General features: G+C 53.7%; 42 protein-coding genes. 17 read left to right on the forward strand and 25 right to left on the reverse strand.

Annotated features, from left to right (window positions below):
- Positions 1 to 216: 216 nt before the first annotated feature.
- Complete coding sequence (locus MKJ04_RS20880) at positions 217 to 519, reverse strand: hypothetical protein (RefSeq protein WP_241643856.1); 303 nt, start codon at positions 517 to 519, stop codon at positions 217 to 219.
- A 118-nt stretch (positions 520 to 637) separates the two neighbouring features.
- Positions 638 to 1,468 carry a DUF1080 domain-containing protein gene (locus tag MKJ04_RS20885; protein WP_241643857.1) on the reverse strand — a complete coding sequence of 277 codons (831 nt, stop codon included), beginning with the start codon at positions 1,466 to 1,468 and terminating at the stop codon, positions 638 to 640.
- 649 nt (positions 1,469 to 2,117) lie between these two features.
- On the opposite strand from MKJ04_RS20885, the gene MKJ04_RS20890 reads away from it, so the two are divergent.
- Together MKJ04_RS20890 and MKJ04_RS20895 are read left to right on the forward strand one after the other, a co-directional pair.
- The gene (locus MKJ04_RS20890; RefSeq protein WP_241643858.1) at positions 2,118 to 2,495 is read left to right on the forward strand and encodes a hypothetical protein; all 378 of its coding nucleotides are present in this window, start codon (positions 2,118 to 2,120) and stop codon (positions 2,493 to 2,495) included.
- 33 nt (positions 2,496 to 2,528) lie between these two features.
- The gene (locus tag MKJ04_RS20895; protein ID WP_241643859.1) at positions 2,529 to 4,190 is read left to right on the forward strand and encodes an FAD-linked oxidase; all 1,662 of its coding nucleotides are present in this window, start codon (positions 2,529 to 2,531) and stop codon (positions 4,188 to 4,190) included.
- A gap of 132 nt (positions 4,191 to 4,322) precedes the next feature.
- Here the strand turns inward: MKJ04_RS20895 and MKJ04_RS20900 are convergent, their stop codons facing one another.
- On the reverse strand, positions 4,323 to 4,631 hold the full coding sequence (locus MKJ04_RS20900; protein WP_241643860.1) for a hypothetical protein: 309 nt from the start codon (positions 4,629 to 4,631) through the stop codon (positions 4,323 to 4,325).
- Here MKJ04_RS20900 and MKJ04_RS22825 point away from each other — a divergent pair.
- The gene (locus MKJ04_RS22825) at positions 4,625 to 4,753 is read left to right on the forward strand and encodes a hypothetical protein (protein WP_262918112.1); all 129 of its coding nucleotides are present in this window, start codon (positions 4,625 to 4,627) and stop codon (positions 4,751 to 4,753) included. The two genes, MKJ04_RS20900 and MKJ04_RS22825, sit on opposite strands and share 7 nt — an antisense overlap.
- 144 nt (positions 4,754 to 4,897) lie before the next feature.
- Here MKJ04_RS22825 and MKJ04_RS20905 read toward each other — a convergent pair whose 3' ends face one another.
- The 3 genes from MKJ04_RS20905 to MKJ04_RS20915 all read right to left on the reverse strand — a co-directional run bounded on the left by MKJ04_RS20905 (position 4,898) and on the right by MKJ04_RS20915 (position 7,906).
- Positions 4,898 to 5,290 carry a hypothetical protein gene (locus MKJ04_RS20905; protein ID WP_241643861.1) on the reverse strand — a complete coding sequence of 131 codons (393 nt, stop codon included), beginning with the start codon at positions 5,288 to 5,290 and terminating at the stop codon, positions 4,898 to 4,900.
- Positions 5,291 to 5,727: 437 nt separating this feature from the next.
- Positions 5,728 to 6,918, reverse strand: coding sequence for an MFS transporter (locus MKJ04_RS20910; protein WP_241643862.1), 1,191 nt, complete (start codon positions 6,916 to 6,918; stop codon positions 5,728 to 5,730).
- Positions 6,919 to 7,630: 712 nt separating this feature from the next.
- Positions 7,631 to 7,906, reverse strand: coding sequence for a hypothetical protein (locus MKJ04_RS20915; protein WP_241643863.1), 276 nt, complete (start codon positions 7,904 to 7,906; stop codon positions 7,631 to 7,633).
- 2,324 nt (positions 7,907 to 10,230) lie between these two features.
- Between MKJ04_RS20915 and MKJ04_RS22910 the strand changes: the two genes are divergently transcribed.
- The gene (locus tag MKJ04_RS22910; RefSeq protein ID WP_241643864.1) at positions 10,231 to 12,720 is read left to right on the forward strand and encodes an IPT/TIG domain-containing protein; all 2,490 of its coding nucleotides are present in this window, start codon (positions 10,231 to 10,233) and stop codon (positions 12,718 to 12,720) included.
- Between the two features lie 170 nt (positions 12,721 to 12,890).
- Here the strand turns inward: MKJ04_RS22910 and MKJ04_RS20925 are convergent, their stop codons facing one another.
- A complete protein-coding gene (locus MKJ04_RS20925; RefSeq protein WP_241643866.1) occupies positions 12,891 to 13,349 on the reverse strand; it encodes a hypothetical protein in 459 nt (152 codons plus the stop codon).
- 234 nt (positions 13,350 to 13,583) lie between these two features.
- Positions 13,584 to 14,663 (reverse strand): site-2 protease family protein, encoded by a 1,080-nt coding sequence (locus MKJ04_RS20930; RefSeq protein WP_241643867.1) that lies wholly within the window; start codon positions 14,661 to 14,663, stop codon positions 13,584 to 13,586.
- A 566-nt stretch (positions 14,664 to 15,229) separates the two neighbouring features.
- Here MKJ04_RS20930 and MKJ04_RS20935 point away from each other — a divergent pair.
- Positions 15,230 to 17,428: a M3 family metallopeptidase gene (locus MKJ04_RS20935; protein ID WP_241643869.1), complete on the forward strand. Its 2,199-nt coding sequence runs from the start codon at positions 15,230 to 15,232 to the stop codon at positions 17,426 to 17,428.
- Positions 17,429 to 17,556: 128 nt separating this feature from the next.
- On the opposite strand, the gene MKJ04_RS20940 is transcribed toward MKJ04_RS20935, so the two are convergent.
- Positions 17,557 to 17,709, reverse strand: a complete 153-nt coding sequence (locus MKJ04_RS20940; RefSeq protein WP_241643871.1) for a hypothetical protein — start codon at positions 17,707 to 17,709, stop codon at positions 17,557 to 17,559.
- A gap of 450 nt (positions 17,710 to 18,159) precedes the next feature.
- Between MKJ04_RS20940 and MKJ04_RS20945 the strand changes: the two genes are divergently transcribed.
- Complete coding sequence (locus MKJ04_RS20945; protein WP_241643873.1) at positions 18,160 to 18,576, forward strand: ester cyclase; 417 nt, start codon at positions 18,160 to 18,162, stop codon at positions 18,574 to 18,576.
- Positions 18,577 to 18,691: 115 nt separating this feature from the next.
- Here MKJ04_RS20945 and MKJ04_RS20950 read toward each other — a convergent pair whose 3' ends face one another.
- Positions 18,692 to 19,180 (reverse strand): GAF domain-containing protein, encoded by a 489-nt coding sequence (locus MKJ04_RS20950; RefSeq protein WP_241643875.1) that lies wholly within the window; start codon positions 19,178 to 19,180, stop codon positions 18,692 to 18,694.
- A 252-nt stretch (positions 19,181 to 19,432) separates the two neighbouring features.
- On the opposite strand from MKJ04_RS20950, the gene MKJ04_RS20955 reads away from it, so the two are divergent.
- Both MKJ04_RS20955 and MKJ04_RS20960 read left to right on the forward strand, forming a co-directional pair.
- A complete protein-coding gene (locus MKJ04_RS20955) occupies positions 19,433 to 20,671 on the forward strand; it encodes an MFS transporter (protein WP_241643877.1) in 1,239 nt (412 codons plus the stop codon).
- Between the two features lie 299 nt (positions 20,672 to 20,970).
- A complete protein-coding gene (locus tag MKJ04_RS20960) occupies positions 20,971 to 21,468 on the forward strand; it encodes a DUF4168 domain-containing protein (RefSeq protein WP_241643879.1) in 498 nt (165 codons plus the stop codon).
- A gap of 89 nt (positions 21,469 to 21,557) precedes the next feature.
- Here the strand turns inward: MKJ04_RS20960 and MKJ04_RS20965 are convergent, their stop codons facing one another.
- Positions 21,558 to 22,997, reverse strand: a complete 1,440-nt coding sequence (locus MKJ04_RS20965; protein WP_241643881.1) for a glycoside hydrolase family 30 protein — start codon at positions 22,995 to 22,997, stop codon at positions 21,558 to 21,560.
- A gap of 85 nt (positions 22,998 to 23,082) precedes the next feature.
- Complete coding sequence (locus MKJ04_RS20970) at positions 23,083 to 23,682, reverse strand: pseudouridine synthase (RefSeq protein ID WP_241643882.1); 600 nt, start codon at positions 23,680 to 23,682, stop codon at positions 23,083 to 23,085.
- 199 nt (positions 23,683 to 23,881) lie between these two features.
- On the opposite strand from MKJ04_RS20970, the gene MKJ04_RS20975 reads away from it, so the two are divergent.
- The 3 genes from MKJ04_RS20975 (at position 23,882) to MKJ04_RS20985 (ending at position 26,374) form a co-directional block, all read left to right on the forward strand.
- A complete protein-coding gene (locus tag MKJ04_RS20975) occupies positions 23,882 to 24,604 on the forward strand; it encodes a hypothetical protein (RefSeq protein ID WP_241643884.1) in 723 nt (240 codons plus the stop codon).
- Position 24,605: 1 nt separating this feature from the next.
- Positions 24,606 to 25,274, forward strand: a complete 669-nt coding sequence (locus tag MKJ04_RS20980) for a hypothetical protein (protein WP_241643885.1) — start codon at positions 24,606 to 24,608, stop codon at positions 25,272 to 25,274.
- 128 nt (positions 25,275 to 25,402) lie between these two features.
- Positions 25,403 to 26,374, forward strand: coding sequence for an aldo/keto reductase (locus MKJ04_RS20985; protein WP_241643887.1), 972 nt, complete (start codon positions 25,403 to 25,405; stop codon positions 26,372 to 26,374).
- A gap of 430 nt (positions 26,375 to 26,804) precedes the next feature.
- Here the strand turns inward: MKJ04_RS20985 and MKJ04_RS20990 are convergent, their stop codons facing one another.
- The 3 genes from MKJ04_RS20990 to MKJ04_RS21000 all read right to left on the reverse strand — a co-directional run bounded on the left by MKJ04_RS20990 (position 26,805) and on the right by MKJ04_RS21000 (position 28,774).
- Positions 26,805 to 27,386 (reverse strand): hypothetical protein, encoded by a 582-nt coding sequence (locus MKJ04_RS20990; RefSeq protein ID WP_241643889.1) that lies wholly within the window; start codon positions 27,384 to 27,386, stop codon positions 26,805 to 26,807.
- A 115-nt stretch (positions 27,387 to 27,501) separates the two neighbouring features.
- A complete protein-coding gene (locus tag MKJ04_RS20995; RefSeq protein ID WP_241643891.1) occupies positions 27,502 to 28,260 on the reverse strand; it encodes an LVIVD repeat-containing protein in 759 nt (252 codons plus the stop codon).
- Between the two features lies 1 nt (position 28,261).
- On the reverse strand, positions 28,262 to 28,774 hold the full coding sequence (locus tag MKJ04_RS21000) for a hypothetical protein (protein ID WP_241643892.1): 513 nt from the start codon (positions 28,772 to 28,774) through the stop codon (positions 28,262 to 28,264).
- Between the two features lie 636 nt (positions 28,775 to 29,410).
- On the opposite strand from MKJ04_RS21000, the gene MKJ04_RS21005 reads away from it, so the two are divergent.
- Positions 29,411 to 30,940: a biopolymer transporter TolR gene (locus MKJ04_RS21005; protein ID WP_241643894.1), complete on the forward strand. Its 1,530-nt coding sequence runs from the start codon at positions 29,411 to 29,413 to the stop codon at positions 30,938 to 30,940.
- 96 nt (positions 30,941 to 31,036) lie between these two features.
- Entirely contained in the window at positions 31,037 to 31,885 is an 849-nt protein-coding gene (locus MKJ04_RS21010; RefSeq protein ID WP_241643896.1) for a sugar phosphate isomerase/epimerase family protein, read from the forward strand.
- Positions 31,886 to 32,120: 235 nt separating this feature from the next.
- Here MKJ04_RS21010 and MKJ04_RS21015 read toward each other — a convergent pair whose 3' ends face one another.
- Positions 32,121 to 32,921: an NIPSNAP family protein gene (locus MKJ04_RS21015; RefSeq protein ID WP_241643898.1), complete on the reverse strand. Its 801-nt coding sequence runs from the start codon at positions 32,919 to 32,921 to the stop codon at positions 32,121 to 32,123.
- Positions 32,922 to 33,224: 303 nt separating this feature from the next.
- Here MKJ04_RS21015 and MKJ04_RS21020 point away from each other — a divergent pair, with 303 nt between their 5' ends.
- Positions 33,225 to 33,701, forward strand: coding sequence for a GNAT family N-acetyltransferase (locus tag MKJ04_RS21020; RefSeq protein ID WP_241643900.1), 477 nt, complete (start codon positions 33,225 to 33,227; stop codon positions 33,699 to 33,701).
- Positions 33,702 to 33,712: 11 nt separating this feature from the next.
- Positions 33,713 to 33,952 (forward strand): DUF3820 family protein, encoded by a 240-nt coding sequence (locus tag MKJ04_RS21025; protein ID WP_241643902.1) that lies wholly within the window; start codon positions 33,713 to 33,715, stop codon positions 33,950 to 33,952.
- 486 nt (positions 33,953 to 34,438) lie between these two features.
- Here MKJ04_RS21025 and MKJ04_RS21030 read toward each other — a convergent pair whose 3' ends face one another.
- From MKJ04_RS21030 to MKJ04_RS21050, 5 genes are all read right to left on the reverse strand, one after another.
- On the reverse strand, positions 34,439 to 36,151 hold the full coding sequence (locus tag MKJ04_RS21030; protein WP_241643903.1) for a GMC oxidoreductase: 1,713 nt from the start codon (positions 36,149 to 36,151) through the stop codon (positions 34,439 to 34,441).
- A gap of 6 nt (positions 36,152 to 36,157) precedes the next feature.
- On the reverse strand, positions 36,158 to 36,691 hold the full coding sequence (locus MKJ04_RS21035; protein ID WP_241643904.1) for a gluconate 2-dehydrogenase subunit 3 family protein: 534 nt from the start codon (positions 36,689 to 36,691) through the stop codon (positions 36,158 to 36,160).
- A gap of 562 nt (positions 36,692 to 37,253) precedes the next feature.
- Positions 37,254 to 38,570, reverse strand: a complete 1,317-nt coding sequence (locus MKJ04_RS21040) for a gluconate:H+ symporter (RefSeq protein WP_241643905.1) — start codon at positions 38,568 to 38,570, stop codon at positions 37,254 to 37,256.
- Positions 38,571 to 38,654: 84 nt separating this feature from the next.
- A complete protein-coding gene (locus tag MKJ04_RS21045) occupies positions 38,655 to 40,190 on the reverse strand; it encodes a gluconokinase (RefSeq protein WP_241643906.1) in 1,536 nt (511 codons plus the stop codon).
- 254 nt (positions 40,191 to 40,444) lie between these two features.
- On the reverse strand, positions 40,445 to 41,677 hold the full coding sequence (locus tag MKJ04_RS21050) for a multidrug effflux MFS transporter (RefSeq protein ID WP_241643907.1): 1,233 nt from the start codon (positions 41,675 to 41,677) through the stop codon (positions 40,445 to 40,447).
- A 261-nt stretch (positions 41,678 to 41,938) separates the two neighbouring features.
- On the opposite strand from MKJ04_RS21050, the gene MKJ04_RS21055 reads away from it, so the two are divergent.
- The gene (locus tag MKJ04_RS21055) at positions 41,939 to 42,211 is read left to right on the forward strand and encodes a GNAT family N-acetyltransferase (RefSeq protein ID WP_241643908.1); all 273 of its coding nucleotides are present in this window, start codon (positions 41,939 to 41,941) and stop codon (positions 42,209 to 42,211) included.
- Between the two features lie 235 nt (positions 42,212 to 42,446).
- On the opposite strand, the gene MKJ04_RS21060 is transcribed toward MKJ04_RS21055, so the two are convergent.
- Together MKJ04_RS21060 and MKJ04_RS21065 are read right to left on the reverse strand one after the other, a co-directional pair.
- A complete protein-coding gene (locus MKJ04_RS21060; RefSeq protein WP_241643909.1) occupies positions 42,447 to 42,725 on the reverse strand; it encodes a hypothetical protein in 279 nt (92 codons plus the stop codon).
- Between the two features lie 520 nt (positions 42,726 to 43,245).
- Positions 43,246 to 43,527, reverse strand: a complete 282-nt coding sequence (locus MKJ04_RS21065) for a hypothetical protein (protein WP_241643911.1) — start codon at positions 43,525 to 43,527, stop codon at positions 43,246 to 43,248.
- A gap of 544 nt (positions 43,528 to 44,071) precedes the next feature.
- Between MKJ04_RS21065 and MKJ04_RS21070 the strand changes: the two genes are divergently transcribed.
- Positions 44,072 to 44,497, forward strand: a complete 426-nt coding sequence (locus MKJ04_RS21070; protein WP_241643913.1) for a helix-turn-helix domain-containing protein — start codon at positions 44,072 to 44,074, stop codon at positions 44,495 to 44,497.
- 153 nt (positions 44,498 to 44,650) lie between these two features.
- Here the strand turns inward: MKJ04_RS21070 and MKJ04_RS21075 are convergent, their stop codons facing one another.
- Together MKJ04_RS21075 and MKJ04_RS21080 are read right to left on the reverse strand one after the other, a co-directional pair.
- Positions 44,651 to 45,142 (reverse strand): META domain-containing protein, encoded by a 492-nt coding sequence (locus MKJ04_RS21075; RefSeq protein ID WP_241643915.1) that lies wholly within the window; start codon positions 45,140 to 45,142, stop codon positions 44,651 to 44,653.
- 130 nt (positions 45,143 to 45,272) lie between these two features.
- Entirely contained in the window at positions 45,273 to 46,055 is a 783-nt protein-coding gene (locus MKJ04_RS21080; protein ID WP_241643917.1) for a hypothetical protein, read from the reverse strand.
- Positions 46,056 to 46,374 lie beyond the last annotated feature (319 nt).

Here is a 46,374-nt window from a genome sequence, read left to right on the forward strand (position 1 = left end):
CATGGAATAACTTACAGAAGCACCTCGAGCAGGTGCTCCAAAATATCGGTAGTGAATATATAATTAATTTTGTCTAACTACTTAAATCTCGATTTCAAGTCTAAAGGTAGTAAGACGTCTACAAGGAGTTAAACGCAGAAAAGCGTGACCACAGCATAGGAGCACCTGCGTTCTGCCTGAACTGAGTAGCCCGAGACGAAAAAGATATCCCTGAACTCAGCCTCGTTCTATGGCGATATACCTGGCGGAGTAACCGTTGCTTTTGAAAAGCTCCTGCAGGGCAGTGATGAGGGAATCTGTGCCGCTTCGCTTTGCCCTTTGCTGCGTGAGTCTGCCCAGGTAATTCATATAGCCTCCTTCCTGATAGCGCCCAACAAACCTGCGGGCCTCAGACTCCTCCACCTCATCCAGCCGTTTCGCCAGCACGACGCGCCGCATGTAGGGCAACGCTGCTTTCATGCTCTGGTAATCCGAAAAAGCATACAGCCGGTGGTATGCGCTGAGTTTAATAGAATTCATGGAGGCAAAGGCAATTCGCGCAAATATAGGCGAACTTTCTAAAAGCCGGGGTATGGAACGGCGGAAGCCAGAGGTATAAATGGAGAGTAACGGTCGATGGCTCTACAAGAAGTGTGCGTTACTTGTCCAGGTTCTTAATCCGGATCTCCCGAAACACAATTCCCTGGCCCTCGCTCTGGAGCGCGATATACCCATCGGTGAGGGGCGTGCCGTCCTGCTTTAACTTGGGGTCATAGTTGTTGGCTACCTCGCCGCCTATCTGCGGACGGGTATACTGCAAAACCGTGTCGCCGTTGATCAGGTGCGTCACCAGGGAGTCGCGGTACACGATGAGATCACCCTTCACCCACTCGTTCCAGGGGTAGGTGGCGGAGGAGGAGGAGATGCAGTGGCGGGGGTCCTTCTCGCCTTCGTAAAACACGTCCGTGCCCGGCGAACACATGTTGCCGGTGGGGCGGGGTTTGCCGTCGTCGCTGCCAGCCAGCAGCTGAAACTCCACCGAGATGGGCCAGTCCTGCTCTTTCAGAATCGTGCGCGGGTCCTGGGAATGGAACATGACGCCGCTGTTGCGATAGGTATACTCCGGCGCATCGGTCAGCCACTGTTCTGTGAAGCGGTACTCGAATTGGAGATGATACGAGGAGAAAGGCGCTTTGTAAAACAGGTGGCCATACCGGTTCTCGAACTCCTGATAGCCGTCGTAGTTTACCTCCAGCAGGCCATCCTGCACCCGGAAGGTGTTGGCGTAATTGTCGCCTACCTCGTGGTGGTGTATTTTCACGATCCAGTCATTGAGGTCTTTGCCGTTGAACAGTGTCTGCCACTCCTGTTGCGGCGCACTCGCTTTTTCCGTTGGGCCGGTAGAGCAGGAAGTGCCGGAAAGCAGCAACGCACAAAGAAAGGTAACCGGCAGCAAGGCTGCTTTTTTGGGTATAGGCAAAGCGAACATAATCTCTTTAATTAAAGGTGAAGATTCAGGGCCTGCGCTCCCAACACCACGCTAAATAGCTACCAACCAGCAGGTATGCACTCAAGATAGGGAATTCCGGGTATACCCGGAAACAGTTTCTATAAATAAGTGTCTGTTAGACAGCGGCAATGTTCAAGGCTTCCTTTTTCGTTTGATTTGAAAGGCTATGCTCAGGAACTTGGAAAACCCGGGCAGATCGATTTCAAAATTGGATGTCCGAAACAGGGCTTTCACTCAAACCAATAGTATTAATCAGCACGCTTAAGTAAGTGAAATTCCCCTACTGGAGAGGCAGGTTATATTTTGCTTGTTCCGGATGAGCGAGCCCAAATGCGGAAAATAGTTTTACAATGGGATGAGACTATACCTCCCCTTTAATAACCAAATCGTGGCTTTCTGCTTCCTGGTTTACGGAGGTAGGAGCCCGCTATTTGGAATGGATACTTCACCTCAATAAATTACTTTAAATCGTCCGCAACAGGGAAAAATTAAAAGACATATCAATCCGAATCAAGCTTACGTAGTATTTACATATTCCCATAATATTTATACCTATCCTCAGCAATTAGCTACAGCGAATTTCCCTAACCGCTCTTTGGATGTTATTGGTTATCACCTAAATCTGCGCATGATGCTACTTCCCACTTCCGCCTATACCAGAAAAGCCACGCGGTATACCTGCATCCTCCTGGCGTGCCTTTGGCTGCCGGCCTGCGCCGTGACCGACAGCGTGGTGAGCAGGTATACCGCCGACGAGCCCGCCCGCGCCCTGCACCTAACCCACGTGGGCGACGTGCATTGGTCGTTCTTCTGGGGCTTGCTGAAGCAGGAAGACTGGGCAGCCGGCTGCCAAAGCGGGAGCGACATGTCGCAGGTGCGCGTCCGGACTAACCCGCTCTTCATCACGGTGTCCTTTCTGAGCCTGGGCCTGGCTGTGCCGCAGCGCCTGGAGTGGGACTGCGCCCCTCCACCCCGGGAACCCGGCACCATCGGCACCGACAACTAACACGCAGTTCCTCCAACCATAACGCAGCCTGCCATGTCAGCTTTACCTCCAGGAATAACGCCTTTCTACCCGGAAGACCCGTGGGAAAATGCCCACCAGAACTTCACACACCGGTTTAAGCCCGGAGCCTCCTATACGCTCCGCGTAGAAGGGAACCAGTCGCGGCTGGAAGACTACAACGCCACCACCGCCAACATGCAGTGGCTGATCGGCAACGCGATCAGAACGCGCACGCCGCTGCGCGCGATGGGCAACAACTGGTCGTTCTCGCCTGTGGCCATGTGCAACGGCGGCATCCTCAACACCCGGGCCCTGAACCTGCGCTTCGTGCTAGGCAACTCCTCCCTCGCTCCGGCCTACCTGCAAAGCGGCAAAACGAAAGAAGAGCTGATTTTTGTGCAGGGCGGCATGAGCATGCTGGAATTAAACGAGGTGCTAGAACTGCGTTACAGGCGCAGCATGCGGGCCTCTGGGGGCAGCAACGGGCAGTCGGTGGCGGGCGCGGGGGCCACGGGCACGCATGGCGGGGCGCTTTATACCGGTGCCGTGCACGACACCATCGTGGGCCTGCACCTGGTCACGGGCCCTGACCGCCATGTATGGATCGAGAAGGCCTCCTCCCCTGTCGTTTCGGATGAATTTATACATGCGCTGGGGGCCGAGGGCATCCGAGACGATGCGATGTTTAACGCGGCGGTGATGAGTTTTGGCAGCTTTGGTATTGTGCATGGGGTGATGCTTCGGACAGATCCGCTTTTTCTGCTGGAGGAATACCGCTTCGACCATGTGCCCTATACCGACGAGCTGCAGCGCGCCATCCGGAGGCAGGACATGGCCGCGCTCCGCTCCTTCCTGAACCGGCTGGCAGACGAGAGCGGCCTGCCCGACCACCTCAAAGTGAAGATGCCACCCGAAAGCGCCACCCGGAAGCTATACCACCTGGAGGTGGCCCTGAACCCGCATTACTTCGAAAAGGAGAACAAAGAGAAGGGTATCTACATCCGGATGTTTTACAAAGTGCCGTGCCCTCCTGCCTACCAACCGCTGCACAACCGCGTGGCAAGCGGCCTTACCTACAGCCAGGACTTGAACGGCATCATCTCGCGGGTGCTGGACGCGGCAGGACCGACCCTGAACATGCTGATCATCAAGCCGCTGGTAAACGCCCTTTTCCGCACCACACTGCGCGCCGCCCAGCCCAAACCGATGACGATGGGCGAGACCTTCCGCCATACCCGCTTCAAGGGCCAGATCGCGAGCGCGGCCATTGCCGTGGACACGGCAGATATTTTCCGGGTGATCGATGTGATCCTGGACCTGAACAGGTCGCAGCCATTTGCGGGTGGTATCGCGCTGCGCTTCGTGAAGGGCACTTCGGCCACGCTGGGCTTCACCAAATTCGCTAAAACCTGCGTGCTGGAAATGGATGGCGTGGATGCTGCCATTACCCGGCGGTTTTTCGAAACGGTATGGCTGCGGCTGGAGGGTATGGGCGTGCCGTATACGTTGCACTGGGGCAAGATCAACTTTATCCTGAACGAACAGCGGGTGCGCCGCATGTATGGCGATGCCCGCGTAAACGAATGGCTCGCCTGCCGGGCGGCGCTGCTCGACGAGGCCTCCCGCCGCGTGTTCACCAACGATTTCATGATTCAGTGTGGCCTGCACAAAGCACCGCCCGGGCCTTTCGCTTGACGATGAACGAGCCGTTGGGAGAGTATCCTACCACGATCAATTAATCAGCACGTATACCCTTTCCTTTCAAGCAGTAAAATTCCCTTTTGAGTCAGGGGTAAGTTCAAATCGTTCGGCGGGGTATCGCTGGCTTTAGCGTTGATCAAACTCCCGCACATCCCAGCGGCGTGCCCGTTTGTCCCAAAAGATTTTGTAACTGCTGCCTTTGCTTAGCTTGTAGTGCACGCGCCCCGACGGGGAGTATACCACGATGATGGGATCTTCAGTATAGTTGGGGCTATACCAGAAGATGCCCCCGTTAATCAGGTAGCGCGTCATTTCCTGGCCATTCTCGCCCAGGTAAAACGCAATCGAGCTGGACGACTGGTTGAGGATGCTGACTGATTGCTGGGCGAGCTCGGTGCCGATCTGCATCTCTATATTAGGCTCTACTTGTGGCAATGATGGAGGAGGCGGCGGCGGTGGTGGTGGTGGTGGTGGTGGTGGTGGTGGTGGATGCTGGGTCGTATCCTGGGTTGGCTGGGCCTGCGGTTGCGTTTGTCTCTCCTGAGGCGGCTGGTTGATGTGGGGTTGCGCTATCTCGGCTACGGGAGCAGATGCAGCAGCAGCAGCCGGGCCGGGCCTCGTGGGGCTGCTTTTTTCGGTGCCCAGGCAACCCGACAGGCTTGCTGCAAGAATCAACGCCGGAAGCAGTTTCGTGTGTGTGCTCATACCTTGTTGGGTGTATCGATTTTGCCTAACAAATACCCTGTGATGGTGCCCAGCAGGCCGATGGCCGGGGCAATCTGGCTGTCGCTATACCCGGATGTGATCAGGAACAGGGTGCTGACGATAACCATGGTGATGACAATGAACTTGATGGTGTCTTGCGCGGGGATGTTGTTTTGCCGGATGATGATGAACTCCAGGCCGAGCACGAGCAGGCCGAAAAACAGGACGGCATACGAGAGCTGCATTTCGTTGATCGACCGGATACCCAGCGAAACCTCGCCGGAGTGCTCCGGTGCAGGAGGCAGGTTGATCGTTCCGGTCGGTTCCTGAGCCAGCAGCGGATAAGTCAGAAGCAGGCACCCGAGTAGAATATAGCTTATTTTATGCATAGTCTTTCCCTATATCATAACGCAAGTATATTTGTACGGGAACAGTATAATTTTAGGTGTAAAATATGCAAAATCAGAGGTTTACATAAGTACCTGTTACCCTCAGCGCATTCCTTGGTATACACCTTTTATAGGGCAACCGGGAAAAGTCCATACCCCGGCGGCCCGCGTCGGTATACCAGCAGGTCAGTCTCCGCCGCCAGCTACAATTTTTCTACTATTTCTGCCGTTGTTGGTGTTTTTCACCAACAACTCACCCGGCGAAAAAGCCACCTCATTGCCCTTGCTACTCCTGACAGGTATATGGTTGTTGGTCAAAAAGACACAACAACGGCAGCGCTATCAAGAACCCGGCAGCAGGAGGCCAGATCACCCTCGAAATCAGAAAACGTAACAACGGCGGCATTATAACCTGGCTTCCTTAATCACGCTACCCCCTATGCCACTTCCTCCTGAAGCCTGGCGTGGACGGGTGCTTGCTGTGTGGCTTTTTGCCGCTTGATCAGCAGCACGGCGATAAATGCGCCCGTTGTTGCCATCAGGGTGCCCACCAACTCTGGCGAGGTATACCCATACCCCATGGCAATAGGCAGCCCCCCGAAAAAAGCGCCCAGGGCGTTGCCGATGTTGAAGGCAGCCTGCGTGGCAGCCGCACCGAGCATCTCGGCCCCCTTGGCGGTTTTGATCATCAGGATCTGGATGGGAGCGGCGATGGCCAGGGAAAGCCCGCCCGCCACAAAGGTCATGAGCAGAGCCATTGCCTTGCTCTCGGAGGTATAATAAATGATGAGGAGCGAAGTCGCCATGCACAGCAACAGGATAAGACAAGCTTTCACGGGCTTGATCTTATCGGCCAGCCTGCCGCCCACAAAGTTGCCGACTACCATCCCGAAGCCAGCCAGAATCAGCACGTAAGGCAACTGGTCGGCAGCGAAACCGGATACTTCGGTCATTAAGGGGCCAATGTAACTGATCCAGGTGAAGAGCCCGCCGGTACCGATTGCGGTGATGAGCAAAATGAGCCAGGCCTCGCGGCTTTTGAAAAAGCCCAGCTCCGAGCGAATGTTCCCGCCTTTTTTTACGGGCAGGGTTGGCAGCCAAAGCTGGATCAGTAGCAGGGTGACGAGGCCAATAACCGTGATAAGCCCGAAGGTATACCGCCAGGAATAATGGTGGCCAATGTAAGTGCCGAGCGGAACCGTGAGCAGGTTGGCAATGGTTAGTCCGGCGAACATCAGGGAGATGGCCTGCGCCTCCTTTCCCTTCTCCGCCAGACGACTCGCCACCACAGAGCCGACACCAAAGAATGCGCCATGCGGCAAACCAGCCAGCAATCGCGCCCACAGCAAAGTCATGCTGGTTGGGGCAAACGCCGAGCAGGCATTAAAGACCGTGAAAACAACCATCAGGGTCCAGAGAATTTTCTTGGGTTCGAAATTGCGGCTGGCTACCACCAGCAACGGCGCCCCGATCACCACCCCCAACGCGTAGGCCGAGATCATATGTCCGGCTTCCGGTATGCTGATATTAAAATCGCGGGCAATATCGGGCAGCAGCCCCATCATCACAAATTCCGTTGTTCCTATTCCTAAACCGCCCAGGGCAAGCGGCAATAATCTCTTTTTCAATCCTACGCTGTATTAATGTGTATGCTGCGGGTTTATACCCTTTAGCGGGAATATTTGCCCGCTATTCATGTAAAAAATGCAAAATGCTTGCTGCTGCTGATTCGTGGGTTGTCGGTGAAAACACCACCAACGGCAGGAATGATTCGCTTGAGGGATAGCAGGGGCGCATCAACAGCGGCAGACTGGCCGGAAACGATCAAACAAGGAATCCCTCCGCCGTAGTTGCGTCTTTTTGGCTAACATCCATACCTGCTCTTTCGGACTTCCTAGTCATAAAACCACCTGCCGGAGATTTCCTAGGCCCGGCGTCCTACCTTCCTTAAACATCAGGGTATGGACGCCTCGATCAGCGATGCACAAAACGTAAGACAGAGCCTTCGCCGCTGCTACTGACCGGCGAACACCTAGGTTCAGGGCGTTGGCTTATACCATGTCGCCTGGCTGCCCCACGAAACCGCAGGTATACCAGGCTTGAACAACAACGTTACAACAGCAAAAGTAACAGCTTCCTTCCGGATATGGCTACTTACTTTTTGCGGCGGCACCCGGCAAAGGGTACATAACCGTGCTTTCGGACAAAAGTTTTAGCGGACAGGAGCGCATAAATTTTGTATGGCTTGATAGGTTGGGCTAGTATAGGGCTGCAACTAAACGGTGGTGGCTTGTGTCGCGCTTGCCTCGTAGGCCTCCTCCGACAGGCCAAACGTGGGGTCTACCAGCAGCACTTCGGCGTAGGTAAGGCGGTAGATGCGGTATGGATCACGAGGTCGGTTTTGCCTTTGGTGTTGATGCCGTACTTATCATAAAATGCCAACTTAAGAAAATCGCGCAGGTGGTTTTTGGCGTGCTCCTCGCTCTCGGCCAGGTTTATACTGTCGAGCAGGGTCGTCAGCGTCTGTTTAAAGCGCTCGATCTCTTCTCTGGATGTTTTGAGGCGCAGGTAGGCTTTGTTCAGGGCGTGGCGTGGGCGTAGGAGGTTGTGCTGCATGGGGCTATGGTTTGTTTTCTACAGCAAGAGAAGAATATATGAAGATTTAGAAATTTTGAATGTTAAAGCCCCGAAAATGTTGGCTTGCAAGCTGAATACTCCTGTGGTGGTCTGTTTCTGGGGCCTTCCACTTACATGCACCTAGAGAGTTGCGGTATGGCTGGTCAGACAGAAAGCTGTAAATAGTTGCCTTCAAAGGGCAGAGCACTTGTATTTTATAATATTAATATTTTAATTTATAAGTTATTAACGATCTGCCGTCCAACACGATTCATACCAACGCTATGCCCCTGCTTATGAAAACAGCTTTACTCCTCATCAGCACCTTACTATTGTTTACTCTTTCAGTTGTTGCACAAACACCATCTTCCCAACTAACATCTACTATAAATCTCAACAGAGGGGTATTTCCGCCCTTCCGTGATATGGTAGTTGATAAGGATGGGAATACATATCTCATGCAGAAAGACAGGATTATTAAATTTAATGGAGGAAAAATTCTTCATGAGTTTCCTATAAATCAGCAGGAGTATACAAATTCCTATGTAGATGGGCCAGTAGGACTGGCCGTGAACAGCAAGAAAGAAATCTATCTGATCAACTTAGCAAAGAACAGGTTAGAAAAGCATAGTGAGGCTGGCACTTTACTGAAGTTTATTGATTTACCACAGTCGAATCCTGATATATATCCTTCAAGTATAGTGATTGATAGCAAAGACTATATTTACATACTGGACCATTGGCATAAAGTAAATATATTTGATAATCGCGATACGTATATTAAATCTTTCGATTTCCCAAAATATAAAAACGCATTAACGTCAACGGGCTCAATTACACTTGATTCACAAGATAATATATACTTCCTGAATGAAGTAAAAGCTGATAGTGTTGTCAATTGGTTTACTACTTTAAAAGTATATGATAGCAATGGAATATTACTTCGTAATTTAAGTAATAACTATATGAGCAGCCAAAGTATAAGAGCTGTAGACATGAAAGTAGACTCCCAGGGTAAGATTTACATCAGTATGGGAACGCCCCGAATTAATGTATATGATGTTAATGGGGAGTTTATTAAAGGTATACATGGACTTGACCAATCAGGCTTCTGGAGTTTCCCCTCCAGCATAACTTATATTATTGGATTCGATAAAAATGACAATTTGCATGTGGCAACCACATCTGGTACATTGAGCGGCTTACAAGTATTAGACCCAACTTATAAAATTATTCAAAATCATTCCCGAGTAAGCGAGACTTATGATGTCACGATGGACATGGATAACAATATTTTGATGTTGGATAAGTATGCTAAGAAAGTAATTAAAATGGATATCCAAGGTAATAGTATATCTTCATTTTCTTACGCTTCAGCCACCTCAAACTCATCTTCCGCAAAACTTCAAAAACTAACTACAGACAACCAAGGCAATATTTATTTGTTGGAAAATAACAATTCCACTTCTAAAATAATAAAATACAGCAAAGAAGGTGATTTCTTGCAAACCATATCAAATACCAAGAGCAACAATTTACTACCTAATAGACTTTATGCATCAGCCGGTCTTATAGTAGATAGAGAGGGTAATATATATGTAACTAGTTATAATGGTAATGCCCTATCTAAATATTCTCCTCAAGGCAATTTATTGTTCTCCCTTGATAAAATGGGTAAAACAAAAGGAATGTTTTGGAAACCATTGGATGTAACCATTGATGCTAATGGCTTCCTATATGTGCTTGATGATAATGGCAGTAGAATACAAAAATTAACAACTACTGGTGTTTTTGTTGCAGAATTCAGGAACAATACTGCTGTTGAAGCTGAAAAGGTAAGCGCAAGCATAGCGTCGGATACCTACGGCAACTTTGCAGTGGCGATTAATGACAGCACCCATAACATAACATGGTACGATATTTCGGGGAAACCCAAATTCCAATTAAACAATAGTGCAGCAAGTCTGGCTTTAAGTAAAGATGGCAAACACCTTATTGCAACAGATACCCAATCTGAAAAAGTATATGTGTACAAAAGTAATCTCCAGCATACTTATAATTTTGTTCAGGGCAAACTTTACAATGACTCCAATGAAAACTGCCTGGAAGATACAGAAGAGAAAGGATTAGGAAATTTTATCATTAAAGCTGAGCCTGGTCCTTACTATGCGATAACCGGAGAAGATGGAAATTATACCATACAACTTGGTGAAGGCTCCTATACATTAAGGCCAATAGTATCAGCAGCAAAGATATTGACTGGAAGAGATGAAAAAGAAACCTGCCCAACACCTAAACAAGTAACTTTAGAAGGAACAGGCCATGTGGCTTTTAATGCAGATGTGGCAGCCAAAGTCACCCTCACCCCCTACCTCAACGTCAGCGTATCCTCCACGCGCCGCCGCCGCTGCTTCGAAAGCACTACCAAACTGAAATATACCAACTCAGGTTTCGCACCTGCCCTGGATGCCAAAGTATACTTTCAGCTGCCAAAAGAGGTAGAGCTGCTGTCGGCGGACAAGCCATACACACGCCTGCCGAACGGCACGTATGTTTTTGAGGCGGGCAACGTAGCGCCGGGCCAAACCAGCGTGATAACCATACAGGACAAGGTAACCTGTGGCGACGAGACCGTGCGGGGCCTGACCGTCTGCACCAAAGCCTGGATAACGCCAGCTAACAAACTCCCTACTGCGCCTCCCGTGGCGGTGGCCAGCATCACGGGCCAGTGCAACCCCGAAAACGGCAAAGTGCGCTTCGTGATCAGAAACACCGGGCAGGCAGACATGGACACCGGAAAGCAGTTCAGGCTGTATGCCGACGGAAAGCTGACAACCGTAGAGAACTACCAACTGGCAGCCGGCGACAGTCTGGTGCTTTGGGTACCAGCCACCGGCAGGACGCTCCGCCTGGAAGCTGACCAACCGGCAGGAAACGGGGACAACACGCTGGCCAGCGCCACCCTGGAAGCCTGCCGCGTGGCGACCAATACCGTCGCCTTCAGCACAGGTTTCGTCAACGCGTTGCCACCCGATGATGAAGAGGCCGAAGTGGCAGAAGAATGCCTCCAGATCATTGACTCCTTCGACCCCAACGACAAGCAGGTAACTCCCGTCGGCCTGACGGAAGCCCGCTATACCCCCACCGGCGCAGCACTTAAGTATAAAATACGCTTCCAGAACACCGGCACAGACGTGGCCTACCGCGTGGTGGTGGTCGACACGCTCTCCGAGCACCTCGACCTGAGCACCCTGCAGGTGGGCGCGGCCTCCCATACCTACCGCCTCGACGTGAGCGGCAAGGGCAAACCGGTGCTTACCTGGACCTTCGACAACATCATGCTGCCCGACAGCACCGCCAACGAGCCCGGCAGCCACGGCTACATCCAGTTCAGCATCAAACCCAAAACCGGGTTACCGGAGAAAACCGCCGTGGAAAATTTGGCTGACATCTTCTTCGACTTTAACTCGCCGGTGCGCACCAACAACACCCTCAACCGCATTTACGACATGCCGCCGGTACCAAGCGAGGAGGTCCGCTTGGATGCTACTCAGATCGTGGCCACGCCCCACATCACAGCCGTGGCCCCACTTGCGGGTATGTTTGGGCAGGAAGTACTTGTGAACGGAAGTAAGTTTGCCTCCAATGCCGCCAACAACAAAGTGTATTTTAACGGGGTAGCCGCCACCGTGGTCAGTGCCTCCGAAAACGAGCTGAAAGTGCTGGTACCGGTGAAGGCAGCCACAGGTGTATTGAAAGTGGAAACAGCAGACGGTGTGGCGAAGGCTCCGGATCATTTCGAGGTATACCAGCCGCCGGTTCTCAGCAGTTTCAGTCCAATCGAGGGTATTGTGGGCACCACTGTTACACTTCAGGGAGAGCACCTGCAAGCCAACCTGATTAACCGCGTAAGCCTTGGCGACTTCCTTTGCGAGATCATCAGCAGCACCGCAAATAGTGTGGTGGTGCGGGTGCCGCAGCAGGCCGTAACCGCAATGTTCCGTATCAGTACCAAAGGCGGAGAGCAGACAAGTTCCGTAGCCTACACGGTATGGCACCAACCCAGCATCAGCGGCCTCAGCAAACATACGGACATTGTCGGGGCGACCGTGCGCATCGACGGCGAGCACTTTGCCACCGACGCCACACGAAACAAAGTACTGTTCGGGCAGGTGCCGGCAACGGTGTTGCAAGCCAGCACCAGCCAACTGACGGTAAAGGTGCCGCAGGGCGCTACTTCAGGCCCCGTATCTGTAGAGACACCGGGTGGCCAGGCGTTAAGCGATGTTCCCTTCGAAGTCATACCCGCCCCGGTCTTCGCGTCCATGGCTCCGGCTTCTGGCAGTGTCGGGACGTCGGTAGCAATTACAGGGACACATTTCGGGGTGCTCGGGGTGCAGGATGAGGTCTTCTTTAACGGCACGAAAGCCCTTGTGCTGGAGGCGGCTCCCGGCAGGTATACAGTACGCGTGCCGCGCGGGGCCACCTCGGGCACGGTGCAGGTAAAAGGAGTAGGCGGCTCCGGCACCAGCAGCGGCCCGTTTATGGTAGAGGAGCTTTCCCCGGCGCAGGCCATTGCGGTATACCCTAATCCCACATCCGGGAGTATCACGATTAGTTTTGCGCACGCCAACTTCGACATCCAGCAGGTACAAGTCTTTTCGTCCTTGGGCAGACTGGCACATACAGCCTCTGTTCCTACCCCTCGCCCCGAACAACTGGACCTGAACCTGGAAGCGCTGAAACCCGGCATGTACCTCCTTCAGATCAAAACCGACCGGGGCATGGTCGTAAAGAAGTTAACCGTGCTTTAAAAAGTGGATGGTATTACCCACGTTGCGATTTGGAAATGCTGGCTAAAACGATCCTCCTGATTCACCTGCCCCTGCCCTTCACGAGAGGGAAATTTCGGCAGGGAGAAAAAATTCCTCCTACTCTGAGGCCTAGGGTATAGGCTTCAGATCCCGGCGGTTTTGGGTAGCGGTTACTCAGCTAGTTTCTGAAGGCGCTGCGTGATGTCATCGATCAGGTCCTCGCTCCAGCGCTCAGCTATAAGGTCGTACTCCGACTGCTCCCAGCGCTGCAGGTATGATTTCTCCAGCCAGTTGGTGTGCTGGTCGGGCCCTACTGTATAGAATTGCTGATCGAGCAGAAACAACAGGTCTTTCGAGATGTCAAAAGCCTCCGCCCCCACTTTCTGAAAGCCTTCAAGGCGCAGCCTTAAGCCCAGCCGCTGAATGTTGCCGTTTTCCAGACTGACCACCGTATCATGGCTCGCATGCGGGTCTTTGGTCCAGGTGTCCAGCAGCCGCTCCAGCGAGAAATCGGCGAACAGGGGCGTTACCGGTGCCAGGTTTTGGTGCAGGTGCTCGGCAAGCTTGGGCAGTATGGTGTCGTAAAGGTGCTGTATGGTTTGCTTGGTGCGGGGGCTTCGGTCTTCCATGGGGTATGTGTAGGCGTATAAGTGCTATGTATGGATGCAGCAGACTGAGGGTGGCAGTGTAGCCGCGCTGGCTTAACCAACCAATGCCTGCTGATGTTCAAAGCTACGCGATGTGACGGAGAAATACGAAATTGGAATACTATCTGTAAAAACGCCCGGCTATAGCCCGACTTTTGATTTTGGAAAATAAGCTGGTAACTTATCAGAAGGCGTTTGAATAATAGCTGCTACTGCCTAATGTGTCAGCGCAGATTTGATCAGGATGAACTCGTTGATGTTGTCAGTGTTGATGACCCCGGCAAGGCGGCCGTTCTCCAGCACAGGATAGAGCGGCACACGGGTTTTCTGCAGTTCGGTATACACCTCGGAGAGCTTGTCGTGCACGTTAAAGGTCTTCACATCCCCGGACATAATCTCCACCACAGGCTTCTGCATCATGTCTTCTTTCACGGCCTGAATGAGTTGGGAACGGGTGAGCGTGCCAATCACAGCCCCTTCTTTCTCCACCACAAACTCATGCTCCGAGCCTGCCAGCAACTTGTCCAGTGCCTGCCGCACCGTTTCGGTGGGGGCCAGTGTCACGAAGTGCGTAATCATACCCTCCTTCACTTTATGGCCGCGCAGGTAGTCGAGGTGCTGCACCATGATGTTCTCGGAGTAGGCCCCGAAAAACACGAATGCCCCGATCAGGATGAGAAAGGGGTTGTAGAAAAAGCCGATGAACACGAAGCCGATGGCCAGCAACTGGCCCAGGTTAGCCGCGATCTGGGTGGCCCGCACCCGCCCCAGCTTAAACGCCAGCAGCGCCCGGAGCACCCGCCCGCCATCCATCGGGAAGGCAGGTATGGCGTTGAACAGCACGAGTATCACATTCACAAAAAGCAGCAGGTACAGGAAATTGCCCGGGGTAATCCGCATGAAAAACTCCTCTGTGGGAACCGATGTCAGTGAGGGAAGTACCAGCCACAGGAGCAGGGCGATGACCACGTTCACAGCCGGGCCCGCCACCGCAATCAGCAGCTCCTGCTTGGGCTTCTCGGGCATCCGCTCCAGGCTGGCCACGCCGCCAATGGGCAGCAGCGTAATCATTTTGGTGTTGATGCCATACCGTTGCGCCGTGAGGGCATGTCCCAGCTCGTGGAGCACCACGCACAGAAACACAGCCAGTATAAAGCCCATGGCCAACAGCGTGGTGGGCAGGTCGCTGCCGCGCTGGGCCTCGCTAAATGCCACCCACGCCAGCAGGATCACAAACGTCCAGTGTACCAGTATCCGGATTCCGGCCACTCTCCCCAACTTCAACGACCATTTCATAGCGTTATCAACTTCGGTGTATAAGCACTAACGCAACAGCCCAGCCGAATGTTAATGCAACTACCCGATTGTCAAGGCATAAGCCCCAGAATCTGGCGGCTTTTCAGGTATAAATTCCACTGCCGGCAATCAGATTCTCAACAAATAGAAACCGCGCATCGGGATATGTTGATTTTTAAACTCCACTCCTTTTTTCAAGGCGGGGTGCCGCAGGCGGGGTGGATTTTCCAGCACTGGCCCTATACCAGTGGCAGATGGCTTTTGCGCATTACAATAATTAGAACCACCCTAATCAGCTTGCAGCGCGTGCTTTCTCAGTAAGTGTATCGGAAAAAAGAAACACGAGCTACAAGCTCTCGCTAGCGGGGTACTTGCCCCTTGCTGGCGCGAGCTTGCAGTTCGTGCCTTTTCTGGTTTTTCCCGGGGGTTTCCTGCCGCTTTACCCTCCCATTTGCGGGCCTATCAGGGTGCCTCTGCCTGGGTTTGCGGTTTTTTTAGTAACTTGTGGTATTATATTTGTCGCTTTAGACCACCATCAACACTATCCACTCACTTTAAAACCATTTATGGGAAGTAATAAAATCTTAGTGGCCAGCCGTACATCCGGTTTACTGGCATTTCTGGCACTGGCCTCCTGCACCACCACACAAACGCAGGAGCAATCGACACAAGCACAAGCAACTATGGAGCAGAACAAAGGCGAAACCAACCCGCTGTTGGCCGAATGGACCGGCCCTTACGGCGGCGTTCCCGCCTTCGACAAAATGAACCTGGCCGATGTGAAGCCAGCCGTGGAAAGAGGTATGGAACTCCAGCTGGCGGAGATCGACAAGATCGCCAACAACCCCGAGCCCGCCACTTTCGAGAACACGCTTGTGCCCCTGGAGCGGGCCGGTCAGGAACTGGACAGGGCCATGACCTACTATGGCATCTGGAGCAGCAATATGTCTACGCCGGAGTTCCGGGCCATTCAGGCAGAGCTGGCCCCGAAGCTGTCGGAGTTCCGCTCGAAGATCTCACAGAACGAGAAGCTGTTCCAGCGCATCAAAACAGTATATGACCGTGCCCAGCAAACCCCACTACCCGCCGATCAGCAGCGCGTGGTGCAGCTGGTGTATGAGGACTTCGCCATGGAGGGCGCAAACCTGGATGCCGCCGCCAAGGCCCGCTATGCCGCCATCAACAAAGAACTGTCTTCGCTCTATACCGCTTTCTCTAACAACGTGCTGGCCGACGAGGAGAAGTATGTGACTTACCTGACCAAAGACCAGCTGAGCGGACTGCCCGAGTCGTTTGTGAAGGCCGCCGCCAAAGCCGCCGCCGACCGGGGCCAGGCTGGCAAGTACGCCGTGACCAACACCCGCTCCTCCATGGACCAGTTCCTGACCTACTCTGATGAGCGGGCGCTGCGCGAGAAGGTATGGAACACGTATTACTCCCGCGCCGACAACGGCGACGAGGCCGACAACAACCAGAACATCGCCCAAATCCTGAAACTGCGGGATGAGCGCGTGGCGCTGCTCGGGTATGACAACTACGCGGAATGGCGCCTGCAGAACCGCATGGCCAAAACGCCGGAGCGTGCCATGGAGCTAATGAACGCCGTATGGCCAGCTGCGCTTGCGCGGGTAAAAGAGGAAGTGGCTGACATGCAGGCCGTGGCCAACGCCAGTGGCAAGAAGATCACCATCGCGCCCTGGGATTACCGCTACTACGCCGAGAAGGTGCGCCAGCAAAAGTACGACCTGGACTCTGACGAGGTGAAGCAATACCTGCAACTGGATAACCTGACACAAGCGCTGTTCTATACTGCTGGCGAGCTGTTCAACTTCAGCTTCACGCCGGTGCCCGAGAACGCGGTGCCTGTTTTTCAGGAGGATGTGAAGGTATGGGAAGTAAAGGACAAAACTACCGGCGAGCACATTGGCCTGTGGTACCTCGACCCGTATGCGCGGCAGGGCAAACGCTCCGGCGCCTGGGCCACCACCTACCGCAGCCATACCACCTTCGACGGCAAAGAGACGGTGCTTGCCTCCAACAACTCTAACTTCGTGAAGCCCGCGCCCGGAGAGCCGCTGCTGGTTTCCTGGGACGATGCCACCACTTTCTTCCACGAGTTTGGCCACGCGCTGCACTTCTTTGCCTCAAACGTGAAGTACCCGACACTCAACAGCGGCGTGCGCGATTATACCGAGTTCCATTCGCAGTTGCTGGAGCGCTGGCTGTCTACAGATAAGGTGATCAACCAGTTCCTGAAGCACCACGAAACCGGGGAGGTGATTCCGGCCTCGCTCGTGGCGAAAATCAAAAAGGCGTCTACCTTTAACCAGGGCTTTGGCACGACCGAGTTTCTGGCCTCTGCCCTGATGGACATGAAGTTCCATACCGTGGACCCGGAGGGTATGGACCCTGACAAGTTTGAGCGGGAAACGCTTGCTGCCCTCAACATGCCGAAAGAGATCGTTATGCGCCATCGTTCGCCGCACTTCGGGCACGTGTTTTCCGGCGAGGGCTATGCCACCGGCTACTACGGCTACCTGTGGGCCGATGTGCTGACGTCGGACGCTGCCGAAGCGTTTGAAGAGGCACCCGGCGGCTTTTACGACAAAGAAGTGGCCGCGCGCCTTGTGAAGTACCTCTTCGCTCCGCGCAACTCCATGGACCCGGCAGAGGCCTACCGCCTGTTCCGTGGCCGCGACGCCAAGATTGACGCACTGATGCGCGACCGTGGTTTCCCGGTGCCCGCGCCAACCTCCAAAAAGTAAGATCCGGATATTCAACAAAAAAGGAGCTGCCCCAAAGCAGCTCCTTTTTTTATGGCAAACGTTTTATAGCACAAGGCTACATTTAGCTTCCAAAAACGAATTTTATACATGCGCTAAACAGTCCACCTTTAATCCACGACCAGCTTGGCCTGCAAATGCCCCGACGCGCTGTTTGCCCGCAGGATGTATACCCCCGTGCTGATATGCTCGTCAAAAGTAATTCCGATGCTGGCATCGCCGTTGGTATCGGTCATCAGGTCTTTTGTATAGGATTTGTTCAATCTTATCTTGAGGGTGGTCTGGTAAAATCCTATCTCTCAAACTGTCTTACACTATCAGCAATAGGCATTTTAGCTTTATCCAACGATGGCTGGCTACGTGATGGCGCGGAAGAAGTGATCACAGCAAACCGAATATAGGCAGCAGAAACAGTGTAATTCAAAAACATAGTTACAGATGAATACATGTTGGACTTATCATATAATCTAATTTTGCCAACGATAAAACTTTTCTATGATGAGGTCGTCTCGTTGTTAATTCCACTTTATCCGAGACCAAGTGTGGTTTTCTCATACCCTTCCTTGCAAAGCCTGTTCTGAGTGGCTTTGCCGAAAAGCTTTTTCAGCTTATTTCCTCTACTGGGCAAACAAAAAGTTCTATGTTCGTACACTGTTTCGACGCCCTTCACGTGGAAGGGATCGAATTGACAAAACCTAAACGAACAGCATTGTATGAGCAAACAAGATAATATTCAGACCCAGCAGAAATTCGGAGAAGCCATAAACAGCGGAAACCTGGAGCGATTCAATGACCTGATGGCACCCAACGTGGTGGACCATGACCCGGCACCAGACCAGGGCCCAGGCCCGGAAGGCTTTATACAGTTTTTCACGGCCTTCCGCAGCGCCTTCCCCGATTTGGAAGTGAGCGTGGAGCAATTGGTGGCCGACGAAGACAATGTGTCCATTGCCTACACCGTAACCGGCACGCACAAAGGCACTTTTATGGGTATTGAGGCTACCAATAAGCAAATTAAGGCGCGGGGCGTGCAGATTGCGCGTTTCGAGAACGGCAAGATCGTAGAGCGGTGGGGCAGCTCCGATGAGCTCGGCATCCTGAAGCAACTGGGCGCAAGCGTGCAGGGCTAAGCTAGCCGCAGCAAATAATGATTTTTAGATCGGGAGCTTTCCAAAGGAGAGCTCCCGATCTTTGTTTAAGGCCATACGCTGCGCCCAAATTCATGGGCCGCAGCTGGGTATAAATCTAGGCTGACGGACTTCCGGTGGCCTGTAAATAGCGGCTTATCTCCTCCCCGATCTTCATCAGGTCGCTCGATTCCTGTTCAGTAAAATCGTAGGGTACCGGCTTGGCAATACCCAGCGTGCCGTACAGGGCACCATTCAGCAGGAGCGGCACCGCGATAGAGCCCTCTACCTTTGTCTCTTTGGCTGCTGGCCGGGCCACCCCGGAATCGTCTGTCTGCAGGTTGCACATCTCCACCGGCTGTCGGCGCTCGGCGGCAATGCCTGCCATACCCTTCCCGATGGGGATAGCGGCCATTTTGGGCAGCAGGAAATCCGGTATACCCTGCTGCGCCTGCAAGCTGAGGAGGCCTGTTTCCTTGTCAAGAAAATGAAGCGTGCCCGTGGAACAGCCAAAAGAGGCGATGATGTCAGTCAGGAACTGTTGCCAGTTTACCGGGGATTGCTGTTGCTGCAACCCAGACAGAAAATCGGAAATAGACGAGGCCATACGTTCTAGTGGTTTCAGGTGGATAGATACCAGCGAAGATAACACAAACCAGCACCCGATGCCACCCTATCCGCAGAAAAAGCGACCCGCTATAGGTGCCCGCGCAGCTTGGTGGGCCTGCTTGCCGAAATGAGCCCTTTCAGGTATGGGCTTATTCCCTTAAATTTGACGGTTCAGGCAATGTGCCCACCCAGCAAGATGTCCGGGGCACTTGCCTCCTGAAGTTATCTAGACCACACATCATCACCAACCATGACTTATAAAAGCGCCCAATCGGGTATAAAGGAAAACGCCGGGCAATTCTGGCTGCTCATGCTGATCACAGGCTTCATCGGGGCGACCGTGGGTCTGGAGCGCGCAGTGATACCGAAGTTCGCTGAATCGGTGTTTGGCATGAACGGGCACACGGCCGTCCTCTCGTTCATCGTCGCGTTTGGCCTCACCAAGTCGGTGGCCAACATGCTGATGGGCCAGCTCTCGTCCCGCTATACCCGCAAGCAGTTGCTACTGGTGGGCTGGCTCTTTGCCCTGCCCGTGCCCTGGCTGCTGTTTTATGCCACCAGCTGGTCGTGGGTGATCGCGGCCAACCTGCTGCTGGGCCTCAACCAGGGCATCGCCTGGACTTCCAGCATCGTGATGACCATTGACCTGGTGGGCAGCAAGAACCGGGGCCTGGCGATGGGCATCAACGAGTTTTCCGGCTACCTGGCCGTGGGCCTCGCCTCCTTCCTGGCGGGCTACCTGGCCTCCTCCACCGGCAACGTGACCTATGCGTTTCTGCCGGGAATCGCATTCTCGCTGGCCGGGGTGGCGCTCACGCTCTTTGTGATACGCGACACGCACGCCCATGTGCAGGCGGAGGCGGCTATCAGCACGGTGCCGCTGCTGTCTAGTGTCTGGAAAGACACCACCTGGCGCCACATCAACCTGGGCCCCGTCACGATGAACGGCTTTGTGACCAAGATAAACGATGGCGTGCTGTGGGGGCTGCTGCCAATCGTGCTCGGCTCCAAGGGCTATTCTTTGGTGGAGATTGGTTTTCTGGCGGGCGTGTACCCAGCGGTATGGGGCATCGGGCAGCTGTTCACGGGCAGGCTCGGCGACAGCTTCTCGCGCAAGCAATTGCTGTGCATCGGCATGCTGGTGCAGGGAGTGGCCATCGCGGGCCTCTTCTTCACGGCCTCTTACTCCACCATGCTGCTCGCGCTGGCCGCGGTGGGCCTCGGCACCGCCATGGTATATCCCACCTTCCTCACGCTGGTGGCCGACAATACCCACCCCAGCCAGCGCTCGCAGAGCCTGGGTATCTTCCGTTTTTGGCGCGACTTCGGGTATGTGGGTGGCGCGTTGGCCGCCGGGGTTATCGGCGATTTGTTTGGCGCGGAAGTCGTGCTGCTGGGTGCGGGTATCCTCACCATCGGGGCTGGCGTAATTTCAGAGGTACGCATGCTGCGCCATCCTTTTGCAGTGCCCGCCAAGGAACTGGTATAGGTTTTTTCTCCCGCTTCCCTCCTGCCCGCTGCAGGTGTCCCGCGGGACACCTGCTTCCTATACCTGGTTTATCTGGGGATATCCCTGCGGGGCAAAAACCATCCGCACGGTCGGGCCATACCGCCTGTTTTTGCCTCCCGGACTTGCCATTGGGACCGGAATTATTTAAATTTAGCATATGCGGGCGTGTCTTTTTTGGCGCCGTCTGCCTCTTGCAGCCTATTTTCAGGCGCTCCTATAGAGGCGCAACCCGCCGTGTTTTAATTTATTTTCAACCCAATCCTAACCAAAAACCACATATGGTATTAATGAAGAAAGGGAGTATTGCGGCCGCACTCTTTGCGGCGTCTATGTGCTTCGGAACCACTGCCTTTGCGCAGCAGGAAACCACACCCGCCACGGAGAGCGCGCAGGCCTCCGGGCAATTCTCCAAGGAAGAACTGAAGACTTTTTTACAGGCCAACACCAACGCCACCAAAGTAGAGAAAGAGGGCCGCGAGGCGCTGGTTGCCGCCATCGAAGAAGAGAGCCTGACCGTGGACCGCTTTAACGAGCTTGCCAAGGCGCACCGCCAGAAAAAGCTGAAGGAGACAGCCGAGAACCCCGAGGAGATCGCCGCGTTCAGCAACGCAGCCCAGGCCATTGTGAAGCTGCAGCCTGAGGTGAGGGAGAAAGTGCAAGCCGCCATCGAGGAGCAGGGAATGACCATGGCTCAGTACAAAACGATCCTGAAGGCCTACGAAGAGGACGAAGACCTGCAGCTTGAGATCAGAAGAATCGTGCATGCGGCAGAGTAAGCCATCAGCACAAAGGCATAAAAGCGAGCGGCTCACGGTTTAGACCAGGAGCCGCTCGCTTTATAGAGGGATGTATGAAACAGGCGCGGTTACCAGACAAACGTCCCGACGGCACCGCGCGCCAGGGTGGCCGTGGCCCGCTTGCCCCCATACCCGATCTGGAAGGTTTGCGGTGCGTCGCTGTCATTCTGCACCAGCAGCACCATTTGCCCGTCCGGCGTTTTATAGGCCACATTCGGCAACGCGTCCGGCATGTTGCTGCCGATGCGCACCGAGCCCGGCCGGACAAATCTGGACGCATGCGCGATAATGTAGTAGGCCGGGTTGCGGGTCACGGTGTTGCCCTCGAGGGTGATAGCGCCGAGGCACTGCGTACAGCCGCCCTCCGTGTGCGGGTTCTGGTTCGGGTCTGCGGCCAGGTTCCACTCCAGCACCGTTTTGGCCCAGTTGCGGGGCGCTTTGATGATGAGGTTTTTCACGTGCCAGGCCAGGTCTTCGGGGAAGTTACCGGGTGCGCCTATCCACTGCTCCGTAAAATACAGGTTCTTATCCGGGTGCGCCGCGTGCACCTCCGCGAGCGCCTCTATCTGGCCCCCATACAAATGGAACGCGGCCCCGTCCACATACTGCTTCGCCTCCGGGTCGTTCAGGATCGTGATCGGATAATCGGGCCGGTCGGCGTTGTGGTCGTAGAGAATGATTTTAGTCCGGATGTTGGCGGCCCTGAAGGCGGGGCCCAGGCTCTGCTTGATAAAATTCGCCTGCTCTTCCGGCAGCATGAGCAGGCTGGGGTTGTTGCCGGGGTGCAACGGCTCGTTCTGGACCGTGATGGCGTCGATAGGGATGCCCTCCGCTGCCATACCCAGCACATAGCGCACAAAATAGCGGGCGTAAGCGTCGTAAAACTCAGGTTTCAGGCTGCCCCCTTTCGAGTTGTTGTTCGTTTTCATCCAGGTGGGCGGCGACCACGGCGAGCCCATTATCTTGAGCGTGGGGTTGATGGCCAGGATCTCCTGCAGCATCGGGATGAGGTGTTCCTGATCGGGCGCGAGGCTGAAGCGCTTCATCTCCGGGTCTGCTTCCCCGGCGGGCAGGTCGTTGTAGGAGAACACGCGCGCGTCGAGGTCGGAAGCGCCGATGCTGATGCGCAGGTAGCTTACGCCGATGCTGTTGCCGGTCGTGCCGAACAGCTCCTGCAACAAGGCTGCGCGCGCAGGCGCATCCATCTGGTGGAGCAGCATCGCGCTGCCGCCCGTCAGGGTATAGCCGAAGCCGTCCATCTCCTGAAATGTTTCCGCTTCCTGCACCTGAATCAGGGGATACTGCCCGGCACTGTCGCTGAAAAGAATCAGCTCTGGCTGCTGCGCAAACAAAGCCGATTTGTCTGGTGTGGTGAGCCACAGCGTGGCGGCGGGTGCGGCGGCCACATCGTCCCGCACCTGAACAGCCGCCTGCTGGCAACCGGTTACAAGGCAAGCAAGCAGCAGCCATACCACCGCACCCGCGCGTAAAAATCCTGCGTTTTTCATACCCCTTTTTTTGTTAGTTGGATGGTATGGGTTGCTTTGGCCTGCCGTGTGGCCAAACTTCCCTACCGGGGTATAAAGTTATACCTTATCGTGGCATGTGCAAATGCGTTTCCGCCGGAAGGCCTAAATCAAGTCGCTCTACTTCCAGCGTCTCTCCGGCCGCCATACCTACTACCGTGATGTTGCCAATGCGGGCACGGACGAGGCGCAACGTCGGGAAGCCCACGGCGGCGGTCATCTTGCGCACCTGCCGGAACTTGCCCTCGGTCAGGGTAATGGAAATCCAACTGCTTGGGCCGTGGCGCTCGTCGCGGATGCGGCGTGCGCGCTCCGGCAATTCGGGTGTGGCCTCCAGCTTCTGCACGGCGCAGGGCCTGGTCAGGTGCAGTTCCTTCTCCGTCCTAATCTCGATGCCCGTGCGCAGCTGCCGGATGGCCTCCTCCGTGATCAGGCCGTCTACTTGCGCATAGTACTCCTTTTCTACCTTGCTGCTGCGCACCAGTTCGCTGGCCTTACCATCGGTAGTCAGAAGCAAAAGCCCCTCGCTGGCCTCATCCAGCCGCCCGATGGCCATGGTGCCCTCCGGGAAATCATGCAGTTCGCCCAGCACGCGCTTCTTCTTCGTCTCGCTCACAAACTGACTGACATACCCGTAGGGTTTGAAAAGGATAAAGTGACGGTGCATAGAAGGGGTATAAATCTCGCGTTCAGGCAAAGATAGTGCAAAGAAACACGACCGCAGCCTGATCCTGCGGCTGTTTATTTGCCAACGGATGTCCGGAGCATCGCTTCAGTGAGGCATCCAGTCAGCAACATATATTCATACTACTATATGTTCTATATTTTCACTAGTATTACCGTTTCAATCAAACGCCATACCCCCTATGAAAACATTTCCATTGCTCCTGCTGATGCTGGTAGTGCTCAGCGGCTGTACGTCGAAGGACGATGATTTTATCAGCAAGTACTGCCCCGGCTCCTGCACTGTTTTCAAAGGTAACATCGCTACTGCGAACGGCACGGTTCCCTTGGCGGGCATAAAACTGAATGTGTATTGGCGCAGCTATCAGGAGTATCTGCAGTTTGGCTATTCCGAGCGGCGCAAGGCCGTGGCCACCACCGACCAAGACGGGAGGTATGATTTGCGCTTCCTGCTCCGCGAAGAAGAGCTGAATGCCCGGGGTCAGATTGAAAATTGCAGCTTCAGGGTAGTGCCTGCGCTGGATGAAACAAAGTATTTCATCTGCTTTGACGAGAAAGCGATCTTCAGCTCGTATGACATGCAGCGCGACACGACGTTTACGCTGGACTACACTCTTCCGCAAACAGGCTTTGTGGATATACAGCTCCAAAACCGGCAGGCTATGCAATCTGGCGATAAAATTATCATAAATGTGAGTGTGAAGTCCGGCGAGAACAACAACTATACCTGCTCCACGGCATATAGCTTTAGTGCCAGCTATGCGTATCCTAGCCCCTTGATAACCGCTGCCCTGCAGCCCGTGCTGCTGACGATCAATAAGATGAAAAACGGGGTTTATACCGAAACCCAGGATACCATTACAGTTGCCCCAGGCGAGCGCCTCCCCTACCAACTCACCTTCTGACATGAACAAGCTGATACTTTTACTGGGTATGCTTTGCCTGGGCACGGCAGCCCAGGCGCAGGACACGCTGCGGCTTCCTTCGCTGCTTTCGCTCCATGTCGGTACTGCCCTGCCCATGGGCAGCTTCTCCGGTAGCAGCTTCGACAAAGAAAGCCCCGCCTTTGCCGGCGAAGGCATCTTATTGCAACTGACCTATACCCACCCGATTACGTCCCATCTGGCACTGGGCGCCACCGCTGGCTTCCGCGCCAATCCCTTTCTGCAGGAGAAGTTCCAGATCCCGGGCGATAACCTTGTGCAAGCCATTGAAAGCACACCCTGGAAAACCGGGTATGCCCTGGCAAACGTGCAGGTGCAGGTACCTCTCGGCGAAGAGGGGGGATTCTACCTGCGGGGTGGTGTGGGGGGTGCGCTCAACCGCGCTGCCTCACTGCGGGTACTGACGCCTTACGGCACCATTACGCGCGACGCCGAAACCAGTCTTTCCATTGCCTACGGGGCAAGCAGTGGCTTTTATTCTGTTGTGAGCAACCTGGTACTGGGGTTTGAGGTCAGCTTGATGGCCACGCGTGCTGACCTTACGCCCATCAACCCGACAGGCAGCACGGAAAAGTACAGACAGCCTCTGCATAGCGCAAATTTATCGCTGGGCATCGGCTACCGGTTGTAGCCCCGCAGGAGGGTATGGAAAACCAGGTGTTGTAAAAAGGCCTTTGCCTGCTCGTAAAAAATAAAACGATTTAGCTTCTTCGCATTCCTCGCGTTTCTTATATTTACCGATACACCAAAAACAACGCTATGGAATACAGAAGATTTGGCCGAACGGGCTGGAACGTGAGTGAGATCGGGTATGGCATGTGGGGCATGGCCGGTTGGACGGAGTCTGACGATGCACAGTCGGACCGCTCGCTAGACCTTGCCGTGGAAAACGGCTGTAACTTTTTTGACACGGCCTGGGGCTACGGCGCCGGCAAAAGCGAGCAGATTCTGGGCCGCCTGGTAAAGCGCCACTCCGGCCAGCGGCTGTACGTCGCCACCAAAATCCCACCAAAGAACATGAAGTGGCCTTCAAAAGCCGGGTATAAACTGGAAGACTGCTTTCCGTCAGACCACATCATCGAGTACACCGAAATCAGCCTGAAAAACCTCGGGGTGGAGACGATTGACCTGCAGCAGTTTCATGTATGGGAAGACGCCTGGGCCGAGAACGAGGAATGGCAACGCGCCGTGGAGAAGCTGAAGGCCGACGGCAAGATCCAGCACATGGGTGTGAGCGTGAACCGCTGGGAGCCTGAGAACGTGCTCAACACCTTGCGCACCGGACACATCAGCAGCGTGCAGGTTATCTACAACATCTTCGACCAAGCGCCTGTGGACACGCTGTTCCCTCTGTGCAAGGAATTGGATGTGGCCACCATTGCCCGCGTGCCGTTTGATGAGGGCACCCTGACTGGCACATTCACCAAAGAGACCACCTTCCCGGAAGAAGACTGGCGCAGCACCTATTTCGTGCCCGACAACCTGAACGCCAGCGTGGAGCATGCCGACCGCCTGAAGCCATTGGTGCCAGAGGGTATGACGATGCCGGAAATGGCCCTGCGCTTCATCCTGAGCAACCCCGACGTGAGCACCACCATACCGGGCATGCGCAAGGCCCCGCACGTGCTGTCGAACCTGAGCGCGAGCGACGGAAAGGGCTTGCCCAAAGACCTGCTGGAGGAACTAAAGCAACACCGCTGGGACCGCGAACCCACGGAATGGTCGCAGTAAAAGCCTTTCCTTGCGGTAAACAATAAAACAGCCCGGTCCCTGATGCGCATCAGGAGCCGGGCTGTTTCTTTTTCCATACCTGGGTGGCTGGTAGAGGCGCTCTGCAAAACGCGGCGCTTAATGGCGAATGCCTGCTTAAAGTAACGTGAGCTCAGGAGTGTAGCGGTTATTTCAAAACTTGAAGCTCATTGTTTTCATAGCTAGCTTTGCGCTCCACGCCCGCTGGGGCGCGTTTTCCCGCTCGGCACTGTGCCGTGTCCCTTTGCTCGCTGCGCTGCGCAATGCCTCACTCCGTTCGGCACCGGAACCCGCCAAGGTGCCTCCCGGAAAAACTGGGAATCATTTTGCCCTGATCTGGCAGTAGAATATCCTCAATGGCTAGAAACTTCATTTTGAAGTTATTTAATCTACACTAATTCCCTAGATCACGTTAAAGTATAATCCCGAATTTCAGGCCTCCTAAAACGCGCATACCCGTAAAACCGAAATCATAGGCGTTTACATCATACCGCACGGTGTCGTAGCTGGATGAGATATTGCTTTTGGTATACCCAAACCCAACGTACATATCGAACAGCAGTGGTTTGGGGCTAAGCTGCCGCTGCATGCCAATCAGAGCGGTAGCGCCCCAGCGGTTGATGATTTCGTTGAAGGGCCTGTACCGGTAATGGTATGTTTCCAGCCCTTGCGCATCGATCTGCCGGGCCCACCCAAGCTTCTCAAACTCCACGTTAAAATGATGGTAGTTGAGGCCGTAGGCAAAATAGCCCCCCTCATGCGGCGTCCCGGATAAATAAAGGCGGTGCAGCACTTCGAGCCCATACCCCAGCACCTTGCTGTTATCTTCTGCCTCAAAGGTGCGGCTTGTAAACTCGTCGAGCGATCGGGTCTGGCCACTGTAAAAGCGAGGCGAGAGCACCAGGCTCTGCAGGCTGTCTTTGGCCAGGGTTCTCGCTACGTCCAGGTGGAGGCCGTTGAACAGCAGGTGCTGCGGACTAAAGGTAAGGCTCAATCTGCCCGTTGTAGGAGAACTGGTCTGCGCCACTGCTGTTTGTGAAAACAAGGCGCAAATCCCTACACACGCGCACAAAACGAATTTCTGAAACATATACAATCGCTGAGGCGGTTTAAGGTTGAGCCGTGATGTCGATTTTGCTGAGGAGCTTGATCGCATTTTCGTCGTAGGTATACTGGTATAAACCGTCGCTCCCCACCACAAGCAAATGCCCGTTATCCGGAATCACGTCGTAGGCATTGATCTGGAAGTGGCGCTTTAGCTTCAGGTCCATCACATTGGAGGCGTCGTACACCTTCAGCCCATCATCGCACACAAACAGCAGCGTGCCGTCCACCCCGAGGCCCATGGGGTTGGTCATGGGGTATGGTTTTGCCAGGAAAGGCGTGCGCACATCCTGTATATCCACGATGTCCAGTTGGTTGACGGCTACCGTGCAGGCGTTGCCGGTGCGGAGGGTGACGTAGGCATACCGCCCATCCGTCACCACGGGGTCGCAGCTGGTGACGTGCTGATACAGCGAGAGCACCTGCGGCGATTCGGGGTTTTCGATGCTCATGATGTACATGCCCCGTTGCGTGCCGATAAACAGTTTCTCCTGAAAAGGAAAAATCGTCTCGACCCCAGCCTGCAGCGGCACATGATTTTTTTGCTGCGGGTCAGCGGGGTTGCTGATATCGAAGAGATTCAGGGAAGCATGGTCCACCGTGTAAAGGTAGTCGCCGCTGATGGCAAACCGGGCCATGGAGCCGCCCTGACCCGACACGCCGCCCGCAGAATCGGTATTGGGAGACTGGCCGCCATCGGGGCAGGCTGTGAGCACAAACACCGCCAGGGCAAGTAAAACGAGGCAATTCGCTAGCTTTCTCATACTATTTCGATTCTCTGAGTTCCCATCCAACCACTACCGCATCTTTTGGCGCACCCGCCATGTCGTAAAACCAGCTCAGGTTGTCTGGCGCGAGTAGCGGCGGGAAAGCCTCCCGAACCCGCTTGCGGATGTTGATCGTGTGCAAGTCTCTCAGGTCGATGGCCACCAGATCCACCGCGTTGTCAACGTATAGCACGTTATCCTTCACGGCAAAGTCCACGCTGCCCGGCACCTGGATGAACCCGAGCTTAACAGGGGCCGCCGGGTTCTTGTTATCGATCAGGTGGACGCCTTTGTAGCGCTCATTCACCAGTATATATTGCCCGTATTTATACAGTTTGCCTGCATCCGCGATCGGGAGCGGCGCGAGCATTTTGATAGAAGACTCCAGGTGCGTCCGACTCATCAGGATGGGTTGATACGCGGAGAGGGGTGCCGGGTCCACCGTTTCCCAGCACGAGGTGAGGATGGGCATGACAAGCACCAGCAGGAGGTATAGGTTTGTCTTTTTCATAGCATTCGGATGAGGGGAAAATCATATTAAAGATAAGAGATATATGCACTATTCCAATCAAATCGCTATTAAAATATTTATACCCTACAGCTTAAACATTGCAAGGCACTATAAACGGCATAGGGCAGTATGGCCAATATGCCGAGCACAAAAATCATCCTGCATCGCAAGGCTTAGGGTGAAACCAGTGCATGATGACATCCCGGATGGTATAAAAAAACCTCCTATGCACGGGCTTCTTGCGACTGGAGGCAGCATGAGGCTTATGCCTGGTAACCCCTCTGCCCCTTTGTATCGCCCGGAAGCCCATACCTTCGTGATGCGTGTTTAGAGTATGTTTAAATTTCGTTTTTGGAAGCGAAAATTGTTCAGGAAGGGTTCTGGCGAAGCGTTTTCTGAGCCGCATAGCAGCGCTATGGGGTGATAAAAAGGCGAAGTCAGGTTCCTTTATGAACAATTTGCAGCCCAAAAGATGAATTTTAAACATGCTCTTAGCTAGCCATAAAGTAAATACCTGCTTTTCAAACCGGTACATTCTTATCATATGCTTGTATTTTTGGTGTGAAAGCGCGCTATGTGCCAATTATTTCCTATTTTAAATCAAAATATGAGTAATCACTTTTAACGATGCTTGAAATGAAAAATAAATTCAGCCGTGCGCTACTGTTTAGTATCTCGTTGCTAACCTTGTGTAGCCTCTCCGCCCTTGCGCAGCAAAAGCCGCTGGGGGTTTTTGAGGGCAGCACCGACATCGGCAATGTACTAAAGCCAGGCGCTGCCACCTTCGACCCGAAAACAGGGCAATACGAAGTTTCCGGCTCGGGGTATAACATCTGGTTCGACCACGACGAGTTTCACTATCTCTGGAAGCGCATGTCCGGGGACTTTATCCTCTATACCCGCGCCAGGTTTGTGGGCAAGGGCGTGGACCCGCACCGGAAAGTGGGCTGGATGGTACGCCAATCGCTGGAGGGCAACGCGCCGCACATCAACGCCGTGGTGCACGGCGACGGCCTGACCTCACTGCAATACCGCGAAGCCAAAGGCGACAGCACCCAGGAGATCCGCTCCGGGCTGACAGGCGCGGACGTGATACAGCTGGAGCGCAAAGGCAACACCTATACCATGCGCGTGGCCAAATTCGGGCAGCCTTTCGTGACCGAGGAAGTAACGATCCTGGATTTGGGCGACGACGTGTATGTGGGCCTTTTCGTGGGCTCGCATAACAAGGACGTGCTGGAGAAGGGCATTTACAGCGATGTGCGCATCACGGTGCCCGCACCGGATGACCTGGTGCAATACCGTCAGTATCTGGGCAGCAACCTGGAGCTGCTGGATGTGAACACCGGCGACCGGGAGATCATTTATACCTCCCCCAAATCGCTGCAGGCCCCCAACTGGACCCCGGACAACAAAACCCTGATCTACAACAGCGAAGGCCTGATTTATACCTTCGACCTGGCAACACGGACTCCCAAAAAACTGAACACTGGCAATGTGACCAATAACAACAACGACCACGTGCTGTCGTTCGACGGCAAGATGCTGGGGCTGAGCAGCGGCGTGGAGGCACTGGGCGGCTCTATCATCTATACCGTGCCAGTTACGGGCGGCGAGCCAAAGCAAATCACGCCCAAAGGCCCCTCCTACCTGCACAGTTGGTCGCCGGATGGCAAAAGCCTGATTTTCACGGGGCAGCGCAACAACGAGTTCGACATCTACCGCGTTCCGGCAAAGGGCGGCAAAGAGGTGCAGCTCACCACCGCCAAAGGCCTGGACGACGGCTCCGAGTACTCCCCGGACGGCAAGCACATCTACTTCAACTCCAACCGCAGCGGCGACATGCAGATTTGGCGCATGAAGGCCGACGGAAGCGAGCAGGTATCGCTCACCAACAGCGACTTCCACGACTGGTTCCCGCATGTGTCGCCGGACGGCAAATGGCTGGTGTTCGTTTCTTTTCTGAAGGAGGAAGTGGAGCCTGGGGATCATCCGTTTTACAAGCATGTATACCTGCGCATGATGCCGGTGAGTGGCGGCGAGCCGAAGGTAATCGCCTACCTTTATGGCGGCCAGGGCAGCATCAATACCCCCTCGTGGTCGCCGGACAGCAAAAAAGTAGCCTTCATCAGCAATACGGTGATCCCGGAGGCGCAGGTCAAGTAGGGCCTGTCTAAATTTCGCTTCCTCAGATAACTTTAAAGCCTGCTTTAGGTATGCGGCCCTCTTTCATCCCATTAACAAAAGCAAACAATCATACCCATGAATAAAAGACGTGATTTTCTCAAAAGCTCAGGGGCGATGGCGCTCGGAGCGCTTTTCCTCCCCAACCTGGCGGCTTCGGCCATGGGCAAGGCCGAGGTGAAAAATGTCGGCATCCAGCTGTACACTGTGCGCAACGAGATGCTGGCCGATGCCACCGGCACCCTGAAACAACTGGCTAAAATCGGGTATAAGGAACTGGAGTCGGCGCGGAGCGAGAAGGGTTTATACTATGGCCTGCAACCGAAAGAGATCAAAAAGATTACCAAGGACCTGGGCATGAACCTGCGCAGTGGCCACGTGGCCCTCGACAAAGACTGGGACCGCACCGTGGAAGCCGCCGCAGAAACCGGCCAGGAGTACCTGATTTGCTCCTCGATGCCATCCAAAGGGCAAACCGTGTCTAACTATGAGCGCGTGGCCGACATGTTCTCGAAAGCAGGTGAGGACTGCAAAAAGGCGGGTATGAAGTTTGGCTACCACAACCACGAGTATGAGTTTGAGAAAGAGAACGGCAAGGTGCTGTATGATGTGCTGCTGGAGAAGACAGACCCCGAGCTAGTGAAAATGGAGATGGACCTGGGCTGGGTGATCCTGACCGGCAACGACCCGGTGAACTACTTTAACCAGTATCCGGGCCGCTTCCCGCTGTGGCACCTGAAAGACATGGACAAGGCAAAGCTACAGAGCACCGAGTTCGGCAAGGGCGCCATCGACATCAAGCGTATGCTGCAAAACGCAGACAAGTCTAAAATGAAGTACTTTTTTGTGGAGCAGGAAGAGTACGCCGGCGAGCCCATGGCCAGTGTGCAGTACAACTACGACTACCTCAGGAAACTGAGCATGTAACCACTAAAATCTTATACATAAAAAAAGCCCTGGCACTTTCTGAGTAGTCCGGGCTTTTTTGTGATGTTTCGATATTGGTATAATACTCTTGATGAAAATTACCCACCCATACCCCTCCGAGGAGGGGTATGGGTGGGTATAAAAAGCTTTAGCATTTAACCTCTAACCCCGGCAAATACAGGTTCCTCAAAAAATAAAAGATTGAGCTGAGGTGGTATAACGCTTAAACTGAAACCTACAAATCTGAATAGGCTGTTGGGTGCAGCAGGTATATATCGGCGTGCTGCATGTTGTTGGCGTACTCCGGCTTTGCGCTCAGTGTCTTCCAGTCCGGGTCTTGCCCGAAGGCTTTCCACTTCTTGTCCCGCTCAGCCATGTTCTCAAACGAGGTCATATAGATCAGATTCGGCATTTTGTCTCCGGCCAGCACGCGGCCATAAAACACGGCGTTAAAGTTCAGCTTTTTGAAGATGTCGATCTCACCATTGTTAAACATAGAAACCTTATTAAGGTGCAGTTTCTCGCTGGCCGACTCATAGCTTCTCAGCTCATACACGCGCTCCGCTGGCGACGAACTTAACTTCGGGCTAAATATCCCCGGCATCCCGGCAAACGCCTCTATCAGCGTGGTTTCGAAGCGGCTGTAGAGCGGTTTGTCAAAGGGGGCACCCAGGTAGTCTTTCCCGGCCGTGGCATACTGCTTGTCCTTGGCCAGTTTTTCGTCCAGCTTAAAAAACTGCTCGGCCGCCGTGAAGGGTATAAACACATACACCAGCTTTTCGGCAGAGTCGGCCGCTGTTGCTTTGGTGGGAGCCACAGGCTTAAACACGCCCACTTTCGCTACGCCCGCACGGTGTAGGGCTGGCAGGTACGCGTTTTGCAGGTACTGGTCCAGGCGCTCCTCCTGGCTCTGGTCTTTCAGGTGAAACACCTTGAGTGCATAAAAGCCGGGCTTCGTGCCCTGACTGAGTGCGGGCACAGCCGCCACCGCCCAAAGCACCAGCAGGCACAGGGCAAAGAAGTAGGATTTTTTCAAATACATCGCGTTGTTAAGATTGGTGTGAAAGGTTGAATTTAACGAAGTTAGGCGCAAAAACATAGCCTTCGGTGGGTCGTCCGGCAGAAAAAGTACGCCAACGCAGCAACGCTGGCCGACAGCAACCCATCTGGGGTGCATGTCATTTCACTTTTGTGCGCACACATGGGCATCGGACGTATGGGATGTATGGCCCGGGTGCCCTATCTTTGCCATTCTGTACAACCCTGCGTGTGCTGGCCGCTGCTTTACCGGAGATGAGTTTCCGCCACAGCGGCTGCCACAGGACCTATTCACCGAAACATGAATCTTACGAAAGTTTCCAAATCATTTGAAGCCCTCTCGCCACAGGAACTGTACGAGCTCCTCCGCTTGCGGAGCGATGTGTTTGTGGTAGAGCAAAACTGTGTGTTCCTGGACCTCGACAACAAAGACCAGCAATGCCACCACCTGCTGCTGTATACCCCCGAAAAGCTGGTCGCGTACGCCCGGCTGGTGCCTCCGGGCTTGTCTTACCCGGCAGCGATGTCGATCGGCAGGATACTGACCAGCCTGGAGGTGCGCGGCACAGGTATCGGGAAAGTGCTGCTGGACTGGGCCATCAACGCCTGCTACCAACTGTATGGCCAGGGCCCAATAAAAATCGGCGCGCAGCTCTATGCCAAAAAGTTCTATGAGTCGTTTGGCTTCGAACAGTCCGGCGAGGTATACGACGAGGACGGCATCGACCACATCGAGATGACGAAAGCCGCGCCAACGCCTACTTTATCCTCCATCTAAATTATACCGCTATGGCTGAACAGACACAACCTGACCCCGGCATCCTGCTGGACCTCGTGCAGTATAAAATGCCGTTCGGCAAGTATAAGGATGTGCTGCTCTGCGACCTGCCGGTGTCTTACCTCGAGTGGTTTCAGCGGGAGGGCTTTCCGAAGGGCAAACTGGGCATGCAACTGGCCACGCTCTACGAGATTAAAATAAACGGTCTGGGCTATCTGCTGGAGCCACTGAAAAAAAAGCGGCGCTATTAGTTATGGTAGCACGATACAAGTAGCAAGACACACGATTTCTTGTCCAGGAAGCTCCCGGAAAATGGCACCTTATATCCATTTCGGTTGGTTCGTGCGCATTCACTTTTATACACCTACTGAAAATTCCCCTCCTCGGAGCAGGGCCGTTTCATTCTAGCATTTCCTGGCGCGAATCTCCAGATTCGTGACTAACAATTAAGGTTGAGTCTCCGACTCAACTGGCTCGGAGAGCCAAAAATGCAGGTTGAGTGCAAGACAACTTACAACGCAAGTATAGATTTTATTAGAATGAAACGGCCATGCTCCTTGGAGGGGTTAGGGGTGGGTTCTCGTAGTGCTTAAAATATTGAACGGCTTCATTGCGCGATGTTCAATTGATAATGGTATTAGCCTTTAAGTTGAGGCTCAAAACGTGTCTAAAATTAAAAGAGGAAAGCCGGTACTTATACCGGCTTTCCTCTTGATGCAGCATACAGTCAGGGTACCTTATAGGTTCATCTTCTTCATCTCCTGCACGGCGTAATCCACGGCGCGGGCCGTGAACGCCATATAGGTCAGCGATGGGTTTTGCGTGGAAGTGGATGTCATGGAAGCCCCGTCCGTCACGAACACGTTCTTGCACGCGTGCAGCTGGTTCCACTTGTTGAGCAGCGATGTTTTCGGGTCGTGGCCCATGCGCACGCCGCCCATCTCATGTATATCCAGCCCCGGGGCCTGCTTCGAGTCTTTGGCCTGGATGTTTGTGAATCCGGCCACCGTAAACATCTCCGTCATCTGCTCGATATAGTCCTGCGTCATTTTCTCGTCGTTCTCATCATAGGAAATGGAAACCTTGAGCTGCGGCATGCCATACGGATCCGTCAGTGCCTGGTCGAGGGCCACGTAATTGCTTTCCTTCGGGATAGTCTCGCCCATCATGTGCGACCCCACAGACCAGCCTCCCAGCGTCGGGTTGAGCAGGCTGTTTTTCAGATCTGCCCCCAGGCCGTCGTGGTTCGTAACCGTGTTGCGCCTGGCACTGAAACCGGCGGCATAGCCCCGCAGAAAGCCCGTCTCCTGGGTATGCAGGTTCCGGAAACGCGGAATGTAGGGGCTGTTTGGCCGCCGTCCGTCGGTGGTCGAGTCGAGGTCGCCGTCGTACTGTGCCGACACGCGCGCCCGGTAATTATGAAACGCCACGTACTTGCCCATCAGCCCGTTGTCGTTGCCCAGCCCGTTGGGGAAGCGGCTGGAGGTGGAGTTCAGCAGGATCAGGTTCGTGTTCAGCGCGGCGGCGTTCACAAAAATGATCTTGGCGTAAAACTCCGTCTCCTCTTTGGTGTTGGCGTCGATCACGCGCACGCCGGTCGCACGGCCTTTCGCTTCGTCATAGATAAGGGAGTGCACCACGGCATCCGGGCGCAGGGTCATGTTGCCCGTGCGAGCCGCCCAGGGTATGGTAGAGGCGTTGCTGCTGAAATAGCCGCCAAACGGGCATCCGCGCTCACAGATGGTGCGGTGCTGGCACTGCGCCCTCCCCTGCTCCAGGTGTATCGGCTGTGGCTTGGTGATGTGCGCGGCGCGGCCCATGATCACCTGGCGGTCTTTGTATTTGCTGGCCACTTGCTTCTGGAAAAAGGTCTCGACGCAGTTCATCTCGTGCGGCGGCAGAAACTCCCCGTCCGGCAGCTGCGGCACGCCGTCTCTGTTGCCCGAGATACCGGCAAACTTCTCCACATAGCTATACCACGGCGCCATGTCGGCGTAGCGAATCGGCCAGTCCACGGCAAAGCCGTCGCGGGCCGGGCCCTCAAAGTCGAAGTCGCTCCAGCGCTGGGTCTGGCGTGCCCAAAGCAGCGACTTGCCGCCCACCTGGTACCCGCGAATCCAGTCGAAGGGCTTTTCCTGCACATAGGGATGTTCCTTGTCCTTTACAAAAAAATGCTCGGTGCCCTCGTAAAACGCGTAGCACTTGCTCACGATCGGGTTCTCCTTCACGACTGCCAGCGGCAGTTGGTTTCGGTGCGCAAACTCCCACGGGTTTTTGGTGCCGGTCGGGTAATCCTTTATATGCCTTACATCCTTGCCTCTTTCCAGCACCAGGGTTTTCAGGCCCTTCTCGCAGAGTTCCTTGGCAGCCCACCCGCCACTGATCCCCGAGCCGATCACGATGGCATCGTAGGTTCTCTCCTTTACTGCGTCTACCGCTAAATTCGCCATGTTGTCTTAAGAAATGGGTTTAGAATCAACAGGAACGCAGCCGTAGTAATAGCCGGGCACTGCCTCATAATGTGTTAAGTTCATCATCACGTACTCCGAGGTCATATAGCCCCGCACTGTCAGCCCCTTCACCGTTCTGTAAAAGTCCTGCTCTGCGGCTACCTCCGATTTCTCCATCGCGCTCAGGAGTGCGATGCGCTCTTCTGTGGTGCAGGCACCGAAGGTTTTGCCGTACTGCTGCTTCGCCTTCGCTTTCAGGGTCTTTAGCCCTGTCACCACATTGTCCTGGGTTTCCTTCTCATTGCAGTCGATCAGCATTTTCTGCACAAAAACGTGCACGTTCAGGTCTTTGGCTCCCGGCGTGTCGGTGGCAGGTATAATAGTGTCAACAACTTGCGTTAACAAGCCCTCCTGGCTCGGAGACAGATAGGGATGCAGTTCCTGCACGGCGGCTTTCTTGCTCCCCAGGTCACAGCCCGGCAACAGCACCAGGCCCGAAACCGCCAGGGCCATGTTTCTAATTACAATGCGTCTGTTCATGCGGAATAGATGGTATTGTTCATGATAATGGTACTATTAAACACGCTCCTGCTTATTTGCTATCTGGCTTTCTGCACGTATCGCAGGCTTATTCCAGGCTTTCAGCCCTTATAACCCCGGTTCAAGGCAGTTGAGTAATCACTGACAGCGAAAAGCCAAGGTGCACCTGAGTGAATCATCCAAGCAGCGACAAACCGTTGCTTTGCCTGTCTTCTAAAGCAGCAGAAAGTATCAGGGAACATATTACTCAAATCTTACAACTTGTACAAATTAAAACTGCTAAACCGTGTTAGCTGTATCGTATTTTGATAAAATCGGACTATACTAAAGCTGAATCTGTATGCATGTATAGGAGGCAGACAATGTTTCTGCCAGAAAAGCAAGATTCTGCCGTAGCGTTCAAGAAGTTCGTGATTGGGGAGTCTGAAACACTGGCGCAAGCGTCCGCTTGTGACGCTATTGTGTTGGGGATTGCGGCAGGTTGGATTGCATCGTAAGGCACAAGCGGACGCTTGCGCCATATTATAGAGGATTTATGCGCATCGATCTGTTGCTATTGGTATTAGATAAAAGTAGCCATCAGGAGCACCCCAAGCAGACCCAGGACTGATACAAGCGTTTCCATGATGGACCAGGTGGCCAGCGTTTGCGGGATCGTCAGGTTGAAATACTCTTTAAACATCCAGAAACCCGGGTCGTTCACGTGGGAGAACATGAGGCTGCCTGCCCCGATGGAAAGCACCATCAACTCCGGGCTTACGCCTGTGGTGGCCACCAGCGGCAACACAATGCCCGCCCCGGTGATGGCCGCCACGGTGGCTGAACCCAGGCTAACCCGCAGGAGCGCCGTTATGAGCCATCCCAGGAAAAGCGGCGAAAGGTTGGTGCCGTTGAGCAGGGCCGTTACCTCGTTCCCCACCCCACTGTCCACCAGCACCTGCTTAAATGCCCCGCCCCCGCCGATGATCAGCAGGATCATGGCGATTCCGGCGATGGAGTCGGTGCAGATCTTCATGATTTCGGGCATCGTCCGCCCCCGGTTCAAGCCCAGGGTCACGATAGCCACGAGCACCGAGATCAGGAGCGCCATCATGGGATCTCCGATAAACTCAAACAGCACGCGAAGCGCTGCACCCGCAGGCAGGATGATCGTCAGCACGGCGGAGGTGGCCATCAGGGCGATAGGCACAAGGGCCGTGAAAACGCTGATGCCATACCCGGGCATCTGCTCCTCGGGTAGCGGCTTGATCACGAAGAGGTTCTGTGGCGGCGCTGTCTTGATGTTTTTCAGGAAGCGCGTGAACAGCGGCCCGGCGACCACGATGGTGGGCACCGCCAGGCAGAGGCCATAGAGCAGCGTGCGGGTAATGTCGGCCCCGAAGATAATGGCGATGGCCGTAGGGCCGGGGTGTGGCGGCAGGAAACCGTGCGTGACGGAAAGTGCCGCCGCCGCCGGAATGCCCACATAGAGAAGCGGCAACTCGGCAGACACCGCCACGGCAAACACCAGCGGGATGATCACCACGAAGCCGGCGTTGTAGAACATGGGCAACCCCACGATAAAGCCCGTCAGTACCATGGCCCACTGCAGGTTCTGTTTCCCGAAACGCTTGATCAGGCCGTAGGTGATGCGCTGAGCCGCCCCGCTCTCTGAGAGCAGATTGCCCAGCATCGCCCCAAAGCCCAGTATGAGCACCAGCGAGCCAAGCGTGTCGCCGATCCCCTTCTGCAACGAAGCCAGTGCGTCTTGCACGGCCATACCCTCGGCCAGCCCTACCCCAAGCGCCACCAGCACCAGGGCGATAAAGGCATTGATGCGCAAGACCAGGGTGAGCAAAAGCAGCGCAATGACTCCGAGAAGGACAATAAAGAGCGACATAAGGCAAGGTTTAGGGGCAGGCTGACAAAAGCCAGGTTATAACATACAAAACCTTAATATATGGATAATAATCTATACCTGCCGCTATTTGTGCTCGTTTTGATTTTCTGCCTCCCGAAGGCTTTCCTTCAGCTTGGGGTATAGCGCGTCGAAAACGGCAAAGTTCTTTCGGTAGATTGCGTGGTTTACCGGGTCTGGAACGAAGGTTTGCTTTACCCGAATCATTTCGGAGGCATGGGTAAGGTCTGTGAGGAGGCCCAGCCCATACATGCCCATGATGGCCGCCCCCAACGCCGACCCCTCATGAGTGTCGGTCAGGTGTACTTTCTTGTTGAACACGTCAGCCAGCATCTGGACCCACAGGGTGGAGCGCGAAAAGCCGCCGTTGGCATAAAGCGCCTCGATAGGCCCCACGGTTTGCTCCAGCGCCCGGCCTACGCTGTATATCCCGAAGATCACGCCTTCCATCAGGGCACGCAGAAAATGCTCGCGGGTATGGCTATACTGCACGCCAAAGAAGCAAGCGCGCGCCGTGGGGTCCCAAATGGGAGCCCGCTCTCCCAGCAGGTAGGGCAGAAACACCAGTCCGTCGGCGCCGGGTGGCACCGAGGCGGCTTTCTCGTTCAGCAGTTCATACACGTTTTCGTGCTCCAACGCCGCATTGGCCGCCTCAGTGGCGTAAAAGTTATCCCGAAACCAGCGCAGCACCACGCCGCCATTGTTCACGGCGCCGCCCAGCACAAAATGCTCCGGGGTGAGGATGTAGCTGAAAATGCGCTCTTGCAGGTCGGTGGCAGGGGTTTTGGCCATCACACGCACGGCCCCGCTGGTGCCAATCGTCACGACCGCGTCGCCGGGCCGCACCGCCTTGGAGCCCAGGTTAGCCAGGCAGCCATCACTGGCCCCGATCACAAACGGAAGCGAGGCGGGTATACCGAGCAGTTCCGCGTAGGCAGGCTGCATGCTCCGGAAAACATACGTGGGAGGCACCGGCTCCGACAGTCTGGCGGGTGTGATGCCCGCCACCTCCAGCGAGTCCGGGTGCCACTCCGAGGTGAAGATGTTGAACAGCCCGGTGGCGGAGGCGACGGAATAGTCTACCTTAAACTCCCCGAAAAGCCTGAAGAAGACATACTCTTTAATGCCGATGAACTTTGCTGCCCGCGCGAATACCAACGGCTCGTGCTCCCGCAGCCAGCAAAGCTTGGGCAGCGGCGACATGGGGTGCAATGGCGTGCCAGTATGGAGGTAGATGTCGTGGCCTGTCACGCTTTCCTTCAGGCGCGTCGCCTGTTCCATGCTTCGGGTATCTGCCCAGATAATGCAGTTGGTGAGGGCCTTCCCCTGCGCATCCACGGCAATCAGGCTATGCATGGCGCTACTGAACGAGACGCCTTCCAGTGCAACATCCGCCTCCTGTGCCTGACTGGCCACGACACGCAGTGCTTCCAGCACTGCCGCCAGCACCACTTCAGGGTCTTGCTCGGCAAAGGTCGGCTGTGTGCTGAACAGGGGATATTCGATGGCCTTGTAGAACAAGGCTTTGCCTGTTGTGTCGAATGCCACTGCCTTGGTACTGGTCGTACCGATGTCCATACCAATAATCGCCTGCTGCTTCATGTAGAGTTGTCTTCGTTTCTATCCACAAGACGGGGCCTGTGGGCAGTTTGTTCGCTCAGGCTCCGGAACAATGCATGATGCCCCGGCCGATGCAGAACCTAACGCCATACATCCCAAGTCTTTGCCCAAAATAGCCGGATTAATCTGTAGATCGCAAACAAGAGGGTATAAATCTCTCGTGGGAATGCCCGAAAACGCAAAGCCCCGGACTTTTAATCCGGGGCTTTGCGCACGGGCAGGTATGGCAGAACCGGCTACATCACCACGGAGGTGTCTTCTTCCACTGCCTGTTGGCTGGCCCGGTACTGCACGTTGCGCTTGCTGATCGTCAGAATAATCAGGCCCCCAAGGGCACACCCCATCATCACGACCACCATCGGCAGGGCCGTGTTGTCGTGCAGGATGCTCACCATCGCAGACATCAGCCCGCCCATCGCCATCCGGAAACTGCCCATCAGCGCCGAGGCGCTGCCCGCGTGCTTTGTGAAGGGAGCCAGAGACAGCGCCGTGGCGTTTGGGTTCGTCAATCCCTGCCCGGTCAGGAACACGAACATCAGCAGAATCAGGGTATACATGCCATACCAGCCATACCACACACCCGCAACCAGCAGAATCCCGACAGCGGACTGGTATACCAGCGTGAAGTTGATGATCTGCTGACTGGTGAAACGCTTCAGCAGAAAATGATTCAGCTGCGTGGAGCCGATCATGGCGAAAGCGAGAAAGGCGAATATCCAACCATATACCTGCTCACTTACGTGGTAGATGTTCATGAACACGTTGGCCGAGCCGGCGATATAGGCGAAAGGCGCCGCCGTGGCAACACCGCCCACCAGGGCATACACCAGAAACTGGGGCTGCTTCAGCACGGTCAGGAAATTCTGGAGCACCGGCTTTGGCCGAAGCGACATGGTGGCATCGGCCTCCTTGCCCTCTGGCAATGCAAAATGGACGCCCAACATAATCAGGGCCGTGATGGCCGCCAGCATCAGGAACACAGCATGCCACCCGAAAGCGGCCGTAACGTACCCGCCCACCGTGGGGGCCACCATCGGCGAGACAGCAATCACCAGCGTGATCAACGAAAACACCTGCGCCGTTTTGTTCACCGGAAACAGGTCGCGCACCAGGGCCTGCGCCGCCACCATACCGGCGCAACCGCCCAGCGCCTGCAAAAAGCGCATCGCGATCAGCGACTCTACCGACGTGGTATAGGCACAGGCAAGCGAGGCAAAGAGGTATACCACCAACCCAGCATACAGCGGCATCTTACGTCCATACCTGTCGAGTAGCGGACCGTAGAGCAACTGCCCCACCGATATGCCCACAAGGTAGCTGGTAAGCGACAGCTGCACCTGTTCTATGGAAGTCTTCAGGTCTGCCGCTATAGCAGGAAAGCCCGGCAGGTACATGTCTATTGAGAAGGGGCTGATCGTGGCCAGCGATCCGAGTATCAATATGGTTACAAAGTGCTGTTTGCGCGTCATAGGGTATAAAAAGCTCAAAGTTACGACAACTATCAACATTACGCGCAGCGCGAAGTTCAAACTTCGGCTTCATTCCGCTGTGCTCTTATAGCAGTTTCCGCTTCAGTTAGCCATGCTGTGGCGCGCACATGAGCAGATGCTGCCCTACGGGTATCATTGTCAATTAAAAGAGGGTATACAGGATATGTCTTGTGGGGGATAAAATCAACTTCTCAGCAGGCACACGCGTAGCAGCGAATACAAAAACACAAGCCCAAGGAGATGAACGTTGTACATGAAGAAAAATACCAGCAGTTTACTGTTGTGCTAGGTGAGGATGAGGCTGAACTAGCCTATGCTATTCCATCAGAGGGGGTGATGAACTTTACACATACCTATGTTCCGGCAGAAGCCCGGGGCGAGCATGTAGCCGATACTTTGATAAAGGAAGGGTTACGCTATGCCGCTGAGCATAAGTTTAAGGTGATGGCCGCCTGCCCTGTTGTCGCCTCCTTCCTAAAGCGCCATCAGGAATACCAACACCTGCTGGCATAGCCAGAATAATTTCGTACCGGCCTGGAAGTATACCTATAATAAAGGCCTGGCCTCGGATGCTATACAAGACACAGGCACTCAATTTAATGCTTATACGGTCGGAATATCAAAAATCAGATACGATACACTCTAATGCTTCGCCAAATTAGAAATGAGGCATAAAAGCCGTTTCTATTCCTAGAAAAACAAACGCTACTTCTGGTAATTCAATTGGTCACTAATAGCTATGCTATATTCAGAAGACGGGGGCTTTTGAATAAGCCTCTACAGGTTGGGTTTTCATGCTGCCGTTATACTTGTCTTTCAGGCAGCTTATGCTGTTTTCCTCAATTACCTCTTCGTCTTTGCTCAGTGAAGTCAACTCTTCCAGCAGGCTTGTATTAGAGACAAACATTCTGTCGAAATACAGCCCTTTGGCATAAAAACGACAATAAACGCGGTCCTGACTGATGGGGGTAAGCGCAATAAAATCACAAGCACACAACTTCTCCGAAAAATCTACTATTTCATCCATTACTCAACATATTGCTATTGTGATAAAATCGTACTTTGAATCGCTGCAAAGCTTTAGGTTCTGCCATGCCATACAGCACCAAAGTCACGAAGCTAGTTGAACTGTTTTTCTACAGATTTGTTTCAAAAGTTTTCAAATTTTGCGCTATTCTACCTTAAATTAATTCTATTAATATATCCATACCTGCATATTATAATAAAATAGTGATGTTCTAAGTTTACATCCTTCTATTTGTTGTTGGCTTGACTAGGAGAAATCTTGAATATATACTGAACTATAATTTTAGAATCCTCTAAAAACGTAAATCCTACAGTTCTAAAAAATTCTCAGCCTTTTGGGCTTACCCTGTTTCTCATATCCAGCTGTAAATACACGAGCGGAGCGCCTCAGTTGAGGTATAAAATTGTCAGTCTACAAGGCCAATCATACCAAATTGCAACTGCACCAAATGCCTTAAATACGGTGACAATTCAACCGGAAAAGGTGTATAGGTGTGTAAACAATTGTGAATTATTTTTCCCTATGATTTGCTGATAATGATGTTCGTTAGTGCCATTAGCATCAATGGGTGCTTCTTTCGCATTTTATCCAGCATATACTCCATGATGAAGTAGTCGCTGACGTTACTGTCAATTCCATCGCACAGCAGCGAATACTTGAACCTGATCACCCCAATGTAACAGGTGTCGTCATGGTCTATGAGGTAGTTGCAAATGCTGTAATAGAGCTCCTGCGACTCCCTTTCTCCTAGTGCGATACTTAACACATCCTCAACTGCCTTCTTGGCACTGTTTCTTAACATAACAATTGAAGTTAATGAGAATTAAGAATAGTAAGAAGTACGCGTCTGACGGCTATAGTTTGCTATATACTTCTAAAATATTTTTACTTCTTCGTTTTGCAACATTCAAATAGAGATACGTTACACAAGCGGCACGGCTGACGGTATTTTTGTGTCGTTAACGACTTCGGGTATACCTTAAAAAGGTATGGCCATAAGGCGCTGAGATTGTGCTATCTGATGAGACTTTATTTGCTTGTGTCAGGGGTGGCAAATCTCTGTTTTTCACGTTTATACCCATCCACTCTTCTTGGATAAGGGCACGCAGGCACTCCCCATGTAGCTAGACTTGCCATGGCAAGGACACTCCTGCTGTGGATAAAGTGTGTATAAACTTATACCCATTCGAACAAAAACAACAACAAAACACTCATAATCAAACAGATAACCTATGCTAGCAACACACATGACTGTGTAATCGTGTAAAATTTGTCCACATTTACATTTTGCGTACGCTTGTTACCTATATTTGTGAAAACACATCACCTTTACACAGACAGGGGACATGCAGACGACAGATACGAAAACAGGCACTCATAGAGGCGAAACGATAAAAGACGCGATCAAAGCAAGCGGTGTGGCCGTGGGGGTGGTTGCCGAAAAGTTGGGCATCAGCCGCAAAACGCTTTACAATAAGTTCAAGGAATCGAGCATTCCCTACAGCTTTATCTTGAAATTAGGGGAAATAATACACCACGATTTCTCTCAGGAATTCCCGCATCTGAGTAAAAATGTAAAAAAGGAGGCGCCAAAGCCGCAAGAGCCCAATAACAATAGCTTGCTGCTCCCCTTCGATGGTGCCCCCCAGGAGCCCTATAAGCCCAATAACATGAAAGAATGCGAACAGGAGCTGGTAAAGCTTCAGCGGAAATACATCGCGCTGCTCGAGAATTTCAACGAGTTGCTCATTAAAACATCACAATCCAGGTAAGGCTTCACCGTTGGTAAGCCAGTGCGGCCTCTTTTGGCGTCTTCTGAACGAGGTATAAACCAGGAGAGGGTCCTGTGAATGGCGCTAAAGCTGTCACAGGACCCTCTTTATTTTACACAGCGTACGTTGGCTGGCAGACTGAGCGTGTGTAAATCAGTCCTTGATTTTGATTTTCAGCTCGTCATGCCCTTCTCTCTCGATGATGTCTGGGTTACCGGTTCTGAACGTGGCAACCGCACTGGTGCCTTCAAAAAGCGTCAGCAAGTCGCCGGATATCCTGTAGTTGTCGGCCCGGCGCAGCACATCGAGCATTTTATTCTCCGTTTCTGTCTCGGTGCACGCCATCCGGGTAGTTCGCAGCTCCGACAGTTTCAGTTTCTGCCCGTCGAGGGTATACCGTCCTGAAAGTCGGTTACAGCCTGTAAAGCCGCTCACATCGCTCTCCTTTTCCTCCAGCCGCAGATAGGCTGTGCGTGTGTTGTTGGGTGACTGGATGCCCTGGCCTTCCACGGACACCAGCATCCAGTACGCGTCTACAATATTGTCTTTCTCCAGCGTGAGGTTTTTGGGCTTTATGGTGCAGGAGGTGATGCCCGCTAGCAGCAGCAGTAACAACGCAATCCCAAATGATGCTTTATTTTTCATAGGTTCATTTTAAAATTAAGAAGTGGCAAAGGCAGTATAAACTGAGCACGCTGGCATATATGGTATAAAATTATGTCCCAACAAAAAGCCCACCTGGCAAGTGGGCTTTTTGTTGGGACATGGCAACGGGCTATCCGCGGTACTCCCCACGGCCATAATTGCCGATGGATGATTTTGCAGAATAGTCGGGGCCAGACTGGCCGCTGCGTTGCTGGCGGCTGTTGTCGCGTGATTCGTTTCGGCTCTGGATGCGGCCACCATAACGGAAATCTTCCTTATCGTTGTGGCGATCCTGCCATTGGTTGTAGTTGCGGTTCGGGTTACGGCTGTCTCCGCGGAAGTCGTTGTCGGAACGGTTGCGGCTGTTTTCGGTCTCTCTGTTATAGCCGCTGTTTCGGTCCCTGTTGTAAGATCTGCCCTCGTCGCGGCCAAAGTCATTATACCTTCTCCCCTGCCCCTCGCCACCGTAATGGTAGCTGTTGTCCTGCCGTTCGTAGGTGTCCCTGTCGCTGATGCGGTGGCTGTCGTAATGGCTGTTCCTGTCGTTGTTGTCGCGCCAGCCGGTTCCCCGAGTGCGGTCGTAGCCGCCATTGCGGTCGTTCTGCATGTATGGGTTTGGGTCGCCGTAATGATACTCCTGTGCGGAGTTGCGGGAATCCCGGGAACCCTGGCGGTTTCCGAAATCACGCTGGTCATCTCTACCAGACCATTTTTGCTCGCTGTTGCTGTTGTAGCTGTTCACGTTGCGGTAGGCGGCATCATCGTTGTTCATGCCATAGTAGTTGCCCCGCTGGTTGCTATATCTGTCTCTGTAGTTTTCAAATTGTTCGTCGCGCTGGCCTCTGTTCCGGTCGTTGCTGCGGTGATCATCGTCACGGTGACTGCGGTTGTAATTCTGGTTATCTCTTTCCATAGTGTGAGTGGTTTAAGTAATCAAATTTTTCTCCTCCCTATATAACGGACGTTAGCCATCAACGTTTTTTTGGGTCAGAATTTATACCCTATCTGATACTTCTACCTGTCTGTTTAACACCCCTGACAGGTGGAGGTCTTTAGCCTTGCAAAGCGAAGTCACATTCTTTAAAGTCATACTTAGCTTAGCTCTTATACCCCTTGAGATGCTTCACTAAATACGGACAGTGGATTTGCTTAACTTAGCAAATCAAGATGAAAGAAAAACAAGTAGCTGTTAGTCGTCGCAAGTACGACGCGGCCTTCAAAGAGGAGGTGCT

This window comes from Pontibacter sp. E15-1 (assembly GCF_022601975.1).
GTDB lineage: Bacteria > Bacteroidota > Bacteroidia > Cytophagales > Hymenobacteraceae > Pontibacter.

Coding starts and splice junctions, on each gene's coding strand:
- MKJ04_RS20880 (WP_241643856.1), bottom strand. CDS start 519: ATGAATTCTATTAAACTCAGCGCATACCACCGGCTGTATGCTTTTTCG.
- MKJ04_RS20885 (WP_241643857.1), bottom strand. CDS start 1,468: ATGTTCGCTTTGCCTATACCCAAAAAAGCAGCCTTGCTGCCGGTTACC.
- MKJ04_RS20890 (WP_241643858.1), top strand. CDS start 2,118: ATGATGCTACTTCCCACTTCCGCCTATACCAGAAAAGCCACGCGGTAT.
- MKJ04_RS20895 (WP_241643859.1), top strand. CDS start 2,529: ATGTCAGCTTTACCTCCAGGAATAACGCCTTTCTACCCGGAAGACCCG.
- MKJ04_RS20905 (WP_241643861.1), bottom strand. CDS start 5,290: ATGCATAAAATAAGCTATATTCTACTCGGGTGCCTGCTTCTGACTTAT.
- MKJ04_RS20915 (WP_241643863.1), bottom strand. CDS start 7,906: ATGCAGCACAACCTCCTACGCCCACGCCACGCCCTGAACAAAGCCTAC.
- MKJ04_RS20925 (WP_241643866.1), bottom strand. CDS start 13,349: ATGGAAGACCGAAGCCCCCGCACCAAGCAAACCATACAGCACCTTTAC.
- MKJ04_RS20930 (WP_241643867.1), bottom strand. CDS start 14,663: ATGAAATGGTCGTTGAAGTTGGGGAGAGTGGCCGGAATCCGGATACTG.
- MKJ04_RS20935 (WP_241643869.1), top strand. CDS start 15,230: ATGGGAAGTAATAAAATCTTAGTGGCCAGCCGTACATCCGGTTTACTG.
- MKJ04_RS20945 (WP_241643873.1), top strand. CDS start 18,160: ATGAGCAAACAAGATAATATTCAGACCCAGCAGAAATTCGGAGAAGCC.
- MKJ04_RS20950 (WP_241643875.1), bottom strand. CDS start 19,180: ATGGCCTCGTCTATTTCCGATTTTCTGTCTGGGTTGCAGCAACAGCAA.
- MKJ04_RS20955 (WP_241643877.1), top strand. CDS start 19,433: ATGACTTATAAAAGCGCCCAATCGGGTATAAAGGAAAACGCCGGGCAA.
- MKJ04_RS20960 (WP_241643879.1), top strand. CDS start 20,971: ATGGTATTAATGAAGAAAGGGAGTATTGCGGCCGCACTCTTTGCGGCG.
- MKJ04_RS20965 (WP_241643881.1), bottom strand. CDS start 22,997: ATGAAAAACGCAGGATTTTTACGCGCGGGTGCGGTGGTATGGCTGCTG.
- MKJ04_RS20970 (WP_241643882.1), bottom strand. CDS start 23,682: ATGCACCGTCACTTTATCCTTTTCAAACCCTACGGGTATGTCAGTCAG.
- MKJ04_RS20975 (WP_241643884.1), top strand. CDS start 23,882: ATGAAAACATTTCCATTGCTCCTGCTGATGCTGGTAGTGCTCAGCGGC.
- MKJ04_RS20980 (WP_241643885.1), top strand. CDS start 24,606: ATGAACAAGCTGATACTTTTACTGGGTATGCTTTGCCTGGGCACGGCA.
- MKJ04_RS20985 (WP_241643887.1), top strand. CDS start 25,403: ATGGAATACAGAAGATTTGGCCGAACGGGCTGGAACGTGAGTGAGATC.
- MKJ04_RS20995 (WP_241643891.1), bottom strand. CDS start 28,260: ATGAGAAAGCTAGCGAATTGCCTCGTTTTACTTGCCCTGGCGGTGTTT.
- MKJ04_RS21000 (WP_241643892.1), bottom strand. CDS start 28,774: ATGAAAAAGACAAACCTATACCTCCTGCTGGTGCTTGTCATGCCCATC.
- MKJ04_RS21005 (WP_241643894.1), top strand. CDS start 29,411: ATGAAAAATAAATTCAGCCGTGCGCTACTGTTTAGTATCTCGTTGCTA.
- MKJ04_RS21010 (WP_241643896.1), top strand. CDS start 31,037: ATGAATAAAAGACGTGATTTTCTCAAAAGCTCAGGGGCGATGGCGCTC.
- MKJ04_RS21020 (WP_241643900.1), top strand. CDS start 33,225: ATGAATCTTACGAAAGTTTCCAAATCATTTGAAGCCCTCTCGCCACAG.
- MKJ04_RS21025 (WP_241643902.1), top strand. CDS start 33,713: ATGGCTGAACAGACACAACCTGACCCCGGCATCCTGCTGGACCTCGTG.
- MKJ04_RS21030 (WP_241643903.1), bottom strand. CDS start 36,151: ATGGCGAATTTAGCGGTAGACGCAGTAAAGGAGAGAACCTACGATGCC.
- MKJ04_RS21035 (WP_241643904.1), bottom strand. CDS start 36,691: ATGAACAGACGCATTGTAATTAGAAACATGGCCCTGGCGGTTTCGGGC.
- MKJ04_RS21040 (WP_241643905.1), bottom strand. CDS start 38,570: ATGTCGCTCTTTATTGTCCTTCTCGGAGTCATTGCGCTGCTTTTGCTC.
- MKJ04_RS21045 (WP_241643906.1), bottom strand. CDS start 40,190: ATGAAGCAGCAGGCGATTATTGGTATGGACATCGGTACGACCAGTACC.
- MKJ04_RS21050 (WP_241643907.1), bottom strand. CDS start 41,677: ATGACGCGCAAACAGCACTTTGTAACCATATTGATACTCGGATCGCTG.
- MKJ04_RS21055 (WP_241643908.1), top strand. CDS start 41,939: ATGAACGTTGTACATGAAGAAAAATACCAGCAGTTTACTGTTGTGCTA.
- MKJ04_RS21060 (WP_241643909.1), bottom strand. CDS start 42,725: ATGGATGAAATAGTAGATTTTTCGGAGAAGTTGTGTGCTTGTGATTTT.
- MKJ04_RS21065 (WP_241643911.1), bottom strand. CDS start 43,527: ATGTTAAGAAACAGTGCCAAGAAGGCAGTTGAGGATGTGTTAAGTATC.
- MKJ04_RS21070 (WP_241643913.1), top strand. CDS start 44,072: ATGCAGACGACAGATACGAAAACAGGCACTCATAGAGGCGAAACGATA.
- MKJ04_RS21075 (WP_241643915.1), bottom strand. CDS start 45,142: ATGAAAAATAAAGCATCATTTGGGATTGCGTTGTTACTGCTGCTGCTA.
- MKJ04_RS21080 (WP_241643917.1), bottom strand. CDS start 46,055: ATGGAAAGAGATAACCAGAATTACAACCGCAGTCACCGTGACGATGAT.